This is a genomic window from Paraburkholderia madseniana, from assembly GCF_009690905.1.
Lineage (GTDB): Bacteria > Pseudomonadota > Gammaproteobacteria > Burkholderiales > Burkholderiaceae > Paraburkholderia > Paraburkholderia madseniana.
Window position 1 is genome coordinate 1 of record NZ_VOSW01000063.1, and the last position, 54,257, is coordinate 54,257.

The window sequence follows — 54,257 nt, forward strand, 5'->3', positions numbered from 1 at the left end:
GGTGTAACGGCTTTTACGAACCGCATTTGCATAACGGGCGTCGCGGGTGCTGGCGTAGGCGTCGGCACCCGCATCGACATCACGGCCGCTACTAGCGCGCCTTCGATCGCAAGTGCAGCGACGATCGCGATCGACATTGCGTTGCGGGCTCGTGGCCGTGACGTCTCGGTCGGCCACAGCGCGCCACGGGGTTTTCCGGGGATACTCATGTTCATTCTGATTGACTCCGGAGGCTAGTCCACATCGGTCGCGAGCGCGACTGAACTGATCCCCGCAGAGCGCACCAGATCCATGGTTTTGATGATCGTTTCATATTCGACCCCCTTGTCCCCTGCGATCGTGACATTGACCTGCTTCGTGGCCTCCATGTCCTTGAGGCGTGCTGTCAGTTGCGGCGCAGAGATGTCATTACGGTCGAGGTGCAATTCTCCGTCCTTTTCCACGCCCACGGTCACGGCGACCGTGTCGAGCCGCGCAGCCGTGGACGATTGCGGCAATTCCAGTTTGAGGCCAGTGCCCTGGATCATCTTGAGCATGACCAGCATGAAGAAGACCAGCAGGAACATCATGATGTCGATCATCGGAATGATCTCGATCCGCGGTTTTTCGTCATTGCCAAAGTAGTGAGCCCGATGGTTTCTCACGGTGTTCTCCGGTATGTGGGGTGGTCGCGGTTCACGCGGCGAGCCGCGAGACGAGCATGGACTTGATGAGATCCATTTGCAGAAGAACCATCCGTACCCGCTTGTTCAGGTAGTTCAGCGCCACGACGCCCACGAGAGCAATCGTCAGGCCGCAGGCAGTGGCGATCAGTGCGTGGGCAATGCCGCCGGACACAGCCATCGGGTCGCTGGTTCCCGACGCGCCCAGAATGTTGAACGAACCGATCATGCCGATGATGGTGCCCAGCAGGCCCAGCAACGGCCCAAGCGTCACAGCGGTATCCAGCACCCACAGATTGCGGTCGAGCTTTCTCATCTGGAACATGATGCTTTCTTCGACTTCGCGCTCGAAGTGTTCGGCCGGTTGGCCCTGCAATTCGATTGCGGACTTCATCAGTTCGCTTTGTACCGATCCCTGGTAATGGTGAATCAGTTTCTGGACGTCGTCGGCCCTTGCCCGGCCGACCTGCTTGAGGTCGTATTCCAGGCTGCTGCCTTTGCGCACAGAGGTGCTAAAGAAGATAAGCCGTTCGATGATGATGGCGAGCGCGGCCAGAAAGATCAGTGCCATCAAAGGCAACAAGCCGAATGACTGAGCCGATGAATCGATAATGCTGCGAAGCATGGTGCTACCCTCTACGTTGTGTCTTGAATGTGTCACCTTCCGACGTTACCGGCGGTATCGCCGTTGCGATGCCGCCGGTGGCGCGGTTGAGGCAGTGGCTATACGTTAGTTGCCGACGCTCTGCGGCTTGCGTTGTGCGACCAGTACGTTGAACGTGTCGGGTACGACGCTCGCATGCGGATGCGGATTGTCGGCCGTCACAGCGGGGGCCGAACCGAATTTCGAAGACACCAGGAATACGCGGTGAGTGTCGTTGTCGAGCGCCATCGACTTCGCGCCCACTTGTGTCGGCACGTTCTGCAGCACGGTGTAGTGATCCGCGTCGTCTTCATGCACCACGGTCAGCGTTCCATCCGCGCCGTTCGAACTGAACGCGGTTTTGAGCACCGGGTCGAAGGCGGCGGCATCTGGATGGCCGCCGATCGGCAACTGGGCCACCTGATGCCCCGAGCGAGCGTCGATCACCATCATCCGGTTGTTGGCGCAGACGGTGAATAGCCGTTCGGCCTTCGTATCGATTGCGAGTCCGGACGGCCCTTCGCAAGGCGCGATCGACCAATGAGCGAGCACCTTGTTCGCTTTGCCGTCCATTGCCACGATCTCGCCCTTATCTTCGACGTTGACGAAGATTCGACCGTCGTTGTCGGCCGCGAGCGATTCAGGCTTACCGCCGACAGGCATCGTCGCGACGACCTTGCGAGTGGCGGGGTCGATGGCGCTGACACTGTTGTCATGGCCATTGCTGACATAGAGGCGCTTCAGGTTGAGCGCATACATGATGCCGTCAGGGTCAGGGCCACCCGCTTTGATCGTGTCGACGGTTCGCAACGTGTCGAGATCGACCACCGTAATGGTGTCGGCACGGCCGTTGGTGATGAAGCCGAGCTTCTGGTTCTGGACAAACGCGAAGCCATGCACGCCATCGGTGTTTTCGATCTCGCCGACCAGCCTGCCCGTATCGGTATCAACGACCTGGACATGGCTGGCGCGGCTGATAAACAGGTGATGGCGAACCGGGTCATACCCAACGTAGTCCCAGCCGTCTGTGCCACCCAGCGTATAGTGCTTCGCGACTTCGAACTGCGCGTGCTCGGCGACCGGTGCAGCCTGCAGCGCGCCGCACAACAACGTCGACGAAAGACCGACTGCCATTGCAGATTGCACAAATGTTTTGAGTTTCATTATTTTCAACCGTGTTAAGAAAGTTATTCGTTGATCGTCACGCCGACCATCACGGTCGGGCCGTAGAACTCGCGCTGGATTGGACGGTCCGGCGACCCCTCGTAGAACTTCAACGGCGTGTTCAGGATGTTGCGCACGTCGAGATAGATGCCCACATCCTTTCTGATCTGGTAGCTGCCGCCGAAGTCGAGCGAGAAGCGCGATGCGGTGTAGACGTCGGTTGCAGCAGAACTGCCCACTGCCCACAGGCTCTTGCCCACATAGGAGGCCGACAGGCGCATGTCCAACGGACCACGCTCGTAGAACACGCTGGCGTTATACGAATTGCGCGGACCAGATGGCAGCGTGTGGTCTTCACCCGGGCGAATGTCCAGGTGTGAATTGGTCCATGTCCAGTTCGCGTCCGCGCCCAGGCCGCTCAGGAATCCCGGCAACTGCGTGAAGTGCTGCTCATAGTTGGCGGTGATACCTCGTACACGTGCCGACGAGACATTGGCAAAGCTTACGAGCTTGATGGGGCCCGAATACCCCTGGAGATAAGGCGAGCTGAAGACGGTGGATGTCTCGCCCACGACGTAGTCGGACATTGACTTGTCGAACGCGCCCAGCGAAATGATTCCGCCATGCGGCAAATACTTCTCGAACTGAATATCGAAGTTCTGTGAAGTGGTCGGCTTCAGGTTCGGGTTGCCGGTGGTCACAGTTCCCGTCCCCGGATCGGCCATGACCGACGCACTGCTCTGGGCAAAGCCCGGACGCGCGATCGTGCTCGAATAGATCGCGCGACCCACCAGCGTCGGCGTGAAATCGTAGCGCAACTGCAGGGACGGAAACAGGTTGAAGTAGTTGTTCGACGTCTGGTTTGGCGTGACGGAGCTGCCGTTGATCAGATTGCCGCTGAACGCATCCTGCGTCCATTCGCCGCGCAGACCCGCCAGCACCCCCAGACGGCCCCAGCCGAACTGATACTGGCCATACATGCTATAGATGTTCTCGTTGATGGCCGAGAACGCGGCGGCGTCCTTCAACGGGTTACCCGTTACGTTGCCGTTGGCCGCAGCGGCGCCATAAATGCCGCTCATGACGCCATCGCTGATGGACGGCCCAATGTTGTACATGCCGTTGTAGAAAACGTTCGGCGCGCCGAACACCGCCTGCGACAGCGGGATTCCCGCGGCCGGCGAGTACGTGTAGTTGCTCTGCGCGCTGGCGAAGGTCATTCGGCGCAGGCCAGCGCCGAACTTGAACTGTTCGTCATCGGCACTCGTGAAGTGAGTCGGCAGCGTGTAGTTGACGTTGGCCGACCACTCATTGGTCTTGACGTACTGCGACGAGTTGACGATCTGGCCCAGCGTGTAGCCGGCGGGATTAGCCGGGTTCGGACTTGACACGATCGATTGCGTCGCGAAGTCAGAGCCGGGGTAATACGTCACTGTGGCCGGGGCGCCGTTGTTGAACGTCGAATTCAGGTCGTACGGTTTGTCGTAGGTTCCACTGGTGAAGCCGGCGCGATAGTCGATCTTGCCGGGCCCGATCCTGTTTTCACCGCCCAGCGCAAAAAGTTGCGTTCGCAGCGTCTCCTTCTCGTCGCGCAATCCCTTCGCATAGGTCGCCGTATCCGTGAGCGTGCCGTCCGCATTCTGGACCGGATTGCCAGTGAAGTTGGTCTGGAGATCTTGCCGGTTCACGTTCTCCGTATAGCCGAAGTTGTAATAGCGGAAATACCACTTGTTGTCGGCGTTAGGCTGAAAGTCCAGTTCGCCGCCGTAGCCAAGGCGCTTGCGATGATAGTTGTAGTAACGCGGGTCGGTTTGCGCGTAGGCCTTGTTCGGTACGCCGGGCGCATCGACATAGGCGTTTTCTTCGTCGTCGACGCCGCGGTGGTCCTGGTTGTAGGCAAAGGTACCGATGAAGGTGAACGGCGCGTCGGAATATGACGTGATGCCCGAGCCGAGACCGGCAATACCGTGCGCGCCGAAGCGCGCACCCGCTGTCATCTCGACATCCGAAACTGTGCTCCCGCGCAGCGTTTCGACACCTGAACCGAGCTTGGCATCCAGGAACGGCTTGCCCGAAGCGGGCAACGTGCGAGGCGAAATGTCGATCGTGCCGCCGAGCGCATCGGCATCCTGTTCGGGCTTGTTGGTGTTGGTCACGAGGATCTGCCCGATCATGCCGGCCGGAATCGTATCGAGCGCGACAGCACGCCCCCCGTTCTGGGCCGAAGCCGGGTTGGTCGGCGGCAGGTGGATGCCGCCGAACGTGGTGCTGTTCAGGTTGGTGTCGAGGCCGCGGATATTGACATAGCGGCCTTCTCCGGAGTCCGTCTCGAGCGACACGCCCGGAATGCGCGCAGCGGCTTCAGCGGCGCTCACGTCGGGGGCTTTGCGGATGTCGTCGGCGGTCCGGATGGTCACCATGTTCGGAGCGCTCTGCTGAGTCGCACGTGCGACGACGTTCGCGGTGCGCTGCGACGCGACGGTCACGTGGTCGAGCGAGGCAACCGGTGCGTCCACGATAACGTCGTCGTTTGTGGTGTTGTCCGCGCGCGCCACCACAGTCCGTTCGACCGCGGATGAGCGACTGGGCGTGACGACCAGTGTGTATCTGCCCACCGGAAGCCCGGTGAAACGAAAGGCGCCGTCAGCCGAGGTGGTGGTACTTGTCCCCGTCTCGCGAATCTGAACTCGAGCGCCGGCAAGCGGACGCTTGTTCGCGCTTGTCAACACGTGACCCTGCAAAGTCGCCATGTCCGCTGCATGTGCGACGGTCATAATTGTGCTACTCATCAATCCGACCAACAACCCTGCCATATGCCTGTGCGGCATGTTGATTCTCCATCAATCGTTGCAAACATCCCGACTGGTTGCCCACGTCTGTAGTGTCAGGACTGTGAAAAGTTCGGCACCTTCTCGAAAATTGCGCCGTGTAAACAGCTAAATAGGATGACTAAAATGATTCAAGCCGCCTAACTAGCGCAGGTATTCATCGACGTTGATCGGATCGACATCATGAATCGCATGTCCGACGCGCTCACCTTCGCCGAGGGAGACGTTTTACGGAACTACTGTGACGCTAGCGTGTCATCGTTGGTAATGAATGCGGAAGTGTAGTCGTCATGTGACGACATTGTTTTTAGTCGGTGTACGCTCTGTTTTTGAGCGTGACAGACCTATAAAATGGTGGGTAGATGTTGTGTCGATGTTGCTTCAACATGATATGAGTGGAATGATGTACGATAAATATCTTCACTTGACGATCATTGATTGAGCCGGCGGATGGTGGCCGGGGAGGCGGCAAAAGCTTAGACACCACCGTGTTCTCATCGCGCATATGCTTGCGAGAGGAGGGTGCGGATATGCATTTGTAGTGTGGGTCACATGTCATCTCAGTCACGCGGAGATGACGGCTCCGATGGAAGATGACGAACTCGTAATCGTCGCTTAACAGTTACGACACCGGCGCAGGCGAGAATGGGCGTGTTCCGTTCGCAAAGCGATGCATTGGGAAACACTTCAATAGGTAGACATAGACATGATGTTGGTTCGTCGGCAATTTCCCTTGGCAACTGCACTAGCGCTTTGCCTGTCTGTCTCACTCGGAGCGTATGGTGATGAAGCCGACGTCACGTCGAGCGTCGCAACTGCCTCGGTACCACGGCCCCAGGATGGAGTGCAGACGGCTACCCCGATCAAACATCTTGTCGTGATATTTGGCGAGAACGTTTCGTTCGATCACTACTTTGGAACATACCCGAATGCGCTGAACCCGGCAGGTGAGCCGACCTTCAGCACATTGCCCAATACGCGACGGATCAACGGGCTACTGGACGGGCTACTCAGGTCCAATCCGAATTCGACGAACGCCGCCAACGGCTCCGGCGCTGCAGATCCATTCCGTCTCGATCGCTCGCAGGCGCTTACGGCGTCACAAGATCACGCCTACAAGCCGGAGCAATTGGCATTCGATAGTGGCGCGATGGACCTGTTTCCGAAATACACCGGCCGCACCTCGGCAACAGGCGGCTCGAGTGCCTTGTACACAAAGGGGCTCGTGATGGGGTATTACGACGGCAACACCGTTACCGCGCTGTGGAACTATGCGCAACACTTCGCGCTAAACGACAACTCGTTCGACACGACGTTTGGCCCATCCACGCCTGGTGCGCTGAACCTGATCTCCGGGCAGACGAATGGGGCGACGGTGGCACCCGCGAATACGAACAATCGGAACATCGTTAGCGACGGCGCCGACGGCCTGACAGTCGTCGGTGACCTCGATCCGACGGGCGACGTCTGTTCCAAGGGCACGACAATCAGTATGCAGGGGAAGAATGTCGGCGACCTGCTGAACGCGAAGAATATCTCGTGGGGCTGGTTTGAAGGTGGCTTCGACCTCGGCGCGAGGAATGCGAACGGAACGACCGGCTGCGCGCGCAGCTCATATTCGCCGGTGGTGCAGGGCTATAAGGTCGACTACGTGTCGCATCATCAACCGTTCCAGTATTACGCGTCCACCGCTAATCCGAAGCACGAGCGTCCCGCGTCTGTTGCGGCAATCGGCACCAGCAGTGACGGTGGCGCAAACCATCAATATGACATCGACGACTTCTACGCGGCGGTGAGCGCGGGGAATTTCCCTGCCGTCAATTTTCTTAAGGCGCCGGCGTACCAGGATGCGCACGCGGGCAATTCGGACCCCCTCGATGAGCAGGCGTTCGTGACGAAGGTAATCAACTTTCTCCAGCAACAGGACGACTGGAAGAGCACGGCGGTCGTGCTCGCCTACGACGATTCGGACGGCTGGTATGACCACGTATCTCACGTCGTCAACGGATCGACAAGCACGCAGGATGCGCTCAACGGTCCGAATACTTGCGGCCGAGGCACACCGCTCGATGGGCTAACAGGTGTACCGGTGCAGGGCCGCTGCGGGTATGGTCCGCGTCTCCCGCTGCTTGTGGTCTCGCCGTACGCGAAGGCAAACTACGTCGATCATACGCTGACCGACCAAACTTCTGTTCTTCGCTTCATCGAAGACAACTGGCTGAGCGGGGTGCGCGTTGGGCAAGGTTCATTCGATGTCATGGCCGGCACAATCAATAACATGTTCGACTTCGGCTCGGCTGAGAACTCCAAGTTGTTTCTTGATGCAGTGACCGGCCAGCCACTGCGCTAGTCGACTGTGTGTGAAATTGAAAGAATCCCGGTTATCGGCCGGATTCGCGGACCGCTTCGTTCACCGGATTGCCGGAGCGAAAGCGCTGCCGGTATTCGACGGGACTGATCTGAAGCCGGCGGCTAAACGTGCGCCGAAGTGTATCCGCGCTCTCAAAACCGCAACGCTTCGCGATTTCGCCGATCGGGTGGCGGGTGCTTTCGAGGTAGCGGCGCGCGGCGTCGATGCGCGCGTCGTTCAGGAATGCGATGAGACTGACGCCGCATTCCTTGGTGAAGATACGGGACAAATTGCGCGGACTCATTTTGAGCCGACGCGCAAGCGACGTGGTCGTATGATTCAGATGAAGATTGTCGAGCAGGTACTGCTGAATCGACTGGATCTGGGAATCGCTGGCGGCCTGGGTTTCCAGCAACGGGCTGAACTGCGACTGGCCGCCTGCGCGGCGCACGTACACGATCAGATACTTCGCGACGTCGAGCGCCATTTTCCTGCCGAAGTCCTCTTCGATCATGACCAGCGCGAGATCGATGCCAGCGGTCACGCCTGCGGTCGTGTAGAGGCGGTCGTCTTTTACATAGATCTGGTCGGGTTCGATCTTCGCCTTCGGAAACATCGACGAAAGACGCGTGGCGTCCATCCAGTGTGTCGTGACCGTCCGGTTATCGATCATGCCGGCGGCGCCGAAAGCAAAAACGCCGTTGCAGATAGCGGCGATCCGCCTGGTACTCTTGTGCTGCTTCGCGAGCCATTCGCTGAGCGTCGAGTCTTCGAGTACTTCGAATACGCCGAGGCCGCCGGGCACGATCACCGTGTCGAAATGCGGACACGGATCGAAGATGGTCCGGTCCGGCATGACCGTCAGCCCGCTGGAAGACAGCACGCTGCCTCGCGTCGTTCCGATCGTCAGCATTTCGTATTCGCACGCCCCCTGACTGAGGATGCGGACCTCCGCAAAGGCGTCTTTGGGGCCCGCGATATCGAGCAACTGGAATCCGGGGAACAGGACCATTCCGACGGTGATCTTGCGCATAGGTGTCAGTCAAAATGGAGCCGAGGCTGGCGCGACGCATGCCGCATGCGCTCGCTTAGCGGCTCGTTTCGAGTTCGTCGAAGCGCCGGGTTCGGTAAAGCACCATCGACACGAGCCAGCTCGCGGCGAAGATACCAATGATGACGTAGCCCAGCGTGCCGAAGTTGTCGTTCAACGTACCGATAGCATCCCACAGCTTGCCTTCGAGCTTCAAGTGGTCAGAAATCAGGCCCAAGGCCTCGATCGTGCCGACCAGCAGCGCGACCGCGACCGACACCAGCGTGATCGTCATGTTGTAGTAGATCTTACGAATCGGCTTAAGATACGCCCAACCGTAGGCGCCGAGCATCAGGTGACCGTCGAGCGTATCGACCAGCGACATCCCTGCGCTGAAAAGCGCCGGGAACACCATTACCGCCCATGGCGAAATGCCGCGCGAAGCCTGCGACGCGGACATGCCGAGCAGGCTCACCTCGGTCGCGGTATCGAAACCCAGTCCGAACAGAAAGCCCAGCGGGAACATGTGCCAGCTGCGCGCGACGAACCGAAACATCGGACGAAAGATCCGCGCGAGGAAGCCGCGATCGGCCAGCAGCATGTCGAAGTCGTCGTCGACGTAGGCGCCCCCTGCGCGTACGTGGCGCCATGCCTGGAAGATCGATTTCAGAATCAGTAGGTTCAGGAACGCGATCACGAACAGGAAGACGGTCGATACCGACGTGCTGATCAGTCCGCCCAATTCCTTGTATTGGGCAAAGCGCGTGTTCAGCACGCTTGCGACTGCTGCGACCGCGAGCGAGGCGATGACGATGATGGTCGAGTGACCGAGCGAGAAAAATAAACCCACGGCGACAGGGCGTTTCTTTTCCTGCATGAGCTTACGGGTCACGTTGTCGATCGCGGCAATGTGATCGGCATCGACCGCATGGCGCAAGCCCAGTCCGTAGGCGATGAACGCGGTGCCGAGCAGGACCGGGTGGTCCCAGAACGAAGCGAACGCCCAGATCCACGCGGCGGCATTAGTCGCCAACAGCAGGCCGTAGATGCCGAAGAGCTTGCGCTGGACCTGCGGATCGGATCCGGTGAGTACATTGGACAGTTGCTTGAGCATGGTAGATATCCTGATGAAACTTCGTTATGCGATATCGCGGGCGTTCTGATCCGAACGCCGGAAGCAAGGGCGCGGCTCAGTTGCTGGACGGACGCAACGCGCGCAGCTTCAGCGACGCCATATCTGTGGCCGACAGCACGCCAGCCTGCGCCACGGTCTTTTCGAGGGCGAGCAGAAAGCGCTCGTAGTAATCCCACGGCGGTTGCCCCGCGCAGTATCCGTCTTCCCATTCGGCGATCGACTCGATGAGATTCTGACGGAAGTCTTCCCACTCGAAGTGCCCCGCCTTCGACAGCGAAAGCGCGATCCCGAATACCTGCCGTTCCCATGGCTTGTCGAACAGCAGTTTGCCTTGCATGCGCGGTGGGGAGTCCGGATGTCCAAGCATGCAGGAGGCGGCATATTCCTCGAACCGGGTAAACATGATCAGACCGCCGGCCGCGGCGATGCAGAAGGCGAGGGCACCAGCGCCACACCCATCATCGCTTCGGGTGTGACGAGCGCGGCAAGTTCTGCTTCGCTCATGCCTTCGGTGCCGGCGGGTCGCTCCGGGATGACGAACCAGCGGATTTGCGCGCTGCTGTCCCATACCTTGACTTCTGTATCGTCCGAAACTGGTACGCCGAACTCCTTCAGCACGGCGCGCGGTTCGCGCACGCCGCGCGCGCGAAACACCGGGTCCTTGTACCAGTAGGGCGGCAGACCGAGCACGGGCCAGGGATAGCAGGAGCAGAGCGTGCAGATGATGAGGTTGTGAACGCCGTCGCCGTTGGCGACGGCGGCCATGTGTTCGCCTTCCGCGCCTTCCATGCCGGCCGGCAAGTCCATTTCCGCAATCGCCTTCGGTGTGTCTTCGACAAGGCGTTCCCTGAACGCCGGATCGATCCACGCGCGCGCCACAATTTTTGCGCCATTGAACGGGCCAGCCATCGTTTCGAAATGACTGAGCACGGTATCGACGGAGTCGCTACCCAGCACGCCTTTCTCGATCAGAAGCGCTTCGAGCGCCCGTACCTTGGCCGCGCTGGCGGCCTCGCGCTCGTCGTCGTATTTGAAAAGTTCGCTCATGTTAGTTCCGTACCAGATAATGGGTGTAGAGATTCAGTTCGATGCATCGAGATACGCTTCGTATAGATCGGCGTAGATCGTCGTGTTAGGCTCGCTCTTGTCCTTGCCCCAGATGTCCTCGGCCTTGAATGCAACGCGATAGACGGGCATTGGCTCGCCGATGCCGTCGGGCCCGGTTGAAACGAAGTAGGAGTAGGCACCTGGATAGACGAGGTCGATCACACCGCGCTTGTTGCGCAGGTAGCCCGGCAAACGCGTGTGATCGACGGCGGCCGGATCGGCTATGCATACCCCGGCACCGGGTTCGAAACGCGGTGTCTGCTTCAGTGCGTTCAGCCCCGAATCGCCTTTTGCGAGGTAGTCGTTGATCTGCGAGGCAATTGCCGGATTCGGCTGTGCAGGCAGCGGTGCATCTGGATGGGCGCGGTAATGCGCGGTCTTCTGCGCGAGTTCGTCGGCCGATACATAACCCTGATCGACGAAGAATTGCGAGATCCCCATCAGCCACTTTTCGTAGTACCGGTATTTGAAGTATTCGAACGGCTGCATGCCTTCGGCGCCGGTGCGCAGCGACGCCCAGGTCCACGTATTCCTGAACGTGCTAGGCAGCGTCGCCACCGGGTACTTTGGCAGCGCGTCCGACAGATGCGTGCTTTCCGCCATCATCACCGTATGAATGCCGAAAATGCGCTTCTCCCATGGTTCGACGAAAACCCGTGTCTCGACATTGACGGGTCCGAGGTTTTCGAGCCCGCCAAGGCTGTGCTGTAGTTTCATGGTGTGCGGTTCCTGAAGTGTGAGGTCAGTTGAGTTGAGGCTGAGGCTTGTGGCTCAGTGCTTCGCCGAACGCTTCGGAGACGATGCCGAAGACGGCGCCGGTGACGAGTGCGGCGGCGGCCACCAACGCGGGGTTCTGGATGCCGACCGTGGTGATTGCCTTACCGGTGGTGACCGTGGTGCCGACTGTCGAAGCGAAGCCCCACACGACGGCGGGCAGCACATTGAGTAGCTTCAGTTTCGACACCTGTACCATCGTCGCACTCCCGACACCGACGCAAATCGCTACGGCGAGCGGCGCCGGGCCGGTATTGGCGATCGCCAACAGCGAGAGCGACGCGATGGCCAGCCCGGCGAGGTTCGATGCGACGCTCTGCATGAAGCCGCGCGGGCCGCCGCCGACCACGAAGAACGACGCCCACGCGATAAACGTGACCCACACCGGGACCGGAAACACCGTTGCCGTGATGTAGGTGTCGACGACGGCGAGCACGCCGATACTGACGGTAAGCGCATCAGTCTTCTTCATTGCAGACTCCTTGAGGTAAGTGCGGCTAGTGGATACAGCTGAGAAACGATTCGCGTAGTTGCGGAAAATCCAGATAGCGGCCGATGAACACGAGCTTGTTCTCGCGCGGCTCGTCCTTCAGCCATGCGCGTCCGGGTTCGGCTTCCAGCAACATATGCACGCTATGGAAATGGAACTGCCGCGCTTCGGCGTGGAAGTTGAGGACCCCTTTCATCCGCATCAGTTGCTGGCCTTGCTGCTGCACGAGTTCATTGATCCAACGGTTAAAGCGTGTCGCATGGAGGTCGCCCTTTTCGACCAGCGCGCACGATTGAATCGACGTGTCGTGTTCGTGGTCGTGAGCGCCCTCGTCGAGCAGATCGGGCTCGATCGCGAGCAGCGTGGGGAGCGAGAAGCGACGCATACCCAGCAGAGCGTCCGCGCGGATTTGCGAACGGGTCGACGTGATGATGGCGGCGGTTGGATTCAATGAACGGATTGTTTGTTCGATAGCGGTTAGCGCGTCTTTCGTGATCAGGTCGAGCTTGTTGATCAGAATGACGTCGGCGAAGGCAACCTGCTCGCGCGCAATGTCGTCTTGGAGTTGTCGGCGCAGATGCAGTGCGTCGACCACAGTGACGACCGATTCGAGATCCACGGATTCGCGCAGGTCGGGATCGGCGAGGAACGTTTGCAGGACCGGTGCCGGATCGGCCAGTCCGGATGTCTCGACGATCAGGCGCTGCATGGGTGCCGCGCCGGTCTGCGGGCGCGCCAGCAGCGCTTTCACACTGCCGACGAGGTCCGCGCGCACCGTGCAGCACACGCAGCCGTTATTGATTTCGACCAGCGTCCGTTCTTCGGCGACGATTAGTTGCCCGTCGATGCCGACTTCGCCGAATTCGTTGACGACCACGCCGATTGATCCCGGCGCGCGTTGCTGCAGCAACTGATTGACGAGGGTGGTTTTACCCGCGCCGAGAAACCCGGAGATGATGGTGACGGGAAGCTTGCGCGGTGTGGGTGTGCGATTCATGAGAGAGTCCGTTGCTGATCGAGGCTGACTCAATAGAGCGAGTACCAGGCCTGTCGCCGTCATCCGTCTGTGCCGGAAATCAGCTTGTCCCGAATGAACTGAAAATGTGGCGGTTTTTGTCCGATAGGGAAAATGAGGACAAAATGGCACGAAGATGCAGCATGAATTCGATGCCAAGCGCTGGTGCAGATGTGGGATTCGATGCGCCGCGACGGTGCGGAATGCTCCGTGAATATGCAGTGCAGTGCGGTGGAGTGGGGGGGGAGGTAAGGAGAGGGCGGCGTTGCGAGGATGGCTCGCGGATTACGAGTGAAGTTATCCCTTTCAGCAATGCCGAATTAAATAGTAATGCAAATCGTGTATCGCAGCGACACGACCATGAAGCCGATTTTCCAGCTGGCGCGTGGCGCCGATGAGCTGGTTGCGCGGGCGCCAGGCATTCGTCTGACGCGTGATATTACCCAAACTAATGCCATACCTCGTCGCGGGCGGAAACGCCATCGACGACTAAAGCCAGGGAAAGCGCGATTTCTTTCTGCGCGTTGCGGTGGTGCTCGACTCCGCACGAGTGAAGGCGTGCCCGGTGGCGAGTTTGGAGATGAAGGCAGCGAGGAAGTACATGAATGGAGGGTTCCGGTTTAAATATCTGGTCTATGTGAGAAGCGGCCTGTCGGTAGGTCACTTCATCGTGCTGTAAGCAGTGCCTCTCAAATGGCGGGCACCACGGTTTCCGTGAAGCCCAGTTCCACAAAGTCGAATGGTCCTTTGCGGATGCGGTGCGCCGGCTCGGCGCAGGCAATGACCACTGCCGCGTTGCTGAACCGTTTGAAGCCGACCATGCCTGACGGGCGGGTTGACAAAGACATGGGCAAAGAACCGGAAGCGGATTGCTCGGCCGGCTCGCAGCCCCGCCGGTTGACGTACATGCAGCCGTCAGCAGACAAAGATAAGGCTCGCTTCGCGACAGCATGGGACGAACGTGGCTATGCCCAGGTTGCAGGCGGGGCTGCTTTTTACGCCCTGACGATATACTTTATCAAACAATAAGTCGTCATGTGAAGATGTATTTGTTAAATGGTAGGCGCGGGCAAGCCATGAAGGCCAAGCTCGCGGACGTTGCGGAACCCGCTTGGAAAGGTATGATGAAACGACCGGCTGTGCTCAGCAGGTCTGCGCCATCGACAGGTAAAAAAATTTTCGGAAAACGTATGTCGTCAGTTGACGATTTATTTTCTCGAAGATATCTTCGCGTCTCAAGAGGTAGCCGAACCAGCGGCTACGCCACGTGAGAACAGCGCCGCGCAGGCGGTCGGAGCGAACCATGAGTAAGGTCAATAGATTCGGGAACGGTCGTCGTCGATTTCTACAGTTGTCGGCGGGCGCTGGGCTCGCTGCTTCCGGTTTGATGGGCGGGATGTCACGGGCCTTCGCTGCCGACAGCGTGAATCTCCATACCTGGTCGGCGGGCGTCGATACGGTGAAGCGCATGCTCGTGCCGTTTCAAAAGGAATCTGGACTAAACGTCAACTACAACAACCTCCCATTCGCACAGTATCGCGAGGCGATGGTGACGAAGTTCGTCGGCCAGGCGCCGATCGACGTGCTGTGGGTGTCCGACGGCTGGCTGCCCGAGTGGGCCGACGCGGGCTGGCTTGCGCCGCTCGACGGCTATCCGCAACTGCTCAAGTACAACGGCGAGGTGCAGGACTTCTGCACCCAATCGATGCGCTACAAGGGTCGTCAGTACGGTCTTACGTACTACACCGACTACATGGCGTTTCTATACGACGCGGACAAGCTCGCAAAGGCGGGCATCGCGGCGCCTCCTGCAACGTGGGACGAACTGGTCGCGCAATCGCTGAAGATCAAGAATGCGGATCTCTCGCAATACCCGCTGATGCTGTCGATGGCACGCGAAAGCTGGCTGATCGAGTTCATGTCGTCGCTGGTGTTTTCCAACGGCGGCCGCTTTGTCGACGACAGCGGCAAGGCAGTGATGGACGATCCGAAGCACGGCGCAGTCACGTCGCTGCAATGGGTCGCCGACGCGGTCAACAAGCACCACATCGTTTCGCCCGCCTGTGTCGAACTGGGAGAATTGAACGGCTTCAAGGCCGTGGCGTCGGGCAATCACGCGTTCGCGTTGTTGCCTCGCTACCGGGTTCAGGCGCTCAACGATCCGCGCCAGTCGCGTGTCGCGGGCCATATCAAACAGGCACTGATGCCGGCCGGCCCGAATGGTTCGCACGCCACGGTGGCGTGGATGCGCATGCACGCGATGAGCGCTGCCGCCGGCGCCAACAAGACGCGGGCCGCCGAGGCGACGCGCCTGATCGAAGCGTTCGGCGGACGATTCGACGGCCAGTATGCGTTCCAGAAAGCGATGTTCCTGGATACCGGCACGGCATTCGGCGTGAAGCCGCTCTTTAACGACCCGGAAGTCCGCACCGCGTATGAAAAGTACGGCGATTTCTCGATGTTTCAGAAGCAGCAGGATCTGGCCCGCAAGAAGGATGTGATCACGCGCTGGTTCGGCGAATGGGACGAGACCAACGGTACGGCATGGCAAGCGGCGATCCTCGGTCAATCGAGCGTAGCCGACGCACTGAAACAGTCCGCGCAGAAGTGGACCGCGTTGAGCAAAGCCTGAGGTCGATATGAGTGTTCAAGCCCTGGGCCGCCGCTGGCTTGCCAGACATTCCGTGGCGCCTTCCGATCAGCGTAGCGCAATGCTGCTGCTGACGCCGATGATGCTGGTGCTGCTCGCAGTCGCCGTGTTTCCGGTGCTTTACTCGTTCTGGACGAGCCTGTTCGACATTCATTTGACGCGTATGAACAGCGTGTCGTTCGTCGGGCTGGGCAACTACATCCAGACCTTCCGCGATCCGATGTTCTGGGCCGCGGTCGAGCGCACCGCATGGTTCACCGTCGTGTCGGTCCTCGCGATCATGGCTATCGCGACGCTGATGGCGCTATTGTTGAATCAGGAGTTTCGCGGCCGGCGCATCCTGTCGACCGCCTTGCTGATTCCATGGGCTATTCCGTATGTGGTCGACGGTCTGATGTGGAAGTGGATCTACGACTCAGGGTACGGCGCGCTCAACGGACTGCTGTTGCAGCTTGGCGTGATCGGCCAGTACATGGTGTGGCTGGGCGACACGCACAAGACGCTGGCGCTGATCTGCAACGCATTCGTATGGAAGGAAGTACCGCTCGCGACCATCCTGCTGCTGGTGACGATGAAGTCTATTCCGTCGGACCTGTACGCGGCGGCGCGGGTAGACGGCGCCAACCTGTGGAGCCGGTTCGTGCACGTGACGCTGCCGGCAATGCGTCCCGGCTTCATGCTCGTGATGATCTACGAAGCGATGATGGCCGTGCGCCACTTCGACCTCTTCTTCATTCTGACCGAGGGCGGTCCGGCCGACGCGTCTCACGTGCTCTCCTGGCATATCTACGTCGAGACTTTCCGCAACCTGTCGTTCGGTACCGGTGCAGCGGTCGCGTATGTGCTCGCGCTTGCGACGTTTGCGATGTCGTACGCCATCATTCGCCTACTCGGCAAGAGGCTCTAAGCGATGTCATCTTCTCTCTTTGTCAAACGCATGGCGCTGCTGGCCGGTTCAATCGTGATGTTGCTGTATGTGCTGGCGCCGGTTGCGTGGCTGCTGTCGTCTTCTCTGCAGCGCGAAGCGGATATCACGTCCATTCCGCCACACTGGATTCCCCATCCGCCGACGCTGTCCAGCTTCAAGGCGATCGTCGCGGCGAGCACCGGCACAGCGTCGGAGGACGGCAACGCCGCGTTCATTCCGTCCACCGCGCAGTACCTGTTGCCGGCGCTGCGCAATAGCCTCGTGGTTGCCGCTGCGGTGGTGTTGCTGAACCTTCTCGTCAGCGTTCCCGCCGCTTATGCGATGGCGAAGATCCGTTATATCGGCCGCGATCTGTCGGTGTATTTCATGCTGGCTACCCGCGTGATTCCCGATATCGCACTCGTCGTGCCGTTCTTTCTGTTTGTGCGCAAGCTCGGCCTGCTCGACAGCGTCGGGTCGCTAATCATCACCTATCTGGCGATTACGGTGCCGTTCAGCGTCTTCATGTTGCTTAGCTATTTCGAATCGCTACCGGACGAGCTCGACAAGGCGGCTCGAGTCGACGGCTGCTCGCGGATTCAGGCTTTGCTGAAGGTGTTTTTGCCGCTCGCGGTGCCGTCGCTCGTCGCCGTCATCATGTTCACGTTCCTGACTAGCTGGAACGAGTTCCTGTTCGCTTTGATGTTTACGCAAACCGCCGCGTCGCAGACCGTCCCGATCATCGTCGCGTCGTTCACATCGGATTTCACAACGAGCTTTTCGTTCATCAACGCAGCCGGCGTGGTCGCGATCGTGCCGCCAGTGATCATCGCTGTGGTGTTCGAGCGTTACATCGTGTCTGGTCTGACTGCCGGCGCGGTAAAGGGATAAAGGGATAAAGGGAAAGGTCATGGCTCAAATCGAATTTCGGCAGGTGGGAAAGAAGTATGCAAACGGGCATGTCGCATTGGACAACCTGAATCTGCAGATCAGGGACAAGGAGTTTCTCGTTCTGCTGGGACCGTCCGGCTGCGGCAAGTCGACGACGCTCAACATGATCGCCGGACTGGAAGAGGTCACTCAGGGCAGCTTGCGGTTCGACGACGTCGAAGTCAACGGCTTGCCGGCGCACCGGCGCGATGTGGCGATGGTGTTTCAAAGCTACGCGCTGTATCCGCACAAGAACGTGTACGACAACATCGCATTCGGCCTGCGGATGCGCAGATATCCGCAACAGGAGATCGATGCGCGGGTGCGCGCGGCCGCGCAGTCGCTTGAAATCGAGCATCTGCTGGAGCGGCGGCCCGGGCAACTGTCGGGTGGGCAGCGCCAGCGCGTCGCACTCGGCCGCGCAATGGTGCGCCAGCCCGCGGTCTTTCTGATGGACGAACCGTTGTCGAACCTCGACGCGGCGCTGCGCGTGTCGATGCGCGCGAGCATCAAGGCACTGCATCAGTCGATGCAGACGACCTTCGTGTACGTGACGCACGATCAGGCCGAAGCACTGACGCTCGCCGACCGCATCGTCGTGATGCGCCAGGGCATCGTGCAACAGATCGGCTCGCCCGACGACATCTACGAACGGCCAGCCAATAAATTCGTCGCCAATTTCCTCGGCAGCCCGCCGATCAACTTTATCGACGGCGTGCTGATGCAAGGCGACCACGGTTTGCATTTTCGCAGCGGCGATCTTGCGCTCGCCCTCGATGAAGAGACGCAACGCCTGCTCGCAGGATGCAGTGGCCGGGCAGTGTCGGCCGGCATTCGTGCCGAGGACATCGACGAGCATGGCGACTCGACCGATTGTTCGCTGACAGGCGACATCGGCTCGTTGCTGCCGGTTGGGTCCGATCAGTTTATCGGCCTGCAATGTTTGGGGCAGTCGATGTTTTTTCGTGTTGGCAAGGAGCGTTCCTGCAAGGTCGGCGAACGTGTGTCCCTGTCGATCAACCGCCGCCGTCTGCACCTTTTCGATCAGGCGAGCGGCGTGAACCTGAAGGCGCAGAACGCATGAAACCCGCGGTATTTTCGTATCACCGGCCTCACACGCTTGAAGATGCGCTGTCGCTGCTCGCGCTGCACGGCTTCGACGCCAAAGTCATCGCGGGAGGGCAAAGCCTCGCGCCGATGATGAACATGCGCTTTGCGCAGCCGGCGCATCTGATCGACCTCAACGCGTTGCCGCAACTCAGCGGCGTGACGCTTACGGGTGATTCGCTATCCATTGGCGCGATGACGCGTCATCACGAGGTGGCCACCAGCAGCACGGTGCGCGCCGCTTGCCCGCTGCTCGCGGATGCGGCCGCGACCGTTGGGCACTACGCGATCCGTCAGCGCGGCACGCTTGGGGGCAGCCTTGCGCATGCGGATCCCGCCGCGCAAATGCCGCTCATCGCGAGCACGCTGGGTGCGCGCATCGAGATTGCCGGACCGGACGGCAGCCGTGAGGTGCCGGCCACAGCGTTCCTGATTGCGGTGATGACGACCGATCTCGCCGCTGAAGAAATCATTCGAGCCGTGCATTTCCCGGTTGCACGCCCGGGCGAGCGGCACGCATTTGAAGTCTTTAGCAGGCGGCACGGCGACTTCGCGATTGCGGCTTGCGCACTCACCGCCGTGCTCGACGGCAACAGATTCTCCAGCCTGCGCATTGGACTCGGCGGCGTGGCGGAGGCTCCACTCGTGCTGAACGAACTTGCTGCGGACTTCGTCGGTGCACCAGTCGATGCACCGACGCTGGCTGCAATCGCCGACGCGGTGGCCGGCGCTATCGATCCGTACGATCAACCGGACATCAGCGCCGCTTACCGGCGCGATCTCGTCAAGGCGCTCACGGCGCGCGCGTTGCAACGCGCGACGCAGTCGGCCAACGCGACCTCGAAGTGAGTCATGGAAAAGAAAACGATTTATCTCAATGTGAACGGCACCCGTCACGAAGTGCATTGCGAGCCTCGCAAGCTCCTTTCCGATACGCTTCGTGAAGACTGCCGTCTGACCGGCACGCACGTCGGCTGCGAGCACGGCGTATGCGGCGCATGCACGGTGCTGATCGACGGCCGTCCGGCGCGCTCGTGCCTCGCGTACGCTGTTCAGATGGACGAAGTGCAGATCACCACGATCGAAGCTGTCGCGCGGGACGGCCGCCTCTCTCCGCTGCAGCAGGCGATGCACGAATGTCATGGCCTGCAGTGCGGTTTTTGCACACCCGGCATCGTGATGACCTTCGAGGCTTATCTGCGCGAGCACCCAAGCCCATCCGAGGCCGAGGTGCGCGAGACGCTTTCTGGCAACCTGTGCCGCTGCACCGGGTATCAGAATATCGTGCGGGCGATCCTGCGCGCGGCCGCGCGGATGCGAGGGGAGAGCGCCGATGTCTGAGCAGACGTTTCGCTATCTCAACAAGGCGGTGCCGCGCACCGAAGACTATCGCCTGCTGACGGGCTATGGCCGCTATCTCGACGACATCGAAATCGCGGGCGCCCTGCACGTGAGCTTCGTGCGCTCGCCGCATGCACATGCGCGGATCGTTTCAGTGGATACCACGGCGGCTGCCGGCATGCCTGGTGTCGTGACCGTCGTCACCGGACGGGAGCTGGCGCAGTGGACCACGCCGATGCGTGTCGCCGCGCCGGTTGAAGGCTTGTTGCCGGTCGAGTTCCCGACGATGCCGACCGACATCGTGCGCTTTCAGGGCGATCTTGTGGCGTGTGTGGTCGCCACGGACCGGTACCTCGCGGAAGATGCGGCGGAGCAGGTCATGGTCGAGTTCGAGCCGTTGCCTGTGGTGACCGATATGTGGCAGGCGCTCGAAGCCGATGCTGCGCAAGTCGACCCCGGGGTGCCCGGCAACCTGGTGTCGCACCAGACGTACTCGAACGGCGACCCGCATAGCGTGAGCAAGCACGCTTACCGCGTGGTCGAGGCGACCTTTCAGCAGCAGCGGCAGACCCATGTGCCCATTGAAACGCGCGGTTGCGCAGCAGTCTGGGACGCCGGGCGCGACCACCTGACGTTCCACATCGGAACCCAGGTGCCGCATCCTTTGCGCACTCAGCTCGCGCAACGGCTCAGACTCAGCGAGTCGCAGGTGACGGTGATTTCGCCCGACGTCGGCGGTTCGTTCGGTCAGAAAATCGCCTTGTACCGCGAAGAGCTGACCGTCGCTGCACTCGCGCGTCATCTGAAGCGGCCGGTGCGCTGGCGTGAAGACCGTCTCGAGAATCTGACCGCAGCGGCCAATTCGCGCGAAGACTTCTGCCGCACGCGCGCCGCGGTGGATGAGCACGGCACGCTGCTCGCGCTCGATCTGGAGATCCGCGAAGACTTCGGCGCGTATTGCTTCTTTCCGGCGAACTATCTCGCGCGCGTCGTCGCGATGGTGTTGAGCGGACCGTACCGGCTGCAGCACTACGCATTCGACGTGAAGGTCGTGCTGAGTCACAAATGCGGCAATGCACCCATGCGCGCGCCGATGTCCATCACCAGTTGGGTCATGGAAGGCACGATGGAAGCGATCGCGCGCGAACTGAAGCTGGATCCGGTCGACGTGCGCCGCCGCAATCTGTTGACGCCGGAAGAACTGCCGTACCGCACGGCCACCGGCGAATTGCTGGCCGACATCACGCCGTCGCAGACCTTTGAGGCGGTGTTGACAGCCTTCGACTACGACGCGTTTCGCGCGCGCCAGCAGGCGGCGCGGGCGGCCGGGCGCTATCTTGGGCTTGGCCTGTGCAATGTGGTCGAGCCGACGACGTACGGTTCGCGCTTTTATAAATCGGCCGGCATTCCGGGTTCGGGACACGAGGCAAGCTGGATCCGTATCGAGCCGAGTGGTGTCGTGAACGCATCGGTGGGTCTCGGCCCCAGCGGACAGGGCTATGAAAGTGCGATGGCCAATGCGGTGGCCGAAGGCCTGGGTGTGCATCCGTCGAGCGTGCGTATTCATCTGGGCCACACCGATATTGCGCCATACGGGATGGGCAGCCGCGGCGCTCGCAGCGGCACGGCGGGCGGCGGCGCGCTTTATTTGTGCGCGCTCGATGCACGCCGCAAGGTGCTCGCAATTGCCGCCGGCCGTCTCGACCTGGCCGATAGCGACTCGCTGCGCCTTGTCGATGCGCGCGTCGAGCGCCGTAGCGGCGACACGTGGGTCGACGCGGGTCTGACGCTCGCCGACGTGGCGCGGAGTGCCTATATGGATCCTACTTCGCTGCCGCAGGGCCTCACGCCTGGACTCGAGTTTCACCTGACCTACGATCCGCCGCCGATGACCTACTCGAATTCGACGCACGGATGCGAGATCGAGCTGGACGTGGCCACCGGTGCGATCCATTTTGCGCGTTACGTGATCGCCGAAGACTGCGGCACGCTGCTCAATCCCACCGTTGTGACAGGGCAGCAACATGGCGCGGTGGCGATGGGATTGTCCGGTGCGCTGTTCGAGCATACGCGCTACGACGAAACGGGACAGAACGTGACGGGTTCGCTTGCCGACTACCTGATCGCCACGTCGACCGAATTACCCAATTTCGAAATCATCCCATTGCATACGCCTAGCCGCGCGACCGCGGCGGGTATCAAAGGGATGGCCGAAGGCGGCGTGATGGGCGCGCTCGGCGCCCTGACCAACGCCGTGAACGACGCGCTAGCGCCATTCGGCGTGGTCGCCGACCGTCATCCTTTGACTCCCATGCTGTTGCGCGACCTGTTGCGCGACAAACTCTGACCGGATCAAACAATTATGAATCAATCTGCAAGCAAACCCGCTGTCGGCTTTATCGGCCTCGGCATCATGGGCGCCTCGATGGCGGCGCGACTCGCCGCAGCCGGCTATCCGCTGCACGTCTATAACCGTACGCGTGCGAAGGCCGAGCCGCTCATCGAGGCAGGCGCATCCTGGCACGCCACCCCGAAGGCGCTCGCTGAAGCATCGGACGTGGTCATCACGATCGTCGGCATGCCTGACGACGTGCGCGCGCTGTACCTCGGCGACGACGGTCTGATCATGAACGCGCGGCGCGATGCCGTGCTGATCGACATGACGACCTCGAGCCCGCAACTGGCCGAAGAGCTAGCCGCACACGCTGCAACCAGCGGCGTGCACATGCTGGACGCACCGGTTTCAGGCGGCGATGTCGGCGCGCGCGAGGGACGGCTGTCCATCATGGTGGGCGGCGCGGCCGACGTGCTCGCGCGCGTCGAGCCGATGCTGCGCTGCCTCGGCACCAACATCGTGCTGCAAGGCGGACCGGGCGCGGGTCAGCACACCAAGCTGTGCAACCAGATCGTGATCGCATCGACGATGCTAGGCGTGTGCGAAGGCCTGGCCTATGCGCACAGTGCCGGACTGAATGCGCAGACCGTACTGAGCGCGATCGGCGGCGGCGCGGCTGGCGGCTTCCAGTTGAATAACATGGGGCCGCGCATCGCGAAGGGCGATTTCGCGCCCGGCTTCTTTATCGAGCATTTCATCAAGGACATGCGGATTGCGCATGAGGAAGCCGCTCACATGCGACGTGAATTGCCGGGTCTGGATCTGGTGCGCAGCCTTTATCAGAAGCTCGCCGAGCAAGGCTTTACGCGCAACGGTACCCAGGCGCTTTTCAAACTCTACGAGCGCTGAGGTGTGGCGATGAAGCTAGCTGATCAATGCATTCTCCCTGCACGACCCGAGACCGTGTGGCGTGCGCTGAACGACCCTGCCGTGCTCGAGGCGTGTCTACCCGGGTGTAAATCGCTCGCCATGCTGGACGAGCGGCATTTCGAGTCGACCGTGCAGATTCGCGTGGGTCCGGTGGCGGCGACCTTCAAGAGCAATGTGGAGCTGTCGGATCTCGATCCGCCCAGGGCTTACACGATTGTCGGCACGGGCAACGCGGGCGCGGTTGGCTTTGCCAAGGTCACTGCGCGCGTGCAACTCGAACCGCAAGCCGAGGTGACCGTGCTCGTGTACGACGCGGATGTCGAAATCGGCGGAAAGCTAATGAGCGTGGGGTCCCGCCTGATTCAGTCCGCGACGGGCAAGAATCTCGACGCCTTCTTCGGCGCGCTGAAGGCGCACATCGAAAAGGAGGCGGCCCCCGTGGACGCTATGCAACTCATCGAGCCGGCACCGCAGACGCAGCCGGACGACGCGCCGCTGACCGGCGGCGTGCAAGGTCAGCCGCACGGCGAGACGAAGCCGTCCACCGTCACGCCCAAACCCGGGCCGACATCGGGTCTGCGGGTCTGGCTGGTCGGTGCGGGTTCGGGGCTGTTCGGTTTGCTGGTTGGATTTTTGATTGGGCACGCGGGCTGACGGTCCGCGTCGCGATGGCAAGCTTGTTCGTTCTGTAGTTCAGCGTTTGATCAGATTAATCTCTCATTCGACAGGAATTCTAGTGAGCAAAAAAATAGTTATCCTAATAGCATTGACGTGCCTTGCAGAGGCAGCTCAGGCGCAAAGCAGCGTGACCCTCTACGGCGTCGCGGACGATGGCATTACCTACACCAACAATCAGGGCGGACATGCCAATTACCAGACCTTCAGCGGTGGTATGGGCGGAAGCAAGTTCGGCCTGCTGGGCAGCGAGGATCTAGGCGGCGGCACGAGCGCAATCTTCCAGCTCGAGAGCGGCTATGACGTAAACAGCGGCAAGCTCGGCTATAACGGCCGGCTGTTCGGCCGTCAGTCATATGTGGGCCTATCCGGCAACTACGGCAGCGTGCGCCTTGGGCGGCAGTATGACTTCATGGTGACCAATCTGCAGCCGCTGACTTCTTCGCTGGCGTTCGGCGGCTCGCTGTCGTCGCATGCGGGCGACGTGGACGGGATCTGGGGCACGTATCCCGTCAGCAACACGCTGAAGTACGTGAGCCCGACGTATCACGGCATCACGGCGGGCGCACTCTATAGCTTTGGTGGCGTGGCGGGTTCGGTCGGCGACTCGCGGCAGTACGGCTTCGGCCTGAGCTATGCGAACGGTCCGCTGAAGCTGGCGGCCGCCTATCTCTATGTGAATAACCCGGCAGTGACGCGATTCGACGGCACCACGGCGGCGACAGCCGGCCAGGCGTTTACGAATCCTGTAACGAACCCGATTTATAGCGGCTACGCGACCGCGCACAGCATGCAGACGCTCGGAGTAGGCGGCAACTATCAGTTCGGCGCCACGAAGCTGGGCGCGCTTTACACCAACACGCGCTTCAGCAACGCAGTAGCGACCACCAGTACCTCGTTCCAGGGTTCCGCGACACTCGACTCGTACGAAGCATTCGTCAGTCATAGCTTTACACCTGCTGTCATGGCGGGTCTGACCTACGACTACACGTCGTCACCGCATGCGCACTACAACCAGCTGGCGGCGGGTTCCGAGTATTCATTTTCCAAACGTACTTTCACTTACCTGATCGTTGCGTGGCAACGCGCCAGCGGCGTCGATTCGACGGGACACGCTGCGGTAGCCGATCTGACTTATCTGTCACCCTCGTCGACGCCGAATCAGGTCGCGGTGCGCGTGGGTATCCGACACAGCTTCTAACTTGCAGTGGAGTGCAGGTCTGCCGGCGGCGTGACAGTGTGCTCGGTGGTCGTTGTTTTGTGAGCGTTTGAATTGCAACAGGAGGCAATCATGTTGGTGGAAATGCGTACGTACCAGATTACGGCAGGAAAGGTGGGTGAGTTTCTGCAAATCTACGAGCGCGAGGGGCTCGAGATCATCAGTCAGTACGCACGACTCAAGGGCTGCTGGACTAAAGACTCGGGCACGTTGAATTCGGTCGTGTTCTGCTGGCGCTATGACGACTACGCACATCGCGCCGCGCAGCGCGCGAAGCTCGCAGCGGATCCGCGTTGGCAAGCTTTCACGCCTCGCATCCTGCCATACCTGGTGCATCAGGAATCGGTGTTCCTTGCGCCAGTGCCGTTTTGCCCGGCTGACTGAAGCAGCGGAAGTAGTGAAGTTCTCTGATCACCGGGCGTGCAATGGTACTCGCTGCGCCGCGGTCTGTTTGTGAGGTAATCAATGATTGAAGCTGATTTGGTCGACAAGATGGTGACGTGGCGTCGTGCACTGCATGCGCATCCCGAGACCGCGTTCGAAGAAGTCTCGACGGCACGGCTGGTGGCATCGGCGCTGCGCGACTACGGTTTTGAAGTGACCGAGGGCGTCGGCAAAACCGGTGTGGTCGGCACGCTGCGAAGGGGGAGCGGTCCTGCGCTCGGATTGCGTGCGGACATGGATGCGTTGCCGATGGTGGAGTACAACGAATTCGAGCACCGTTCGCAACACCGCGGGAAAATGCACGCGTGTGGTCACGACGGTCACACCGCGATGCTGCTGGGCGCCGCCGCTTCGTTAAGCCGCGACACTGGTTGGCACGGTACGGTGCACGTGATCTTCCAGCCCGCCGAAGAGGTGGCGGGCGGCGGACGCGTCATGGTCGAAGATGGACTCTTCGAGCGGTTCCCCTGTGACGCGGTATTCGGTCTGCACAACTGGCCTGGCTTGCCGCTCGGCCATTTCGCGATCAACCGCGGCCCGATGATGGCCTCGTTCGATACCTTCGAGATTCTGGTGGACGGCAAAGGCTCGCACGCCGCAATGCCGGAAGAGGGGATTGATGCGCTGGTTTGCGCGAGCCATGTCGTAATCGCGCTGCAGACTATCGTGAGCCGGCGCGTCTCGCCGAAAGAAGCATGCGTGGTGAGCGTCACGCAGATTCATGGCGGCGAGGCCTGGAATGTGTTGCCCGATCGCGCCGTGATTCGCGGCACCGTACGCTGCTTCGATGCCAACGTGCAGGAGCGCGTACGGAGCCTGCTGGATGAAATCGGCACGCTGACAGCGCAGGCGCATGGCGCGAAAGCGACGCTGTCTTACCGCTACGGCTATCCGGCAACGATCAATGCAACGGCCGAAGCCGACGTCGCGCTCGATGCGGCGCGCGCAACGGTCGGCGCGGCGAAGGTGACGTTGGGCTGCAGGCCGTCGATGGCCTCGGAAGACTTCGCGTTCATGGCGCAGGCGAGGCCGGGTGCGTATGTCTGGATGGGCGTCGACGGGCCCAAGCCTGGCGCTCCGCTTCACAACCCGCACTACGACTTCAACGACGACGCATTGGCTACCGGTGCGTCGTATTGGGTGAACGTCGTGAAGGCGTTTGGCGTTGCGCGTGTTTGAAGCCTCGCGGCTGTCCTGTGCGACTGCGTGGTCTGTAAGGACCGCGCGGCGCCGCCCCCCTTAAGACACTATGCCTTCCCGTGAGGCAGAGGCTGGCGCGCCTGCTGCGACGCGGTTTCGATCGTTACTTCGCCGTGCAGCAGGAACGTTGCCAATTCCGGCGCGCCCGGTTGAGCATCGGTCACCAGGGTCCAGTCTCGCTCGAGTGGTGTCCAGTGCTGCTGGCTCGCGCGATCCAGTTTGTGCGACGTCACCAGCACGAAGATGTTGGCCGCCTGCCTGATGATGCATTCCTTCAGATAGGCCTGCTCGGCGGTCGCCTCACAGAGCCCACGGCCGGCGACTACGCCGTCCGCGCCCAGAAAGGCTTTGTCGACGGACAGGCGGTTCAACGCGATCTGCGCGAGCGGCCCGAGTGTGCTCATGCTCGAGGGCCGTAGGTCGCCGCCGATCAGTGTGACCGGCACGTCACTCGATGCAAGCAGGCCGATTGCCAGCAGGTTGTTGGTGACCACGCGAATGTCGCGGCGGCCGGCCAGCAGCCGGGCCAGTGCGGCGGTGGTGGTGCCGCCGTCGAGAAAGATGGTGTCGCCGTCCTGAACGTGGCTCACCGCCGCCAGCGCGATCGCATCCTTTTGCTCGCGGAAGCTTTCGCGCCGCAGATCGAGCGACTCCTCGGGTTCGTGAATCCCGACCGAGGCGGCCGCGCCCCCGTACGTGCGCACGATGAGCCGTTCGTCGGCGAGCGCACGCAGGTCGCGACGCACGGTTGCTTCGGACATGCCGAAATGCTCGCACAGGGCGCCTACGTCGTTCATGCCGGACAGGACGGCCTTCAGCATCGCCTCGCGGCGGTTTGTAACTTTCATGGTGATAGAGGGTAAGGGGTCGTCCGAATGGTGCGCGCAATAGAAAGGAAAGGCGTCAACGGGCGTAAGTGTAATCAAACCAGTTGCCGGGGCAACGCCGCGGACGGGGCGCGCTGCAACCGCGGCGTCGTCACGGTATGCAAGTGTTTTAGCCTATTTTGATCGATTCGATCAATTTCGGCGCGTGTCCCGCCTGGAACGGTTTGTTGTAGCAAATTTATTAACCCCACGACTTGCCGGTGATCGGATTGCGCACAGTCGGTTCGTCACGTACACTCTGAATGACCGAATCAGTCAACTAATATGATTGTATCGATCATTTTCAAACAGGAGACAATGATGGCCCAACTTCCTATCAAGCGCGCGATCGAACGCGTTCCGGGCGGGATGATGATCGTCCCGCTGCTGTTCGGCGCAATGATCGCCACCTTCTTGCCGGACATGCCGAAGTTCTTCGGCTCGTTCACGAACGCGCTGTTTACCGGCGCGTTGCCGATTCTCGCCGTGTTCTATGTGTGCATGGGCTCGTCGATCGATGTAAAGGCGACGCCCTATCTGCTGAAAAAGGGCGGGGCGCTGTTCGCGGCGAAGGTTGGGTCGGCGATTCTGGTGGGTGTCGTGTTGGGCCACTTTTTGGGCGAGCAGCCGGTTTCGTCCGGACTGTTCGCGGGAATGTCGACGCTGGCGGTGGTCGCCGCGATGAACGACACGAACGGTGGCCTGTACATGGCGTTGATGGGTCAATATGGCAAGTCTGAAGACGTCGGCGCTTACACGATCATGTCGCTCGAATCCGGCCCGTTCCTTACGATGGTCACGCTCGGCGTGGCCGGGCTGTCGGCGTTTCCGTGGCAGACGCTGGTCGGCAGCATCCTGCCGCTCGCGGCCGGCATGCTGCTCGGCAATCTGGACCGTGAGATGCGCAGCTTTCTCGGCCGCGCTGTGCCTGTGATGATTCCGTTTTTCGCCTTGGCGCTGGGCGCGAGCCTCGACCTGCACAAAGTATGGCAGGCCGGCTTGCTCGGCATGGGCCTCGGCGTCGCGGTGGTGATCGTGACGGGCATTCCCCTCTATCTGACCGATCGCCTGACCGGCGGCACGGGTGTCGCAGGCGTGGCGGCAGCCAACACGGCAGGCAACGGAGCGGCTGTGCCGGCGCTGATCGCGGCGGCCAACCCGGTCTATGCAGAGGCCGCGAAAAGCGCGACCTTGCTGGTCGCCTCATGCGTCGTCGTGACTGCGATCGTGTCGCCGATCCTCACTGCGGCCGTCGCAAAGCGGGCCGGCAAGCGTGCCGACGCCAGCCGCGCTGCTGCATTGGGGGCGACCCGGTGAGCAACACCAGCATTCTGATCATCGCCGACGACCTGTCCGGGGCCGCCGACTGCGCGATTGCGTTTGCGGGCGCGGGGCGCAGTACGGCGGTCACGCTGAATGCGTCGCGCGCGATGGGCGCGGCGGAGGTGATCGCGGTGGACACCGACTCGCGCCGCATGTCCCCGGCCGAAGCAGCTCACTGCACCCGCGCCGCGTGGCTGGTGCAGCGCGCGCCAGGGCGACGTCTGTACAAGAAAATCGATTCGACCTTGCGCGGCAACTGGGCCACGGAAGTGGCCGCGTTGCAGCCGCTCGCGGGCCTTGCCATTGTCGCCACGGCCTTTCCTGCAACCGGGCGCACGGTGCGTGAGGGCCGCGTATTCGTGCGCGGCGTGCCGCTCGAAAACACGGAAACGTGGAAGCTCGAACACGCCGCGCGTTCCGCAGACCTCAACGCCATGGTCGAGGCGGTCGGCTTGCGCACCGCACCGTTGGGTGTCGACGCGCTGCGTGGCGATCCCGCAGCGTTGCGCGATGCCATTTCCGTGGTGGCGAGCAGCGGTGCACAGGCGCTCATCGTCGATGCGGAAACGGATGCGGATTTGAGGGCCCTCGCGCAGGCGACGGCGTCGATGGGCAAAGCTCTGTTCTGGGTGGGCTCAGGCGGTTTGGCTCGCGAACTGGCGTCGCTGAGCGATCTGTTCGATGTTGCCACGGAAGCAGCACAAGACGCGCCGCCGAAGTCGGAGCAGCAGAGAGGCGCGATCCTGATTCTGGTGGGCAGCCTGTCGGCCGTCTCGGAACAGCAATGCGCGATGCTGCGCGAGCGTGCGTGCGTTGGCGAGCTGATCGTGCCGCCGGTCGTGCTGCGTGCGGGCGAGCTTCATCTGGAGTGGGCGGCCTGGCAAGCGCGCGTCGGCGCACATCTGAGCGAGCACACCGACTTGCTGGTGCGAATTGGTCGCGACGATCTGTTCGATCCCGCCGAGGGCGCCCAATTGTCGGCAGCGCTCGCTTCGCTCGTCGCACCGTTTTTCACGCATCTGAGCGGCTTGATCGCGACTGGCGGCGAAACCGCGCGCGCGATGCTCGGTACAGCCGGTATCGACAGCCTGCAATTGCTTTCGGAAATCGAGCCGGGCGTGGCGGTGGGACGCCCGCACGGCAACCCGCGCCTCACCGTCGTCACCAAAGCCGGCGCCTTTGGCAGCGAGCACGCGCTGTATGGCGCCTACCTTCATCTGCGGGGCACACCGGAGTTCGCCGATAGCGAGTCCGGATCGGCGCACCCGGGCGGCACAACGACATCTTCACCGGCTCGCGAAACGAACCAACGTCATTCAGGCAAAACATCATGAGCAACTATCTTCCAGTCATCGGCATCACGATGGGCGACGCAACGGGCGTGGGTCCGGAAATCGTCGTCAAGAGCTTGACGCACGAGTCCGTTTACCGGCAGTGCCGCCCGCTTGTCATCGGCGATGCGGCGCGCCTTGAACAGGCCAACCGGATTGTCGGCGGCAGCACGAAAGTGCGCCGCATCGCGAAGCCGTCGGATGCGCAATATGAACGCGGCACCATCGACTGCATCGACCTCGCGCTGATTCCCGCCGACTTGCCTTTCGGCGCGTTGTCGGCGCTCGCAGGCGACGCCGCGTATCAGTACGTCGCGCGCGCCGTCGAACTCGCGAAAGCCGACGAGATCGATGCGATCTGCACGGCGCCGCTGAACAAGGAAGCGTTGCACGCTGGCGGTCACAAGTACCCCGGCCACACCGAAATGCTCGCGCACCTCACGGGCATCGAGGAAGTGTCGATGATGCTGGTCGCACCGAAACTGCGCGTGATTCACGTGACGACCCACATCGGCATTATCGATGCGATCCGCAAGATCGAACCGGGCCTCGTGCAGCGCACGATCGAGCGAGGTCATGCGACGCTGGTGAAGGCGGGCATCGCCAATCCTCGCATCGCCGTGTGCGGCATCAACCCGCATGCCGGCGAAAACGGCCTGTTCGGTTATGGCGAGGAAGAGGAAAAGATCGTTCCAGCCGTGCAGGTCTTGCGTGAACGCGGCTGGGACATCGAGGGCCCGCTCCCTGCCGACACGCTGTTCTTCCGTGCGGGACGTGGCGACTTCGATCTGGTGGTGGCGATGTACCACGATCAGGGCCACGGTCCGGTCAAGGTGCTCGGCCTCGAAGCCGGCGTCAACGTGACGGTCGGCCTCGATGTGATCCGTACCTCGGTCGATCACGGCACGGCGTTCGATATTGCAGGCAAAGGCATCGCTGACGAACGCAGCCTGCTCGAAGCACTGCGTCAAGGCGCCGAACTCGCGACACGCCGCGCCTGACGCGGCTTGAAATCGATGTATGCGCACGATGGCGCCCGCTCGCGCGGAGCGGCATTGTGCCGTTAGGGTTGAAGTTGTAATGCTTATGTACACACGACGCACTGAAGACTTTCGCGAAAGACTACTCGAAGCGGGTGTCGCGCTGTTCGCCGAATTGGGTTATCACGGCACCGGCGTAAAAGACATCGTCGAGCGTGCCGGCGTGCCGAAGGGCTCGTTCTACAACTACTTCGAGAGCAAAGAGGCATTCGGTGCAGCGATCCTGCACCACTACGCGCAGGAGCAGGCCGCTGAATGGAAGCAGTATTCGCTCGAAGCGGCGTCACCTGATCCGCTGCTCGCGCTTCGCGGCATCTACACGCGCATCGTTGGCGACTACGAAGACTGTGACGACCGCTACGGTTGTCTGGTCGGCAACTTTGCGGGCGAGATCGCGCAGTCGAGCGATCTGTGCCGGGTCGCTGCGCGCAGGACGGTCAACGAATGGCGTGTCGGCTGTGCCGATTATCTGCGGCACGGCCAGGAATACGGCTCCGTGCGGCGCGATCTTTCGGCTGATGCAATGGCCGACCTTTTCTGGAACGCGTGGGAAGGCAGCCTGTTGCGCATGAAGCTGGATGACTCGGTCGAGCCGCTGAAGGCTTGCGTGCATTCAATGTTCGATCTGTTTTTCAAATCCCCGCAGTAACGGTCGTAGCTGGCTTGAGCGGCGACGGGTTTCGATTCGGGCAGCCGTTTATACCGTTTTGAGACGACCGGTCATTTCAATGTAAGGAAGAGAGATTCAATGCAGAACTTTACGTTTCACAACCCCACTCGAATCATTTTCGGCGAAGGCCAGATTGCCACACTCGATGTGCAGATCCCCGCTAACGCGCGGGTGCTGATTACGTGCGGCGGCGGCAGCATCAAGAGCAACGGTGTACTGGCGCAAGTGCAGGCGGCGCTCGGTGACCGCGCGTGGCACGTGTTCGGTGGCATCGAACCGAACCCCACTTACGAAACGCTGATGGAAGCGGTTGCGCTCGCCCGCGAGAAGAACATCGATTTTCTTCTGGCGGTGGGCGGCGGCTCGGTGATCGACGGCACCAAGTTCATTGCTGCCGCTGTGAAGTTCCACGGCGAGCCGTGGGACATTCTGGCGAAGCAGGCCGAGATACGCGACGCGATGCCCTTCGGCAGCGTGCTGACGCTGCCCGCCACCGGTTCGGAGATGAACAACGGCGGCGTTATCAGCCACCGCGCGAAAGGCGACAAGCTGCCGTTCCGTAGCGAGGCGACCTATCCGGTCTTCTCGGTGCTAGACCCGACCACGACCTACTCGTTGCCGCCGCGGCAGATTGCCAACGGTGTCGTCGACGCGTTCGTTCATATCGTCGAGCAGTACCTGACCTATCCGGTGGACGCCAGGGTACAGGACCGCTTCGCCGAAGGCCTGCTGATCACGCTGACTGAAGTCGGCCCGCAGGCGCTTGCCGAGCCGCACAACTATGCGGTGCGAGCCAACCTGATGTGGACGGCAACGCTTGCGCTGAACGGCCTGATCGGCGCCGGCGTGCCGCAGGACTGGGCGACCCACATGCTCGGTCACGAGATCACGGCGCTGCACGGACTCGATCACGCACAGACACTCGCCATCGTGCTGCCGGCCATGCTGAGCGTGCGCCGCGAGTCGAAGCGCGCGAAGTTGCTCCAGTACGCCGAACGCGTCTGGAACATCACCGAGGGCAGCGAGGACGAGCGTATCAGTGCGGCGATCACGGCGACCCGCGTGTTCTTCGAGCGCATGACGGTGGGAACCCGCTTGCGCGATTACCAGATTGGCGGCCGGTCAATCGGCACGCTGATCGCGAAGCTCGAAGAGCACGGGATGACGGCATTGGGCGAACACGGCGACGTGACGCTCGAGGTGAGCCGTCAGGTCTATCAATTTGCAGTCTGAACAGGCCCGCATCCGCGCGGCTGATCATTTGGAATGTCATTATGAAAATTGGATTTGTAGGGCTTGGCTCGATGGGCGCCGCGATTGCGAAAAACCTGATCGAGTCCGGGCATGACGTGCAGGTTTTCAATCGTAGTCCGGCCCGCGCCGAACCGCTGCGCGAAGCAGGGGCGAGCATCGCGTCGAGTCCCGCGCAGGCGGCGCAGGGGGCCGACGTGGTGTTCACGATGGTGGCCGACGATGCCGCGCACGCAGCGGTCACGTTCGGCGAGGCGGGCATCGCCACCACGCTGAGGCCGGGTGCGCTGCACATCTCGATGAGCACGATCAGTGTCGCCACCGCGCAGGACCACGCAGCGAAGTACCGTGAAGCGGGTCTTGCCTTCGTGTCCGCACCGGTATTCGGCCGGCCCGATGCCGCGGCGGCGCGCAAGCTGTTCATCATGGCGGCAGGCGCGGACGAGCACCTCAAGGTTGCCGTGCCGCTTCTCGAAACGCTTGGGCAGTCGGTGGGCATTGTCGGCGAAGATCCTTCGCAGGCCAACCTGGTGAAGCTGATCGGCAATTTCATGCTGTCCGTGATCATCGAAACGCTGGGCGAAGCCTGTGCCGTAGCGGGCAAGGCCGGCATCGATCCGATGCGTCTGGTCGAGCTGTTGACGAGCGCAAACTTCAATGCGCCGCCATACAAGATCTACGGTTCGCTGATTGCATCGCAGCAATTCCAGCCGCCTGGCTTCTCGTTGCCGCTTGGCCAGAAGGACAACCGCCTGATGCTGGCAGCCGCTGAGGCACTTGGCGTTCCGCTGCCGCTGGCAAGTCTCGTCCACGACCGGTTCCTGACGTTGCGCTCGCAAGGGCTCGGCGCCGAGCATGACTGGTCGGCGGTGGCGCTTTGCGCGTTGTCCGATGCCGGCTTGAGCAAGGCGCTTCACGGCTGCTGAGCGCAATGGGGGCGATGCCGCTCGCGGTGAGCGGCATTCGACGTTTCGAACAGCGCGCGACTGGTTACCGACTCGACTCGTTATTTGCGCCAGAACCCACGCTTCTCCCGTGCCGTGCAGCGGTGTTCAATTAGCGCGGCGCTCCATTGCTGTCGCGACGAGTGCGGGCGCTGCAGCCGCTTGAGCGAGTTCATCGCTCGACCATCCACCGCCGAGCGCATGCAGGAGTTGGACATTCGCGCTTAGCTGGCGTGTCTGGATATCGAGCACGCTGCGTTGCGCCTCGAGTGCGACGGTCTGCGCCTGCACGACATCGAGGTAGCCCACTGTGCCTTGGCGATATTGGCGTAACGCGAGGTCGACCGAGTACTGGGCGGCGTTTGCTGCATCCCGTTGCTCGCCAAGCGCAGTGCCGAGATACGACAGCAGGGCAAGGTTGTCTTCAACCTGCTGGAATGCAGACAGCACCACGCCGCGGTAACGTTCTCCCGCTTCTTCGGTTGCGGCCTTGGCGGAATCGAGTTGCGCACGACGGTAGCCGCCGTCGAACACGTACTGCACAAGCTGCGGGCCGACCGCCCAGAACAGATTGGGCGCGCTCACCAGGCCGGCGTAGGCTGCGCTTTGCACACCACCCTGCAAGCTGAGCATGATGTCCGGGAAGTAAGCCGCCCGCGCGACGCCAATTTTCGCGTTGGCCTCGGCCACCCGGCGTTCTGCTGCAGCGACGTCGGGACGTCGCTGCAACAGCGTCGAGGGCAGGCCGGTCGGAATCGCCGGCAACGCGATGGCGGCGGTCTGGGGCGGCAGGCTGAATTCGGACGCGGAGGCTCCAACCAGGACCGCGATCGCGTGTTCAATCAGAGCCCGTTGCGCCAGGTTCTGCGACAGCTGCGACTTCGCCGATGAAAGTTGCGTTTGCGCTCGGGAAACGTCGAGGCCCGACACGATCCCACTGTTATGCAACGTTTGCGTGAGTTGCAGGGCCTTCGCATACGCCACGACAGTCTCGTTCAACAGCTCGGTTTGCTGGTCGAGGCCGCGCAAGCGGAGGTAACTGTCCGCCAGCTCGACCTGCAGGCTTAGCCTGACCGAGGCCAGATTGGCCTTGGTCGCCTGCGCCTCGTCCTTGCCGGCCACCACAGAGTCGCGCACGCGACCCCAGAGGTCGAGGTCGTAGTTGATTTCGCCGCCAAGCGTGACGGAGTTGTAGTCGTTCGGGCCGCCCACGCGCAACGGCCGGCTGTCGGACTGGCGATCGCGCTGCGGCACGGCGCTCGCACTGATCGACGGGTACAGTCCCGACTCGACCTGCGCCACGAAAGCCTGCGCTTGCGCATAGTGTGCGTATGCCGCGCGCAAATCGGTGTTGCTTGCCAGCAGGCGCGTTTCGAGATCGTCGAGCTGTGCGTCGCCATACATCTTCCACCAGCCGTTGCGGTCTATCCGGTCGGCGGGCTGTGCCGTGGTCCACGGGCCAACCGTCTTGTATTGCGCAGCGATCGGCGTCGGCGGGACCTGATATTGCGGCGCGAGCGAGCAGGCGCAGAGCGCGACGACGCTCGCGAGAAGCGCCGGAAGTCCATACTTAACCATGTGCCGCTGCCTTCTTGTCGGTCGCCGTCGCAACTTGCACGTTGTCGCCATCAGCGAGTCCGTCGGGCGGTGTATCGATCACGCGATCGGTTGCGGCGAGCCCTGAGCCGATCTCCACTGAGTCACCCAGGTCGCGGTTGATCTTCACCTGCTTGAACAGCACGTGACCGTTCGCGCCAAGCGTGGCGACCACGACGCCGCGGCTATCGAAGACGAGGGCGCTGGCCGGTACACGGAGCGAATCGGCGGAGGCGGGCAACGTGAATTTCAGGCTGGCGAACCCACCCGGCAGCAGCTTGCCGTTTGAGTTGTCAACCAGCAGTTGAACCAGCGTCGTTCCCGAACTCGAATTGACCGAGTCTGCCGCTGCAACCACGCGCGCAGTGAACTGCTGGTCGGGATACTCGGGGACGGTCAGGATGGCGGTCGTGCCGTCGTGTATCGTCGGTGCGTAATTCTGCGGCACCTGGACATACACGCGTAACTGCTTGACGTCGGAGACCGCGAACAGCTCCTGTCCTACCCCGCCGCTGCCGGCGTTGACCAACGCGCCGACGTCGGTATCGCGGGCGGTCACCACGCCGTCGAATGGCGCGACGATGCGCGCGAAGGCCTTGGTGGCGACGAGGCGGTCGACGTTGGCCTTCGCGGCCGCTACGATCGCCTCCTTGGCGGTGTAGTCAGCGGTGCGTTGGTCGACATCCTGCTGGGCGACGGAATCCGTGCCTCTTAGCGCTTCCCAGCGCTTGGCCGTGGTACCTGCAACTAAAGCGTTCGCCTGCGCACTCTGGAGATCCGCGCGCGCTTGCAATAGCTGCTGGTCAAGCTCGGGCGTTTCGATTTCGGCGAGTACCTGGCCCGCTTTGACCGGCGCACCGATATCGACACTCCATGATTTCAGATAGCCGCTGACCTGCGCGAAAATCGGCGCGCGCGTAAACGCTTCGAGACGGCCGGGCAGTTGCAGCGAGGGACCGTTGGCGTCGCGCAAGGGCTGGATCAGGTTGACGGTCGGCACGGCCTGGGCGTCGGTCCAGGTTTTCAGCTTGCGGGCATCGGCGGCTCGCAGTGTGAGCCCGGCAGCGACGATGCCTAAGGCGACCAGCAGGCCGACCACGCCTGCTACCAGAAGCGGGCGGCGCGACGGTGTATTAGTGGGAAAAACAGATTCAGACGACATGAGCAGGACCTCCCGAGACGGATGCCGGGGTAGCCGCGCGCCCGGGGCGCGCGTGCACGATACAAAAAATGACGGGGACGAGGAACAGCGAAGCGGTGGTCGCAAACAGCAGACCGCCGATCACGGCGCGGCCAAGCGGCGCGTTTTGCTCACCACCTTCGCCGAGGGCGAGCGCCATCGGCGCCATGCCGATGATCATGGAGAGCGCGGTCATGAGCACAGGGCGAAAACGCGTAAAGCCTGCTTCGAGGGCGGCCTTGAACGGGTCGCCGTGTACGGCAAAACGTTCGCGGCAGAAACTGACGACCAGAATCGAGTTGGCCGTCGCCACCCCCATGCACATGATCGCACCGGTCAATGCGGGTACAGAGAGCGTCGTGTGGGTCGCGAACAGCATCCAGGCGATCCCTGCCAACGCGGCAGGCAACGCGCTTACGATCACGAAGGGGTCGGCCCACGACTGGAAATTGATCACGATCAGCAGATAGATCAGCACCACCGCACCAAGCAGGCCGAACAACATACCGGCAAAGGCGCTGTTCATTGTCTGCACCTGACCCAGCAGCGCGACGGCCGAGCCCTTGGGCAAGGTGCCGGCGTTGTCGTGCACGATACGCTGGATATCGGATGCCACCGCGCCGAGGTCGCGGCCCTGGGTGGTCGCGAAGATCTCGACCATGGGCTGGATGTTGTACTGGCTGACAACCTCGTTGCTGCTGGTGCGTTCGACTGTCGCCAGGCCGCCGAGGATCTGGGCGGTGCTTCCGCCGCTGGCCGTGATCGGAAGATTTTGCAGTGCGGCGAGCGAATCGAGGCTGTATTGCGGCGTTTGCATCACGATCGGATAAGACACGCCGTTCGCGTTGTTCAGCCAGAACGTGGGCGCGACCTGGCTGGAACCCGCGAGGTTCACCACCATGCTGTTCGTCACGTCGCGCTCGGTGATGCCGAGCAATTGCGCTTGTGTGCGGTCGACATCGACGTTGAAAGTCGGGTTGCCTTGCGACTGCGCAATCCGCGCGTCGACCACGCCCGGAACATCGCGAACCTGGCGCAGCAGACGGTCCGCGTACGCGTAGTCGGCTTTCAGATTATTGCCGCGAATCTGCAGGTCGATCGGCGCCGGCGAGCCGAAGTTCAGGATCTGACTGATGATGTCCGCCGGCGGGAACGAAAACGTGACGCCCGGGAATTCCCGCGGCAATCTCTCGCGCATCAGGCGAACATACTCTTCGGTTGGACGATGGCCTTCGTTTAGCGCGATCTGGATGTCACCGTCCTGCGAGCCGACCGTACCGGTGTTGTTGTACGCGGTATTGATGCCGCTGACCGGCAGACCCATGTTGTCGACCACGGTGCCGAGATCCGCCGGCGGGACGGTCTGGCGGATCGCGCCTTCGACATCCGCAAAAATCTGCGCGGTCTTTTCAACGCGAACGCCGACTGGTGCGCGCACATGCATCAGGATTTGTCCGGAATCGACCGAAGGGAAGAAGTTGCGGCCGAGGAACGGCACCAGCGCGAACGAGAGGGCGACGAAGCCGAGGAAGCCACTGACGAACGGACGCCGGTGGGTCAGCGCGAGTTCGAGCAACCCACGGTAGGCGCTACGCACCTTTTCAAAGCGCGCTTCGAAGCCGCGCTGGAAACGCCCAAGCGGACCGGGGTTTTTGGTTTCCTGGGCGTGCTCGCCCTTTACATGCTGTTTCAGCAGGTATTTCGCCATCGTCGGCACAAGGGTTCGCGACAGGATGAACGACGAGATCATCGCGAAGATCACTGCTTCAGCCATCGGCACGAACAGGAAGCGTGCAACCCCGCTCAGGAAGAACATCGGCACGAACACGATGCAGATACACAGCAGCGAGACGAATGCCGGCGTGACGATCTGCGCGGCGCCGTCGAGAATGGCCGTCTCCACTTCCTTGCCGTGCTCGAGGTGCCAGTTGATGTTTTCGATCGTCACCGTGGCATCGTCGACCAGAATCCCCACCGCCAATGCAAGACCGCCGAGCGTCATGATGTTCAACGTCTCGCCGAGCGCGGATAGCGTCGCGATGGAGCCGAGGATGGCGAGTGGGATTGAGGTTGCGATGATGATCGTCGAGCGCCAGCTACCCAGGAACAGCAGGATCATGAGGCTCGTCAGCACGGCCGCGATCACACCCTCGCGCGCCACGCCGGTGATGGCCGCCCGTACGAACAGCGACTGGTCGCCGATGGGTTCGATCTGCAGGTTATCGGGCCACGACGCTTTCCCTGCAGCAAGCCGCTGCTTGATGCCGGAGATGATGCCGAGCGTCGAAACCGAACCGTTCTTGAGTACGGACATCAGTACCGAGCGCCGGCCGTCGACATGCACGATATTGGTCTGCGGCGGGCTGCCGTCGCGCACATTCGCAATGTCACGAATGTAGACGGTGGTGCCATTGGCTGCCTTGACCGGCAGATCGCCCAAGGCTTTGATTTCCGACGGCGCATTGTTCAGTTGCAGCGTGTACTCGTAGTCACCGATCTTTTCAGTGCCGACCGGTGTAATCAGGTTCTGGCCGGCAAGCGCATTGGCGACGTCCTGCGCGGATAAGCCGCGCGCCTGGAGCGCCGCCGGATCGACGTCGATCTGTACCTGACGTGTCTTGCCGCCGAACGGGTAGGGAATTGCCGCGCCTGCGACCGTTGTGAGAACCGGGCGCACCGCATTCAGCCCCAGGTCACCGAGGTTCTGTTCAGAGAGTCCTTTGCCAGACAGCGCCAACTGGATGATCGGTACGGTCGACGCGTTGTAGTTCAGGATCAGAGGAGGCGTCGTACCGGCAGGCAACTGCCGCAATTGAGTTTGCGCGACCGAAGTTACCTGCGCGTTCGCCGTGCTGATATTCACCCCCGGCTGGAAGAAGATCTTGATGATCCCGAAGCCGGCGACCGATTCTGCCTCGATATGCTCGACGTCGTTCACAGTAGTCGTCAGCGTGCGTTCGAATGGCGAGGTGATGCGGCCGACCATCTGGTCCGGCGGCAGACCCGTGTACTGCCACACGACGCTGATCACGGGAATCCTGATATCCGGAAAGATGTCGGTTGGCGTCCTCATCGCGGACAAAGGACCGATGATGAGGATGAAGATCGCCAGGACTACGAAGGTGTAGGGTCGCCGAAGGGCGATACGGACTAGGCCGAGCATGAGAATTCCAGAGCTTGGGGTAAAACGTAAGAGTCTTTGGTGGAGGCTAGCGCGGCGTGCGATGACCCGTAGCCGTGTGCCTGTATGCGAAACGAGGAGCTCTGCCTTGGGACAGGTGCCGATGCGCCGCAACGCAACCCAAGCGCGAATGTACACAAAGCTCGGAAGTTCTGCTGAAGGACAAATGAAACGTCAGGCACGTATGGATGCCGGGTAAGCTCATTTCGCTTTGCCCGCACATATCGGGAATACCTTGTCGTTGCTGGACAGAGTGATGCCTGGCAAGAACCGGACAGAGGCGCACGAGCGTCACTTTCGATGAACGTCAAATCGTCAGCGTTTTTTATTACCAATTGTTCAGGAGGACTAGTGTGCCGAGTCGGACAACAACGGGCGATTGAGCGTTGCAAAAGTGACTTTTTCGCAAAACAGTTGTGTGCAAAACAGGTGGACTAGAAAATGGCATTCACGCTGCCGACGGCGTCTGGCAATCGTCATAGGAGACTGCCCCGAACACATGATCCATGCGTCAGGCTTCGACCTTGCGGGTATCGAACTGCCGTCTTCATTCGCTACGTCTTCTGCTCGTTTCTGTGCACTGTGTCGTCGGCGCAAGGCCGGTCGTAGCAATTAGTTTCTATGGCGAAAGTATGAAACCGGCAGGTGCCTACTTGTGATCGCCAGATTTCGCTGAAATAATCGTTTCGCATGCTTGCTTGACCGGCATGCATCGATTCTTCGGACCATAAAATGCTGAACCTGAGAGAGACCGTTGCGGCGCGCGGCCAGTGAGTGTCGCGCGCCCGTGTATCAAACTTCATTCGCGCAATACCAGAAGCCTACAAAAAAAAGCCACGCAGTTCGATCAATGCCGGAGCCATCATTCTCTGCAATCTGGGAGGAGGCGACGCATGGTTGCAATCCAATGGCGGGTTGTGCGGGACGGCCGTTGGGTATTCTTGATCCTCGCAGATACTACGATCACGGGTGGAAAGGATGACGAAGCGAATCGCTGTAGTAACGGGTGGCATGGGCGGACTTGGAGAAGTGATCAGCACGAAACTGCATGACGCCGGCTATGCCGTCGTAGTAACGCACTCGACGATCAATACTGGTTCAGCCGACTGGCTGGCCGGCATGGAATCTCAGGGTCGCAATTTTCGCGCATATTCCGTCGATGTGGCCGACTATGACTCATGCCAGCGCTGTGTAGCAAGAATTCAGGCTGAAGTCGGTTCCGTCGACATTTTGGTGAACAATGCCGGGATCACGCAGGACATGACACTCAGGAAGATGGACAAGGTCAACTGGGACGCAGTGATTCGCACCAATCTGGACTCGGTGTTCTATGACCAAGCCGTTGTGCGAAGACATGGTCGCGCGCGGCTGGGGGCGAATCATCAACATCTCGTCCGTCAACGGTTCGAAAGGCTCTGTCGGCCAGACCAATTACGCCGCGGCGAAGGCTGGCATGCACGGCTTCACCAAATCACCGGCGCTGGAGGTCGCGCGCAAAGGCGTGACCGTCAACACGGTTTCGCCAGGCTATCTTGCCACGAAGATGGTCACTGCGATTTCGCAGGAGATTCTGGACACAAAGATCCTGCCGCAGATTCCAGCCGGTCGTCTGGGCAAGCCCGATGAAGTCGCGGCCCTTGTCAGGTATTTGTGCTCGGACGATGCAGGTTTTGTGACCGGGTCCAATATTGCTATCAACGGCGGCCAGCATATGCATTGATGCGGCGGCCTGTGACACCGTAGCGTCATCGCCACAATCAGTCGTTCGGTTGTGGCGATGAGCGAGCCTCCGGCCTCGGATTGATAATCGAGTGGGAATGAGGGTTAAATTTCCTCGATATAAAATTCTACAGAAAAGCTAGCCTCTGCAAGGCTTTGCAGGCATCTCTAGGTCTTGTGGTTGGCGACGGAAAAAAGCTGTCCCACCGGTCCACCGGGTCCTACTTCTCCACCTTGTCGTGCATCACCATGATCGTTTGTTGCATCAGTGCACAAAGCGTTTCATGGCCGTCTTTGACTGCGAATACCTCTGCCTGAGTGACGATTAGCGTACGGCCGGGGCGGACAACCTGGCCACGGGCGATCAGGATTTCGCCGTCGGCCGGAGCGACCAGATTCATCTTGTATTCGACAGTCAATACAGACGCACTGGCCGGCACCAAGGTCATCGCAGCGTAGCCGCCTGCGGAGTCGGCAATCATGCCCACCACGCCGCCATGTACGAAGCCGTGCTGCTGCTCGACACCACTCCAGACTGGTAGGTGAATTTCGGTGTGGCCGTGTTCAATCACGGGCAGAGTTGCCTGGATCAATGTCATCGCATTCTGGCGCATGAAGCTGGCGCGAATGCGTTCGGCGAAGAGGGAGTCGGGTGCATGTGCCATAGAGGGGATTGTATTGGTAAATTCCACAATCATATCCGCAGCACTGTCGGCGATAAATACGCGTAGTTTGCCGACTAGTCGTTTACTCGGTCATGTCTCTGGTCGAACCGCTGAATTGTGCGTTTTGCCGCGTACACAGCGCGGTATTCCGCATCTTTAGGCTGCACCTAATCCCCGCTTTCGAACAATCAAATTCCAAGCTGTTTTTGGCGTCGGCAACCTGGGTTCTACCTCGTGAACGAACACGAGGCGACACTCAGGAACGATAGCCGAGACCTGTTCGTTCCTGCATCGAAGCCTGCTCTTGGAGATGGTTATGAACGGCCGGAAAGGATTGGTTAAATTAGGTGCGGCACTCAGCATGGGCGGAATGGCTCTGGCCTGCTCGGCCACGGCGGACGCAAGCGTTGTGGTGGGAGTGGCGGGTCCGATGACGGGGGAGCACGCGTCGGGGGGAGACCAGTTTCGCAAAGGCGCGGAACAGGCTGTCAAAGATATCAACGCGGCAGGTGGTTTGCTCGGGCAGCAGCTCGACCTGGTCGTCGGTGATGACGTCTGCGATCCCAAGCAGGCGGTTTCCGTTGCCAACAGTTTCGTCAACAAGAAGGTGGCGTTCGTCGATGGCCACTGGTGCTCCTGTTCCACGTTGCCGGCATCCGACGTCTACAACGACGCGCAGATCCCACAAGTCACTGTGTCGACCAACCCCAAAATCACGGAACGCGGTATCAAGGGAATCTTCCGTATCACGGGCAGGGACGACCAGCAGGGACAGGTTGCGGCCGACTATATCGCTGCAAACTTCAAGGGCAAGAAAATCGCCGTCATTGATGACAAGACGGCGTATGGCGGCGGTCTGGCGGACGAAATTGCAAAAGATCTGGCGGCGAAGCAGGCACCCGTGGCGCTGCGCCAGTCGATCACGGCCGGTGAAAAGGACTACTCCGGTTTGATCAGCAAACTGAAGGCGAACGGCATTCAGATTCTTGCTTACGGCGGTTACTACCAGGAAGTTGCGTTGATTCTGCGGCAGGCGGCGCAGGCAGGGCTCAACCTGACGGTGCTCGGCGGCGACACGCCGACGAATAATGAACTGGTGACTGCAGCAGGGCCGGAAATCAACAAGGTTCTGTTCACCTTTCCGCCCGACCCGCGTAGGAGCGCCGCAGCTGCAAAGGTGGTGGCGGCCTTTCGCGCGCAGAAGATCGAGCCGGAAGGCTACATGCTGTACTCGTATGCCGCGATGCAGGTTTTCGCAGAGGCCGCGAAGAAGGCCAACTCCACGGACTATGCGGCGATCGTGAAACAGCTTCACAACGCATCGTTCAGTACGGTAGTCGGCCAGGTGGACTTCGACGCGAAAGGCGATCTGAAGAGTCCCGGCTATGTGGTCTACCGGTGGAAAGGCAACAACTACGACTATGTGAAGTGACGCGTCCTGTCCAGTCTTTGTAGCGAGGAAAGAGGCGGTGCGTCGCTCTATTGCGCTGCCTCTGCAGCAGATTCACCGGAGAGGACATGAGCCAGGCACTGCAACAACTAATTAATGGGCTGACCTTGGGCGCCGTCTACGGCCTGATCGCGATCGGCTACACGATGGTCTACGGCATTATCGGCATGATCAACTTCGCTCACGGCGATATATACATGGTGAGCGCGTTCATCGCTGTGACCTGCTTCACGCTGCTTGCAGGCAGCGGAATCTCCTTGGTCGTGGCGAGCATTGCAATTACGCTGATCGTATCGATCGCACTGGGATCCCTGCCATGGATTGAAGATGCGATACGTCAACCCAAACAATGGGAAGTATGCGATGGCGACAATGGCTACTTTCATGCAGTTGTTGCCAAGGGGGTTTTCGACGGAAGCATATCGCTCAACCGACGCGACCGTCTTTGTGCCGATCGAAGGGAGGGGCCGTAGCCGGATTGGAGGCGACGTTGTCGTGGAGTGGAGCAAGCGGGATATCTTCGTCGTCCCGTCGTGGCATCACGTCCAGCACGAGGCAGACGAGGACAGCGTCTTGTTCTCTTTCTCCGACCGGCCCATACAGGAGGCGCTTTACCTGTTCAGGGAGGAGAGGGGCGCAGCTTGAATCGGCTTAGCCGGTGTCACCGCCGGCTACTGGCAACACCGTGCCCGTGATATAGCTTGCCTCGTCTGAAGCGAGGAACAGAATCGGCGCGGCCTGTTCGTCGATGCTGCCGTAGCGCTTGAGAAAGGTTGATTCAGTGACCTGCCTCACCGCGTCGCCCATCCAGATCTTTTCCTGCTCGCTGTCGCCGGCGGTATTGCGAGGGACGCGTCGCGGCGGTGCGTCGGTCCCGCCCGGCGCGGTGGCGACCACACGGATGTTGTGCTCCGCGTACTCCATCGCCAGTGACTGCGTGATCGCGTTGACACCGCCCTTGGCCGCCGAATACGGTACGCGGCGGATACCGCGCGTGGCATTCGATGAGACGTTGACGATGGTCCCACCGCCACGCGTGAGCAGGTGCGGCAACACAGCATGGCAGGCATACAGCGTGGGCATGAGTGAACGGCGAATTTCCGCGTCAATTTGCTCAGGTTCGAACTCGGCGAATGGACGCATGCGAATCGCGCCACCGACGCCATTGATCAGTATGTCGATGCCGCCAAACTTGCGCACTGCAAAAGCCATCGCCGATGCCGCGCCTTCGTACGTCTCGAGGTCGGCGACGAAGCCTGCCGTCTCCGCGCCACCTGCTTCAGCAGCAACTTCAGAGACGAACTCCGCGCGGTCGACGAACAGCACCTTGCCGCCCTCCGCGGCCGCACGAAGCGCTACGGCGCGACCAATACCCTGTGCCGCGCCAGTGACGACCATGACCTTGCCGGCAAATCGTTGCGTGCTCATGCGGTCCTCGGTGCTGCGTTAGGAGTGAACTTCTCGTAGTGGAAGCTGTTGGGCTTCACGCCGTTGTCGTCGAAATGCTTACGCACTGCATCGACCATCGGTGGCGGCCCGCACAAATAAACGTCGACATCACCATCATTCAAGGCCTCGGCCGGCATGTGCTGCGTCACCCAACCTTTGCGGGGATGAGTCGAATCCGTGTCGGCCACGACGGTGGCGTAGGTGAAATTCGGCAACTTCGCCAGGTACGCTTCGATTGCATCGACCTGCACTAGATCGAGGCCCCGGGTCACGCCATAAATCAGGTGGACCTTCTGCTGCGAATCGGCACGCACCAGTACTTCCAGCATCGACAGGAACGGCGCCAGGCCCGTGCCGCCAGCGAGGAACAGCAACGGCCGTTCTGCTGCGCGCAGATAGAAACTACCGAGCGGCCCGGTCAGCTCCAGCTTGTTGCCAGGCTGCGCGGAATCGAGCCAGGTGCTCATCACGCCACCGGGAATCCGCTTGATCAGAAAACTGACTTTCGATTGCCCCGGCGCCGATGAGAAAGAATACGAACGATGCTGGCCGCTGCCGGGAACATCGATGTTGACGTACTGACCCGGCAGGAATGCCGGCGCGGTCGCATCCACGTCCAGTTCGAGCACGACGGCCGCATCGTTGTGCGGCTCCACCTTCGATACCGTCGCGGCGAACCGGCTCTGTTCAGTCTTGCACGCAGTGGAAGAGGCCGGCACGGCAATCACACAATCGCTTTGCGGCACCATCTGGCAGGTGAGTACAAGGCCACTGTCTTTCTCGTCGTCGCTCAGCGCGTCTTCGATGTAATCGTCGCCAAGATCATAGTTGCCGCTCTCGGCGCGGCACTTGCAGGTACCGCACACGCCATCGGAGCAATCCATTGGCAGGTTGATTTTCGCGCGAAAGGCGGCATCAAGCACCTTCTCGCCCGGCTTGCATGCGACGAAGCGGGTCACGCCGTCTTCGAAGTTCAGTGCAATGTTGTAGCTGGACATGTTGTCTCCTCTACTTCCAGTTTCCTCCCGGGGCTCGACATCAAACGTGGTAAATGTCGAGTACCTGGCGGATGTAATCGTTCTTCAGCACAATTTTCTTGCTGGCAATCAACAGGGCATCGTCGACCTTTCGCAAAGTAACGAACATCGTGCCGAAAAAATGATCGTTGATTCTGTAGCGGTGGCTGAGCGTGTCGAAGTTGTAGCGCACGTCCACTTCATTGCCGCGTTCGGCCAGCACTTCTACATTGGTGACGTTGTGACTGGTTCTCGGTTCGGGCATCGACGCACTACTGCGTTCGGTCTTGATGCGGAACACCCGGTCTTCCAGGCCGCCACGGTCCGGGTAATACATCAGCGAAATCTGACTCTCGTGATCATCGGTGAGCTGGTCGTCGTCGTCCCACGCCGGCATCCAGTAGGTGACGTCCTCGGCATAGCAGGCGAGCCATTCGTCCCACTGGCGGTCGTCGAGCAGGCGCGCTTCGCGGTACAGCGTGGCGCAGATTTTTGGGTAGTCGAAGCTCATGCCACGGCCTCCTCGCGTTCTTGTTTCAGTGCGTCGCGCATCACCTGAACCCAGTATTCGTGCTGGCACACAAACAGGCCTTCGTCTTCGCTGCGCTCGCCCGAGATGAGCGGCTTCATGCCCATGCTTTTCGCGTTCGCGTCGGGACCTTCGACCCACAACGGCGCGCCGCGCGAAAGGTCGTTCCACATCGCCGTGGTGCCGGCATAGCCAGCTTGGCACGCGCGGAACTCTTCAAGGTCATCTGCGGTGCCCATTCCCGTGACGTTGAAGAAATCCTCGTATTGGCGAATGCGGGTAGCGCGGTCGGCTGCGCTCTCGCCCTTGGGGGCAAAGCAGAAGATGGTGACTTCGGTCTTGTCTACGCTCAACGGGCGGACCACGCGAATCTGGGTGCTGAACTGGTCCATCAGGAACACGTTCGGATACAGGCACAGGTTTCGAGTCTGGTTGACGATGAAATCCGCCTTCACTTCGCCGACGCGTGCCTTGATTTCCTCGCGGTATTGATAAACCGGTCGCACTTCAGGGTTCATCGTCTTGGTCCACAACAGAATGTGGCCGTGGTCGAAGCCGTACACGCCGGCTACCGACTTGCTCCAGCTGTTCGCATCCACAGCCTTCGTGCCATCGACCTTGCGGCGGTCCATCGTCGCGGCATAGTTCCAGTGCACGGTGCTGACGTGGTAGCCATCGCAGCCGTTCTCCATCTGCATCTTCCAGTTGCCGTCGTAGATGTACGAGGAGTTGCCTCGCAACACTTCCAACCCGTTCGCGGCCTGGTCGACGATCTGGTCGATGATGACCTTGGTCTCGCCGAGGTAGTCCTCCAGCGGCATCGCGTCCGCGTTGAGGCTGCCGAACAGGAAGCCGCGGTAGCTCTGGAAGCGCGCGATTTTTTTCAGGTCGTGCGAGCCGTTGGTATTGAACTGCACCGGGTATTCAGTGGTCTTCACGTCCTTCACTTTCAGGAGCTTGCCGGTGTTGGCGAAACTCCAGCCGTGGAACGGACAGGTGAAAGTGCCTTTGTTGCCGTGCTTTTTCCGGCAAAGCATGGCGCCTTTGTGCGCGCAGGCGTTAATGACCGCGTGCAGTTCTCCGCTTTTGTCGCGAGTGATCACGATGGGCTGGCGGCCAATCCAGGTGGTGTAGTAGTCGTTGTTGTCGGGAATCTGGCTTTCGTGAGCCAGGTACACCCAATTGCTCTCGAAGATGTGTTTCATCTCGAGCTCAAACAGATCAGCGTTGGTGAAAATATCGCGGCGGCAACGGAATACACCGTTTTGCTTGTCGTCCTGAACGGCGGTATGCAGCAGTTCATCCAGTTGCGAGGCTTTGTCGATAATTGCAGACATGAGTGCTCTCCCTACGCGTGCGCCAGGTGATGGAGCACGCGCATCGGTGTCGAAAGATTCTTGCGAAGGATTGAGCGGCAGCAGTGGTACGACGTAGCTGCCGCGTTCAGCGGTCAGGCGATAGCAGACGCACGCAGACGATGGACGACCTGGTTATCCTTGCCTTGAACCAGCGGAGTCAACTCGATGTTGAACTCGATTTCCTTGTACGCGTCAGCCGTCATACCCAACGCAGTGCCGCCGGTCTTTTCGACGACATGCGGAATCAGATCCTCGCGGGTCGCGTAGGCGAAGTCATCCCAGATCAGCGGGTCGCCCTCGATATTGATTTGCGTCGTCAGCTTGCGGTACTTGTCGCTGGTGACGAAGAAGTGCACATGCGCCGGACGGTTGCCATGGCGGGCGAGCACGTTCAACAATTGCTGGGTCGCGCCCTGCGGCGGGCACCCGTAGCCTACCGGCATGAGCGTACGGAATTCGTACTTACCGTCGGCACCCGTGCTGACCGCTCCGCGCAGGTTGAACTCGCTCTGCGCGCCGGTCGGGTCGAAGTGCGAATAGAAGCCCTTTGAATTAGCGTGCCAGCATTCGACCACTGCGCCTGCGACGGGTTTGCCGTCCGGGCCGGTCACGGTGCCGCGGATGACGAGTGGGCCTGCATCCGGATCGGGATTGACGTCGATCCTGGACACGCCATCGCGCACCGGCGCGCCGGCGACATACAGCGGACCTTCGATAGTGCGCGGCGTGCCGCCGGTGATTTCAGCAGCCTTGTCCTCTGCATCCATGCGAATGTCGAGATACTTCTCCAGACCGAGACCAGCGGCAAGCAACGCCGCTTCGCCGTCCTGGCCGAGCTTGTTGAAATAGTGAACGCCGGCCCAGATTTCGTCGGGCGTCATGTCAAGGTCGTCGATGGCCTTGAACAAATCGCCCAGCAGGCGATGGACAATCTGCCTGGCGCGAGCACTGCCGTCCTGGCTACCGACGTTGGCAGCAGCCTTTAACAGGTCCTGCGCTTCCTTCGTATCAAACACTTTGACGCTCATGTCTGCTCCTGAATCTCTATTTTATTTGGGGGTAAACCCTTGGTTTAGCACCCTCTTGGATATGCTTGAAAGGTATAATTGGTGCTGAAACAGAGTGTGAATGCAGAATAGTGGACGCCGGAAGGCCTCGTCCAACACTGATTTAGTATTGGTCTATATCTACAAGGTATTGAAATGGAGCTGCGCCATCTTCGCTATTTCGTCGCCGTAGCCGAGGAACGTAATTTCACGCGCGCGGCGCAGCGGCTGAACATGGCCCAACCGCCTTTGAGCCGTCAGATACAGCAACTTGAAGAGATTCTCGAGGTGCAGTTATTCCAGCGCGACTCGCGCCCGTTGAAGCTAACGGAGACGGGCAAGTTTTTCTATGCTCATGCCGTCCAGTTGCTGGCTCAGACGTCCGAACTCGAATCAATGACGCGGCGTGTGGGCAACATCGAGCGCAGCCTCTCTGTCGGTTTCGTGGGTTCGACGTTGTACGGCATGCTGCCAAAAATCATCCGGCGCTTTCGCGACGAGAACACGACCGTCGAACTCAGCCTCCATGAGATGTCGACGATGGACCAGATTCGCGCGCTGAAAGACGGCCAGATCGATGTCGGGTTCGGCCGTATCCGCCATGAGGACGCAAACATCCGCCGGGTGATTCTTCGCGAGGAGAAGATGATTGTTGCGTTCCCGGAGGGCCATGCACTCTCATTGGGCAAGCCCGTCCTCGCGCTCAGCGACCTGATCAACGAGACGCTGATTATTTTCCCCAAGGCGCCGCGGCCCAGTTATGCAGACCAGGTGCTGTCGGCATTCGCAGACCGTGGTCTCAAGCCTCGCCGGATATATGAAGTACGGGAGTTGCAGATTGCGCTAGGCCTGGTCGCAGCGGGGGAAGGAATTGCTGTCGTTCCGAGTAGCGTGTATGGCCTGAAGCGAGACGACGTGAGTTACAAGGAACTGGACGACCCCACTCTGGTTTCCCCAATCATCATGAGCACGCGAATGCTCGACGAGTCGCGGGACCTTCGGGAACTGCTTGAACTCATCTATCGGTTGTACGAGGAGGAAAGGGTGCCTTACGCGCCCCGTAACGATGCCGGGCGGTGATACTCGCTTACTGTCCGAGGCCATCAGTAGGAAACCTCCCAGGTAGCCTGAAACGATTGACCGGCGTGTACTAGAGTGTACTTACGACGCCTTCAACGGGGATTCTTCCATGGACACTCATTCGATTCTGGGCATGATTCACGCCGAAGAGGCTTTACTGGTCTCCATCGTACGGTCGTTACCACCGGACATCAGACGCGCGGTCGCCAACGATTTTCATGAGCAGGTCGAACTCGCGGGGACTTCGCACCTGAATCCGACAACCGATCGGGAAGCGAGCGACGCGTTCAGGGCTCACATCAAAAGATTGTCGATCATGCTTGCCTCGCTGTCGTGAAGAGAGGTCGATCAGTCCGAGGCGCCACGTCTGGCGCGCACGGCTCATGCTGATCCTTTTCATTGCGCCCGCAGGTTTGTTTCGCGATGGCGTCGCACGTCTGCTCGGCGAGGTGGCCGACGGCGCCGAAGTGAAATGCGCCGACTACACGTTGAGCCCTATCGATAGCGGGCAAACGGTCGACGTACTCGTGCTCGACGGTGACTATCTGCCGGAGGCGCTCACTACCGCAAGCGCTTCTCATCGCGGTGCACCGAACGTGCCGGTGCTTGCGCTGCTGACCTCGGTCGATCCTCAGGCCGTCGAGCAATTCATCTCGGCAGGCGTTGCAGGTCACCTGGGTAAATCGGAGTCGAGCAATGCACTGGTCGATGCACTGCGCCTCCTCGTTGCCGGCGGGCGGTATCTGCCGTCGGCCATTCGCTGGTCGGCGGCCACCGCCGCTACCGCTTCCACCGACGCGCTGCAAAGGTCCGCCGTCGCGGCCGATCCCAATCCCCACTTTCTGACGCCTCGCCAACTGCAGGTGCTGGCGCTCGCGGCGCGCGGCGATTCGAACAAGTCAATCGCGCGACAGTTGAACATTACGGAAGGCACCGTAAAAGTGCACTTATATACGGTGTACAAAGCACTCAAGGTCGGAAGTCGGGGGCAGGCGAGCGTTGCCGCGGCGCGGTTGCAGAAGGTCGGCGATGTGCAACTTCACCAGGCGCTGGACGGCCAGCTTTCGATCAGTCGGCTGCTGACTTATACGACGCCCACCCGTTTTCAATCCGGCCACGTCCTCTTTCACAAAGATGACCGAAGCGATGCGCTTTACTACGTGGTGCACGGAACGGTCATGCTCGAGGAGATCGGCATCGAGGTGGGGCAGGGCACGATACTGGGCGAAATCGGGCTCTTCTCTCCCGACCATCGGCGCACGTGCACGGCGCGTTGCAAGAGCGAATGCGAGTTGCTGGTGGTCTCGTCGACCGACGCGATGCGACTTTATTACCAGGACCCGGAATTCGCCACCTATCTGATCCACTTGATTACCCGCCGATTGGAGGCAGATAAGCTGCGCACGAGGCATTAATTGCGACTGTCGAACGTTTATTGCAGACACGGTATTTCAGTGTGCTTCGGCTTTGTCCGATATCGACTGACATAAAGCGGATGGCGGGTGAAAAAAGCCGTTTTTCCAATGTTTTTTTGACCTATAACACATACAAATCGCCAGTCTCCTGAAGACATCGGCCGCGCGTTCGCGTCGCTCCGTCAGGCGGCGAGATTCACCATTTCGAGCATTTCGGCTCAACGCTGAAAGGTTGCGCTTGCGTGGGCGCAGCTCTTCCGACGTGACATTTGAAAGAATGCGCAGGGACAGTTAAGTCCGTTGCGTATAAGACCCGTGCACGCAAAAAATGGCTTGATTAAAAGTGATGGCAGATTTCCCCCGTTCGCCGGATGGACTGGTTTGTGTCGTTCGCGCCGTACTGTTTATGGATCTCGTTGAGTCCTGCAGGCTGATGCAGGATAACGAGGTCGAAGCAGCGCGGCGCTGGCGCGCGTTCAAGGCGCAGATCGAGAATGAGTTTGTGCCTGCGCATGGCGGCCGCCTGATCAGAACTGAGGGCGACGGACTCATGGTCACGTTCGTGCGCCTGCAGGATGGACTCTCCGCGACCTTCGCGATCCAGCGCGCGTCGCGCGAGGTCAACGCAGGCGAGCCGGCGAGCAAGCACATGCTCTTGCGGATGGGCTTGCACATCACGGAGTTGTACGAAGACGAGCGTGACGTGTACGGTCGCGGCGTCAACCTGGCGGCGCGCCTCTACACGCTGGCGGGACCGGGAGAGATCGTGGTGTCCGCGCAGGTACGGGATCAGCTTACTTCCGAACTGGACGCGGAAATCGACGACCTCGGCGAATGCCATCTGAAGCATTTCGAGCATCCGGTGCACGCCTATCGGATCGGTCCGCCCGGTCCACGTCCGCTGATCGAGCGTGGTGCCGCTTTTTTGCCGGAGCTGCGGCCCACCATTGCGGTGATTCCGTTCGTCTTGCGTGGCGGCGACGTCGAACAGCAGATGCTCGGCGAAGTGCTCGCCGACGAGATCATTTCCTCCTTGTCTCGCACGGCCGAGCTTCTGGTGATCTCGCGTTTGTCCACGACCGCGTTTCGCGAGCGCGGCGCATCACTCGACGAAATCAGCAGGTTTCTCGGCGCGCGTTACGTACTGTCGGGCGCATATCGCATGTCGGGCGATCAGTTCGTGCTCGTCGCCGAGCTCGCCGAAGCCAAATCGCGTCACATTTTGTGGACGGAGAGCATCAGAGGCCGCACGTCCGAGATCATGCTCGGTGAAGACGAACTGATCGGCCGGGTGGTCGGCGGGGTCAGCAATGCGATCATCAATCGCGAACTGCATCGGGCACGATCGCAGGCGTTGCCCACGCTCGAAATCTCGACACTGCTGATGAGCGCCATCGTGCTGATGCACCGCGGCGTGGCGGACGACTTCAACCGTGCGCGGGACATGCTGGACGTGGTGATCGAACGCGCGGGCAGACAGGCATTGCCGCATGCATGGCTCGCCAAGTGGCATGTCTTGCGCTTCAATCGCGGCTGGACCGATGACCGCAGCGGCGAAGCAAATGTGGCGCTCGAATGCACGCGGCGCGCGCTCGACGCCGATCCTGAGTGTTCGCTCGCGTTGACCATCGACGGATTCGTGCACACCAATCTGCTCAAGCAGCTCGACGTCGCGCAGCAGCGCTACGCGCTCGCGCTCTCGGTCAATCCCAACGATTCGCTTGCATGGCTGCTCAAAGGCACGCTGCACGCATTCGAAGGCGAGGGCGAGGAGGCTGTCGACGCAACTGAGCACGCCCTCAGGCTTTCGCCGCTCGATCCCTTGCGCTATTTCTACGAGTCGCTAGGCGCAACGGCCGCGCTATCCGCGGGCCGATACGAACGCGCGGTGGAACTGGCGCAACGGTCCCTGCGGGTGAACCGTACCAACACGTCCACGTTACGTGCGCTGGCGATTGCGCAGTCGCTGCTCGGCAACGTCGAGGCGGCGCGTTTGACGGTCGGCGAAGTGCTGGCCATCGAGCCGGCGCTGACGGTGCGACGTTATCTTGAACGCTCGCCTAGCGGCGCATACAAGACCGGCAAGATCTGGTCGGAGGCACTCCGTCAGGCGGGATTGCCTGGCTAGATAGAAGAAGCGCTGTCTCTTATACACATCTAAAAAAAAAAAAATAATCAATTATCGATCTAAGTATAAAGATATCACTATATA

General features: G+C 60.8%; 47 protein-coding genes and 2 pseudogenes. 28 read left to right on the forward strand and 21 right to left on the reverse strand.

Features of this window, described 5'->3' with window-relative positions:
• The coding region (locus FSO04_RS47250; protein WP_206753082.1) for a hypothetical protein at window positions 1–237 on the forward strand (237 nt) is incomplete at its 5' end.
• Here the strand turns inward: FSO04_RS47250 and FSO04_RS28890 are convergent.
• The 4 genes from FSO04_RS28890 to FSO04_RS28905 all read right to left on the reverse strand — a co-directional run bounded on the left by FSO04_RS28890 (window position 234) and on the right by FSO04_RS28905 (window position 5,258).
• The gene (locus tag FSO04_RS28890) at window positions 234–644 is read right to left on the reverse strand and encodes an ExbD/TolR family protein (RefSeq protein WP_168435882.1); all 411 of its coding nucleotides are present in this window, start codon (window positions 642–644) and stop codon (window positions 234–236) included. The two genes, FSO04_RS47250 and FSO04_RS28890, sit on opposite strands and share 4 nt — an antisense overlap.
• Window positions 645–675: 31 nt before the next feature.
• Entirely contained in the window at window positions 676–1,287 is a 612-nt protein-coding gene (locus FSO04_RS28895) for a MotA/TolQ/ExbB proton channel family protein (protein WP_154564923.1), read from the reverse strand.
• Between the two features lie 105 nt (window positions 1,288–1,392).
• Window positions 1,393–2,469, reverse strand: coding sequence for a YncE family protein (locus FSO04_RS28900; RefSeq protein WP_154564925.1), 1,077 nt, complete (start codon window positions 2,467–2,469; stop codon window positions 1,393–1,395).
• Between the two features lie 23 nt (window positions 2,470–2,492).
• Window positions 2,493–5,258 carry a TonB-dependent receptor gene (locus FSO04_RS28905; protein WP_166618267.1) on the reverse strand — a complete coding sequence of 922 codons (2,766 nt, stop codon included), beginning with the start codon at window positions 5,256–5,258 and terminating at the stop codon, window positions 2,493–2,495.
• A gap of 748 nt (window positions 5,259–6,006) precedes the next feature.
• Here FSO04_RS28905 and FSO04_RS28910 point away from each other — a divergent pair.
• Entirely contained in the window at window positions 6,007–7,647 is a 1,641-nt protein-coding gene (locus FSO04_RS28910; RefSeq protein ID WP_154565006.1) for a phospholipase C, read from the forward strand.
• 31 nt (window positions 7,648–7,678) lie between these two features.
• Here FSO04_RS28910 and FSO04_RS28915 read toward each other — a convergent pair whose 3' ends face one another.
• The 7 genes from FSO04_RS28915 to FSO04_RS28945 form a co-directional block, all read right to left on the reverse strand.
• Entirely contained in the window at window positions 7,679–8,680 is a 1,002-nt protein-coding gene (locus FSO04_RS28915) for a GlxA family transcriptional regulator (protein WP_154564929.1), read from the reverse strand.
• Window positions 8,681–8,735: 55 nt separating this feature from the next.
• The gene (locus FSO04_RS28920) at window positions 8,736–9,791 is read right to left on the reverse strand and encodes a HoxN/HupN/NixA family nickel/cobalt transporter (protein WP_154564930.1); all 1,056 of its coding nucleotides are present in this window, start codon (window positions 9,789–9,791) and stop codon (window positions 8,736–8,738) included.
• Window positions 9,792–9,867: 76 nt separating this feature from the next.
• Entirely contained in the window at window positions 9,868–10,215 is a 348-nt protein-coding gene (locus FSO04_RS28925; protein ID WP_154564932.1) for a nitrile hydratase accessory protein, read from the reverse strand.
• Between the two features lie 2 nt (window positions 10,216–10,217).
• Window positions 10,218–10,859: a nitrile hydratase subunit alpha gene (gene nthA / locus FSO04_RS28930; RefSeq protein WP_154564934.1), complete on the reverse strand. Its 642-nt coding sequence runs from the start codon at window positions 10,857–10,859 to the stop codon at window positions 10,218–10,220.
• A 33-nt stretch (window positions 10,860–10,892) separates the two neighbouring features.
• Complete coding sequence (gene nthB / locus FSO04_RS28935) at window positions 10,893–11,636, reverse strand: nitrile hydratase subunit beta (RefSeq protein ID WP_154564936.1); 744 nt, start codon at window positions 11,634–11,636, stop codon at window positions 10,893–10,895.
• A 25-nt stretch (window positions 11,637–11,661) separates the two neighbouring features.
• Window positions 11,662–12,165: a DUF1097 domain-containing protein gene (locus FSO04_RS28940; RefSeq protein ID WP_154564938.1), complete on the reverse strand. Its 504-nt coding sequence runs from the start codon at window positions 12,163–12,165 to the stop codon at window positions 11,662–11,664.
• 25 nt (window positions 12,166–12,190) lie between these two features.
• On the reverse strand, window positions 12,191–13,180 hold the full coding sequence (locus tag FSO04_RS28945; RefSeq protein WP_154564940.1) for a CobW family GTP-binding protein: 990 nt from the start codon (window positions 13,178–13,180) through the stop codon (window positions 12,191–12,193).
• 798 nt (window positions 13,181–13,978) lie between these two features.
• Between FSO04_RS28945 and FSO04_RS28950 the strand changes: the two genes are divergently transcribed.
• The 13 genes from FSO04_RS28950 to FSO04_RS29010 all read left to right on the forward strand — a co-directional run bounded on the left by FSO04_RS28950 (window position 13,979) and on the right by FSO04_RS29010 (window position 26,915).
• On the forward strand, window positions 13,979–14,227 hold the full coding sequence (locus tag FSO04_RS28950) for a hypothetical protein (protein ID WP_154564942.1): 249 nt from the start codon (window positions 13,979–13,981) through the stop codon (window positions 14,225–14,227).
• Between the two features lie 274 nt (window positions 14,228–14,501).
• Window positions 14,502–15,830 (forward strand): extracellular solute-binding protein, encoded by a 1,329-nt coding sequence (locus FSO04_RS28955; protein WP_154564944.1) that lies wholly within the window; start codon window positions 14,502–14,504, stop codon window positions 15,828–15,830.
• 7 nt (window positions 15,831–15,837) lie between these two features.
• Window positions 15,838–16,755, forward strand: a complete 918-nt coding sequence (locus FSO04_RS28960) for a carbohydrate ABC transporter permease (protein WP_154564946.1) — start codon at window positions 15,838–15,840, stop codon at window positions 16,753–16,755.
• Window positions 16,756–16,758: 3 nt separating this feature from the next.
• A complete protein-coding gene (locus FSO04_RS28965; RefSeq protein ID WP_154564948.1) occupies window positions 16,759–17,646 on the forward strand; it encodes a carbohydrate ABC transporter permease in 888 nt (295 codons plus the stop codon).
• Between the two features lie 19 nt (window positions 17,647–17,665).
• Window positions 17,666–18,769 carry an ABC transporter ATP-binding protein gene (locus FSO04_RS28970; protein ID WP_154564950.1) on the forward strand — a complete coding sequence of 368 codons (1,104 nt, stop codon included), beginning with the start codon at window positions 17,666–17,668 and terminating at the stop codon, window positions 18,767–18,769.
• Complete coding sequence (locus FSO04_RS28975) at window positions 18,766–19,641, forward strand: FAD binding domain-containing protein (RefSeq protein WP_154564952.1); 876 nt, start codon at window positions 18,766–18,768, stop codon at window positions 19,639–19,641. The genes FSO04_RS28970 and FSO04_RS28975 overlap by 4 nt, the downstream gene beginning before the upstream one ends.
• Window positions 19,642–19,644: 3 nt before the next feature.
• Entirely contained in the window at window positions 19,645–20,133 is a 489-nt protein-coding gene (locus FSO04_RS28980) for a (2Fe-2S)-binding protein (protein WP_154564954.1), read from the forward strand.
• On the forward strand, window positions 20,126–22,480 hold the full coding sequence (locus FSO04_RS28985; protein WP_154564956.1) for a xanthine dehydrogenase family protein molybdopterin-binding subunit: 2,355 nt from the start codon (window positions 20,126–20,128) through the stop codon (window positions 22,478–22,480). Before FSO04_RS28980 ends, FSO04_RS28985 begins: the two co-directional genes overlap by 8 nt.
• A 15-nt stretch (window positions 22,481–22,495) precedes the next feature.
• Window positions 22,496–23,377, forward strand: coding sequence for an NAD(P)-dependent oxidoreductase (locus FSO04_RS28990; RefSeq protein ID WP_154564958.1), 882 nt, complete (start codon window positions 22,496–22,498; stop codon window positions 23,375–23,377).
• Window positions 23,378–23,386: 9 nt separating this feature from the next.
• On the forward strand, window positions 23,387–24,052 hold the full coding sequence (locus tag FSO04_RS28995) for an SRPBCC family protein (RefSeq protein WP_154564960.1): 666 nt from the start codon (window positions 23,387–23,389) through the stop codon (window positions 24,050–24,052).
• 82 nt (window positions 24,053–24,134) lie between these two features.
• Complete coding sequence (locus FSO04_RS29000) at window positions 24,135–25,274, forward strand: porin (RefSeq protein WP_266236869.1); 1,140 nt, start codon at window positions 24,135–24,137, stop codon at window positions 25,272–25,274.
• A gap of 90 nt (window positions 25,275–25,364) precedes the next feature.
• Window positions 25,365–25,676, forward strand: coding sequence for an NIPSNAP family protein (locus FSO04_RS29005; protein ID WP_154564962.1), 312 nt, complete (start codon window positions 25,365–25,367; stop codon window positions 25,674–25,676).
• An 81-nt stretch (window positions 25,677–25,757) separates the two neighbouring features.
• Entirely contained in the window at window positions 25,758–26,915 is a 1,158-nt protein-coding gene (locus FSO04_RS29010; RefSeq protein WP_154564964.1) for a M20 aminoacylase family protein, read from the forward strand.
• A 68-nt stretch (window positions 26,916–26,983) separates the two neighbouring features.
• On the opposite strand, the gene FSO04_RS29015 is transcribed toward FSO04_RS29010, so the two are convergent.
• Window positions 26,984–27,784 (reverse strand): DeoR/GlpR family DNA-binding transcription regulator, encoded by an 801-nt coding sequence (locus FSO04_RS29015; RefSeq protein ID WP_154564966.1) that lies wholly within the window; start codon window positions 27,782–27,784, stop codon window positions 26,984–26,986.
• Between the two features lie 339 nt (window positions 27,785–28,123).
• Between FSO04_RS29015 and FSO04_RS29020 the strand changes: the two genes are divergently transcribed.
• The 6 genes from FSO04_RS29020 (at window position 28,124) to FSO04_RS29045 (ending at window position 34,343) form a co-directional block, all read left to right on the forward strand.
• Window positions 28,124–29,119, forward strand: coding sequence for a 2-keto-3-deoxygluconate permease (locus FSO04_RS29020; protein WP_154564968.1), 996 nt, complete (start codon window positions 28,124–28,126; stop codon window positions 29,117–29,119).
• A complete protein-coding gene (locus tag FSO04_RS29025; RefSeq protein ID WP_233465015.1) occupies window positions 29,116–30,459 on the forward strand; it encodes a four-carbon acid sugar kinase family protein in 1,344 nt (447 codons plus the stop codon). The genes FSO04_RS29020 and FSO04_RS29025 overlap by 4 nt, the downstream gene beginning before the upstream one ends.
• Complete coding sequence (gene pdxA, locus FSO04_RS29030) at window positions 30,456–31,457, forward strand: 4-hydroxythreonine-4-phosphate dehydrogenase PdxA (protein ID WP_154564972.1); 1,002 nt, start codon at window positions 30,456–30,458, stop codon at window positions 31,455–31,457. Before FSO04_RS29025 ends, pdxA begins: the two co-directional genes overlap by 4 nt.
• An 85-nt stretch (window positions 31,458–31,542) precedes the next feature.
• Window positions 31,543–32,145: a TetR/AcrR family transcriptional regulator gene (locus FSO04_RS29035; RefSeq protein WP_154564974.1), complete on the forward strand. Its 603-nt coding sequence runs from the start codon at window positions 31,543–31,545 to the stop codon at window positions 32,143–32,145.
• Window positions 32,146–32,244: 99 nt separating this feature from the next.
• Window positions 32,245–33,399: an alcohol dehydrogenase gene (yqhD, locus tag FSO04_RS29040; RefSeq protein ID WP_154564976.1), complete on the forward strand. Its 1,155-nt coding sequence runs from the start codon at window positions 32,245–32,247 to the stop codon at window positions 33,397–33,399.
• Between the two features lie 41 nt (window positions 33,400–33,440).
• Window positions 33,441–34,343 carry an NAD(P)-dependent oxidoreductase gene (locus tag FSO04_RS29045; RefSeq protein WP_154564978.1) on the forward strand — a complete coding sequence of 301 codons (903 nt, stop codon included), beginning with the start codon at window positions 33,441–33,443 and terminating at the stop codon, window positions 34,341–34,343.
• 126 nt (window positions 34,344–34,469) lie between these two features.
• On the opposite strand, the gene FSO04_RS29050 is transcribed toward FSO04_RS29045, so the two are convergent.
• From FSO04_RS29050 to FSO04_RS29060, 3 genes are read right to left on the reverse strand one after another with little or no spacing between them, the layout of a single operon-like run.
• Window positions 34,470–35,939: an efflux transporter outer membrane subunit gene (locus FSO04_RS29050; protein ID WP_154564980.1), complete on the reverse strand. Its 1,470-nt coding sequence runs from the start codon at window positions 35,937–35,939 to the stop codon at window positions 34,470–34,472.
• Window positions 35,932–37,119 carry an efflux RND transporter periplasmic adaptor subunit gene (locus tag FSO04_RS29055; protein ID WP_154564982.1) on the reverse strand — a complete coding sequence of 396 codons (1,188 nt, stop codon included), beginning with the start codon at window positions 37,117–37,119 and terminating at the stop codon, window positions 35,932–35,934. Before FSO04_RS29055 ends, FSO04_RS29050 begins: the two co-directional genes overlap by 8 nt.
• Window positions 37,109–40,300, reverse strand: coding sequence for an efflux RND transporter permease subunit (locus FSO04_RS29060; RefSeq protein ID WP_154564984.1), 3,192 nt, complete (start codon window positions 40,298–40,300; stop codon window positions 37,109–37,111). The genes FSO04_RS29055 and FSO04_RS29060 overlap by 11 nt, the downstream gene beginning before the upstream one ends.
• A 996-nt stretch (window positions 40,301–41,296) precedes the next feature.
• On the opposite strand from FSO04_RS29060, the pseudogene phbB reads away from it, so the two are divergent.
• A pseudogene (gene phbB, locus FSO04_RS29065) lies at window positions 41,297–42,038 on the forward strand (acetoacetyl-CoA reductase).
• Between the two features lie 220 nt (window positions 42,039–42,258).
• Here the strand turns inward: phbB and FSO04_RS29070 are convergent.
• Window positions 42,259–42,702: a PaaI family thioesterase gene (locus FSO04_RS29070; RefSeq protein ID WP_154565010.1), complete on the reverse strand. Its 444-nt coding sequence runs from the start codon at window positions 42,700–42,702 to the stop codon at window positions 42,259–42,261.
• 370 nt (window positions 42,703–43,072) lie between these two features.
• Between FSO04_RS29070 and FSO04_RS29075 the strand changes: the two genes are divergently transcribed.
• Window positions 43,073–44,134 carry a branched-chain amino acid ABC transporter substrate-binding protein gene (locus tag FSO04_RS29075; protein WP_233465017.1) on the forward strand — a complete coding sequence of 354 codons (1,062 nt, stop codon included), beginning with the start codon at window positions 43,073–43,075 and terminating at the stop codon, window positions 44,132–44,134.
• A gap of 86 nt (window positions 44,135–44,220) precedes the next feature.
• Window positions 44,221–44,451, forward strand: a pseudogene (locus FSO04_RS29080) (ABC transporter permease subunit); the annotation flags it as partial.
• 352 nt (window positions 44,452–44,803) lie between these two features.
• Here the strand turns inward: FSO04_RS29080 and benD are convergent.
• The 5 genes from benD to catA form a co-directional block, all read right to left on the reverse strand.
• The gene (gene benD / locus FSO04_RS29085) at window positions 44,804–45,580 is read right to left on the reverse strand and encodes a benzoate diol dehydrogenase BenD (protein ID WP_154564988.1); all 777 of its coding nucleotides are present in this window, start codon (window positions 45,578–45,580) and stop codon (window positions 44,804–44,806) included.
• Window positions 45,577–46,599, reverse strand: coding sequence for a benzoate 1,2-dioxygenase electron transfer component BenC (benC, locus tag FSO04_RS29090; RefSeq protein ID WP_154564990.1), 1,023 nt, complete (start codon window positions 46,597–46,599; stop codon window positions 45,577–45,579). The genes benD and benC overlap by 4 nt, the downstream gene beginning before the upstream one ends.
• A gap of 40 nt (window positions 46,600–46,639) precedes the next feature.
• Window positions 46,640–47,128: a benzoate 1,2-dioxygenase small subunit gene (benB, locus tag FSO04_RS29095; protein ID WP_154564992.1), complete on the reverse strand. Its 489-nt coding sequence runs from the start codon at window positions 47,126–47,128 to the stop codon at window positions 46,640–46,642.
• Entirely contained in the window at window positions 47,125–48,483 is a 1,359-nt protein-coding gene (locus FSO04_RS29100; protein WP_154564994.1) for a Rieske 2Fe-2S domain-containing protein, read from the reverse strand. Before FSO04_RS29100 ends, benB begins: the two co-directional genes overlap by 4 nt.
• Window positions 48,484–48,596: 113 nt before the next feature.
• The gene (gene catA, locus FSO04_RS29105) at window positions 48,597–49,532 is read right to left on the reverse strand and encodes a catechol 1,2-dioxygenase (protein WP_154564996.1); all 936 of its coding nucleotides are present in this window, start codon (window positions 49,530–49,532) and stop codon (window positions 48,597–48,599) included.
• 174 nt (window positions 49,533–49,706) lie between these two features.
• Here catA and FSO04_RS29110 point away from each other — a divergent pair, with 174 nt between their 5' ends.
• The 4 genes from FSO04_RS29110 (at window position 49,707) to FSO04_RS29125 (ending at window position 54,173) form a co-directional block, all read left to right on the forward strand.
• Window positions 49,707–50,630, forward strand: coding sequence for a LysR family transcriptional regulator (locus tag FSO04_RS29110; RefSeq protein WP_154564998.1), 924 nt, complete (start codon window positions 49,707–49,709; stop codon window positions 50,628–50,630).
• A 109-nt stretch (window positions 50,631–50,739) separates the two neighbouring features.
• Window positions 50,740–50,967 carry a hypothetical protein gene (locus tag FSO04_RS29115; protein WP_154565000.1) on the forward strand — a complete coding sequence of 76 codons (228 nt, stop codon included), beginning with the start codon at window positions 50,740–50,742 and terminating at the stop codon, window positions 50,965–50,967.
• 46 nt (window positions 50,968–51,013) lie between these two features.
• Window positions 51,014–52,045 (forward strand): LuxR C-terminal-related transcriptional regulator, encoded by a 1,032-nt coding sequence (locus FSO04_RS29120; RefSeq protein ID WP_154565002.1) that lies wholly within the window; start codon window positions 51,014–51,016, stop codon window positions 52,043–52,045.
• Window positions 52,046–52,451: 406 nt separating this feature from the next.
• Window positions 52,452–54,173 carry an adenylate/guanylate cyclase domain-containing protein gene (locus tag FSO04_RS29125; RefSeq protein ID WP_267905057.1) on the forward strand — a complete coding sequence of 574 codons (1,722 nt, stop codon included), beginning with the start codon at window positions 52,452–52,454 and terminating at the stop codon, window positions 54,171–54,173.
• Window positions 54,174–54,257 lie beyond the last annotated feature (84 nt).

Excerpts from the sequence above, each read along its gene's own strand:
- FSO04_RS28895 (WP_154564923.1), bottom strand. The coding sequence starts at position 1,287 with ATGCTTCGCAGCATTATCGATTCATCGGCTCAGTCATTCGGCTTGTTG.
- FSO04_RS28900 (WP_154564925.1), bottom strand. The coding sequence starts at position 2,469 with ATGAAACTCAAAACATTTGTGCAATCTGCAATGGCAGTCGGTCTTTCG.
- FSO04_RS28905 (WP_166618267.1), bottom strand. The coding sequence starts at position 5,258 with ATGAGTAGCACAATTATGACCGTCGCACATGCAGCGGACATGGCGACT.
- FSO04_RS28910 (WP_154565006.1), top strand. The coding sequence starts at position 6,007 with ATGTTGGTTCGTCGGCAATTTCCCTTGGCAACTGCACTAGCGCTTTGC.
- FSO04_RS28915 (WP_154564929.1), bottom strand. The coding sequence starts at position 8,680 with ATGCGCAAGATCACCGTCGGAATGGTCCTGTTCCCCGGATTCCAGTTG.
- FSO04_RS28920 (WP_154564930.1), bottom strand. The coding sequence starts at position 9,791 with ATGCTCAAGCAACTGTCCAATGTACTCACCGGATCCGATCCGCAGGTC.
- FSO04_RS28925 (WP_154564932.1), bottom strand. The coding sequence starts at position 10,215 with ATGTTTACCCGGTTCGAGGAATATGCCGCCTCCTGCATGCTTGGACAT.
- nthA (WP_154564934.1), bottom strand. The coding sequence starts at position 10,859 with ATGAGCGAACTTTTCAAATACGACGACGAGCGCGAGGCCGCCAGCGCG.
- nthB (WP_154564936.1), bottom strand. The coding sequence starts at position 11,636 with ATGAAACTACAGCACAGCCTTGGCGGGCTCGAAAACCTCGGACCCGTC.
- FSO04_RS28940 (WP_154564938.1), bottom strand. The coding sequence starts at position 12,165 with ATGAAGAAGACTGATGCGCTTACCGTCAGTATCGGCGTGCTCGCCGTC.
- FSO04_RS28945 (WP_154564940.1), bottom strand. The coding sequence starts at position 13,180 with ATGAATCGCACACCCACACCGCGCAAGCTTCCCGTCACCATCATCTCC.
- FSO04_RS28950 (WP_154564942.1), top strand. The coding sequence starts at position 13,979 with ATGACCACTGCCGCGTTGCTGAACCGTTTGAAGCCGACCATGCCTGAC.
- FSO04_RS28955 (WP_154564944.1), top strand. The coding sequence starts at position 14,502 with ATGAGTAAGGTCAATAGATTCGGGAACGGTCGTCGTCGATTTCTACAG.
- FSO04_RS28960 (WP_154564946.1), top strand. The coding sequence starts at position 15,838 with ATGAGTGTTCAAGCCCTGGGCCGCCGCTGGCTTGCCAGACATTCCGTG.
- FSO04_RS28965 (WP_154564948.1), top strand. The coding sequence starts at position 16,759 with ATGTCATCTTCTCTCTTTGTCAAACGCATGGCGCTGCTGGCCGGTTCA.
- FSO04_RS28970 (WP_154564950.1), top strand. The coding sequence starts at position 17,666 with ATGGCTCAAATCGAATTTCGGCAGGTGGGAAAGAAGTATGCAAACGGG.
- FSO04_RS28975 (WP_154564952.1), top strand. The coding sequence starts at position 18,766 with ATGAAACCCGCGGTATTTTCGTATCACCGGCCTCACACGCTTGAAGAT.
- FSO04_RS28980 (WP_154564954.1), top strand. The coding sequence starts at position 19,645 with ATGGAAAAGAAAACGATTTATCTCAATGTGAACGGCACCCGTCACGAA.
- FSO04_RS28985 (WP_154564956.1), top strand. The coding sequence starts at position 20,126 with ATGTCTGAGCAGACGTTTCGCTATCTCAACAAGGCGGTGCCGCGCACC.
- FSO04_RS28990 (WP_154564958.1), top strand. The coding sequence starts at position 22,496 with ATGAATCAATCTGCAAGCAAACCCGCTGTCGGCTTTATCGGCCTCGGC.
- FSO04_RS28995 (WP_154564960.1), top strand. The coding sequence starts at position 23,387 with ATGAAGCTAGCTGATCAATGCATTCTCCCTGCACGACCCGAGACCGTG.
- FSO04_RS29005 (WP_154564962.1), top strand. The coding sequence starts at position 25,365 with ATGTTGGTGGAAATGCGTACGTACCAGATTACGGCAGGAAAGGTGGGT.
- FSO04_RS29010 (WP_154564964.1), top strand. The coding sequence starts at position 25,758 with ATGATTGAAGCTGATTTGGTCGACAAGATGGTGACGTGGCGTCGTGCA.
- FSO04_RS29015 (WP_154564966.1), bottom strand. The coding sequence starts at position 27,784 with ATGAAAGTTACAAACCGCCGCGAGGCGATGCTGAAGGCCGTCCTGTCC.
- FSO04_RS29020 (WP_154564968.1), top strand. The coding sequence starts at position 28,124 with ATGGCCCAACTTCCTATCAAGCGCGCGATCGAACGCGTTCCGGGCGGG.
- pdxA (WP_154564972.1), top strand. The coding sequence starts at position 30,456 with ATGAGCAACTATCTTCCAGTCATCGGCATCACGATGGGCGACGCAACG.
- FSO04_RS29035 (WP_154564974.1), top strand. The coding sequence starts at position 31,543 with ATGTACACACGACGCACTGAAGACTTTCGCGAAAGACTACTCGAAGCG.
- yqhD (WP_154564976.1), top strand. The coding sequence starts at position 32,245 with ATGCAGAACTTTACGTTTCACAACCCCACTCGAATCATTTTCGGCGAA.
- FSO04_RS29045 (WP_154564978.1), top strand. The coding sequence starts at position 33,441 with ATGAAAATTGGATTTGTAGGGCTTGGCTCGATGGGCGCCGCGATTGCG.
- FSO04_RS29050 (WP_154564980.1), bottom strand. The coding sequence starts at position 35,939 with ATGGTTAAGTATGGACTTCCGGCGCTTCTCGCGAGCGTCGTCGCGCTC.
- FSO04_RS29055 (WP_154564982.1), bottom strand. The coding sequence starts at position 37,119 with ATGTCGTCTGAATCTGTTTTTCCCACTAATACACCGTCGCGCCGCCCG.
- FSO04_RS29060 (WP_154564984.1), bottom strand. The coding sequence starts at position 40,300 with ATGCTCGGCCTAGTCCGTATCGCCCTTCGGCGACCCTACACCTTCGTA.
- FSO04_RS29070 (WP_154565010.1), bottom strand. The coding sequence starts at position 42,702 with ATGGCACATGCACCCGACTCCCTCTTCGCCGAACGCATTCGCGCCAGC.
- FSO04_RS29075 (WP_233465017.1), top strand. The coding sequence starts at position 43,073 with ATGGCTCTGGCCTGCTCGGCCACGGCGGACGCAAGCGTTGTGGTGGGA.
- benD (WP_154564988.1), bottom strand. The coding sequence starts at position 45,580 with ATGAGCACGCAACGATTTGCCGGCAAGGTCATGGTCGTCACTGGCGCG.
- benC (WP_154564990.1), bottom strand. The coding sequence starts at position 46,599 with ATGTCCAGCTACAACATTGCACTGAACTTCGAAGACGGCGTGACCCGC.
- benB (WP_154564992.1), bottom strand. The coding sequence starts at position 47,128 with ATGAGCTTCGACTACCCAAAAATCTGCGCCACGCTGTACCGCGAAGCG.
- FSO04_RS29100 (WP_154564994.1), bottom strand. The coding sequence starts at position 48,483 with ATGTCTGCAATTATCGACAAAGCCTCGCAACTGGATGAACTGCTGCAT.
- catA (WP_154564996.1), bottom strand. The coding sequence starts at position 49,532 with ATGAGCGTCAAAGTGTTTGATACGAAGGAAGCGCAGGACCTGTTAAAG.
- FSO04_RS29110 (WP_154564998.1), top strand. The coding sequence starts at position 49,707 with ATGGAGCTGCGCCATCTTCGCTATTTCGTCGCCGTAGCCGAGGAACGT.
- FSO04_RS29115 (WP_154565000.1), top strand. The coding sequence starts at position 50,740 with ATGGACACTCATTCGATTCTGGGCATGATTCACGCCGAAGAGGCTTTA.
- FSO04_RS29120 (WP_154565002.1), top strand. The coding sequence starts at position 51,014 with ATGCTGATCCTTTTCATTGCGCCCGCAGGTTTGTTTCGCGATGGCGTC.
- FSO04_RS29125 (WP_267905057.1), top strand. The coding sequence starts at position 52,452 with ATGGATCTCGTTGAGTCCTGCAGGCTGATGCAGGATAACGAGGTCGAA.